Below are 57,671 nucleotides of genomic sequence, written 5' to 3' on the forward strand. Positions count from 1 at the left end.
CCAGCTGGAACCAGCTGCGAGAGAATGGATACCGTGAAACCTTCCCCAACCGCTGAGCGGGGCATCCCCGCGCCGGTGTGGCTGTGGCCCGTGGCCGGCGTCGTCGGCGCGGTCAGCCTGGTGCTGGCGGCCGCCTGGACGGGCATCCTGGCCGTGGACCAACTTTCCGACCCCGGGACTCTGACGCGTTGGGGACTGCCGGTGGCGGAGATGGTGAACAACCTGGCCATGCCCACCGCCGTCGGCGCGCTGATCTTCGCCTGCGCCATCATGCCGCCCTCCCGGGGCCAGCGGGCTCACCGTGGAGAGGGAGGCGAACATCCGGCCTTCACCCGGCTGATGCAGGTGGCCACCGCCGCCTCTGTGGTCTGGACGCTGTCCGCCCTCGCCGTGCTGGTGCTGTCCTACTCGGACCTCGCCGGCGTGCCCCTGGACCCCAGTGCCTCGTTCACCTCCGGCCTCGTCGGCTATCTGCAGGACATCTCCGTGGGCCAGGCCTGGACCGTGGTGACAGTCCTGGCCGCCGTCATCACCTCATTGACCCTGGCCGTCCGCTCCATGGTAGGCCTGGCCTGGACGGCCCTGCTCGGCCTGGTCGGCATCGTGCCCCTGGCCCTCATCGGACACTCGGCCTCCGGGGATGACCACAACGGGGCGGTCAACTCGATCGGCCTACACCTACTTGGCGTAGTCGTCTGGATCGGCGGGCTGATCGTCCTGGCCCTGGTCTCCCCGAAGCTGCACGGCCCGGATGGTGCCAGTGGAAAGTCCTCCGCCCACCGGCAGGGCCCTGAACCGCTGATCTACACCGTGGTCAGCCGATACTCGCTCCTGGCCGGGTTGGGGCTGGCCACCGTGGTTCTGTCCGGAGTGGTCAACGCCGCCATCCGCATGAACACGCTGGAGCAGCTCACCAGCCCCTACGGCGTGCTGGTGCTGGCCAAGCTCGTGGGCTCCGTGCTACTCGGCCTGATCGGACTGATGCACCGGCTGTGGGTCATCCCGAGGTTGGCCACCGGCACCACCGCACCACCGCCGGCCGCCCAGCGCCTGCTGTGGCAGCTGATCGCGGTGGAGGCAGCGATCATGGCGGCGATCATGGGGCTCGCCACCGTCCTCTCCCGAACCTCTCCGCCCGTCCCCGAGGAGATCGCCCCGGACGCCTCCCCGGCCCGCATCCTCACCGGTTACGACCTCCCCCCGGAACTGACTGTGGCGAACTGGTTCACGCAGTGGCGCTTCGACTGGTTGTGGGTCGCCATCATCGCTTTTCTGGTGATCTGGTATGTGCGTGCCGCCGTCCGGCTCCACCGCCGCGGTGACCGCTGGCCCGTGCTGCGCACGATCTCCTTCGTGCTCGGCCTGACCATCCTGTTCTGGGTGACGTCCGGCTCCCCGGCGATCTACGGCCAGGTCCTGTTCAGCGCCCACATGGTGGCCCACATGACGCTGACCATGATCTCGCCGATGTTCCTGGTGCTCGGCGCCCCCGTCACCCTGGCGCTGCGTTCCCTGCCCAGCCGCACGGACGGCACCCGCGGCCCCCGCGAGTGGATCCTGTGGATCGTGCACTCGCCCTTCGGCCGGTTCATCACCAACCCGGTGGTGGCCGCCGTGAACTTCGCCGGTTCGATCCTGGTGTTCTACTACACACCGTTCTTCGGTTTCTCCCTCCAGGAGCACCTCGGGCACGAGTTCATGAACGTCCACTTCCTGTTGACCGGCTACATCTTCGCCTCGGTGATGATCGGGATCGACCCACTGCCGCGCAAGGCGCTCTACCCGCTCCGGCTGGTGATCCTGCTGGCCACCATGGCCTTCCACGCGTTCATCGGCGTGGCCATGACGTCATCCGAGTCTCTCCTCCAAGCCTCCTGGTTCGGGTCCACGGGACGCGACTGGGGGCCCTCCGCCCTCGCCGACCAGCAGATCGGCGGTGCCGTGATGTGGGGGATCGGTGAGGTGCCCACGGTGCTCATGGCGGTGGCTGTGGCCGTGATGTGGTCCCGCACGGACGCCAAGGAGACCAAGCGGCTGGACCGCAAGGCTGACCTCAACGATGAGGCCGAGCTCAAGGCCTGGAACCGCATGTATGAAGAACTTGCCGAGAACGAGGAGCCCCGCCGATGACCAAGAATTCCCCCCGCCGCACGCAGCCGCGGCGGACCCGTGCCGGTTCCCGCCGGTTGCCCGGCCCGGGTGCTCGAATGGCCGCCATGGGCCTTGCCGGGATGCTCGTCCTCGCCGCTTGCTCGGGTGGCGTCGGCGATCAGGAGGGGACCGACGCCGGCGTCCCCGCCAACCCGCACGGGATCACCGCGGAGAATCCGTCCGGTAGCGCCAAACCGACCCCTGGCGCCGAAGGCCAGAGTGGAGAAACCGAAGGAAGCGGGGAAGGCGGGGCAGGCGCTGGCGGTGGGTCGCCGGCGTCGGGCACCTCCTCCGATGAGCCCGCAGAGACCGAGGTGGCCGACGCGCGCGCGGACCAGGCCGCGGTGGGCGCCGCTGCCGAGCGGGCCGCCAGCTTCGGATTCACCAACCAGGTCTCCGCCACGGACGCCGAGATCGCCGCGACGCGCGAGGAGGCCCGCCTACGCCAGACGAACACCTCCGGCACTGCGGTGGAGCCGGCCAGTTGCAAGTCCCCGCTGACGGCCGTGGACTGGTCGCCCATCCTCATGCCGGGGGCGGACGCCTCCCGGCTGGACTTCGGCTCCGAGGCCTTCGCCGGGACCGGCACCGTGGAGGTCGCCTCCCTCGAGGAGGCCAGTGTGGTGGAGGAGCACCTGACCAACGTCGAGAGGCTTGTGGCGGACTGCCCCGAGTTGACGATGACCGTGACGGACTCGAACCTCCAGCAGTCCACGTTCGACTTCACGGCCCGGACCTCCGCAGCGGAGGGAGACGAGGTGGACTCCGGCCTGGTGTGGACCCGGACCCCGGCTGGCGGGGATACGGAGACCACAGCGCAGGTGCTGATCGGGCAGACGGCCGAGCACGTGGTCATGGTCTCCTTCATCGGCGACTCGGAGGTGGCCGGCGAGGAGTTCACCACCATCGCCGAGCAGATCCTGGCTGCCGCCGAAGGAGCGCTCTGAACCTCGCTGTGGCCCGGCCCTGGCCCACCTCCCTCCCACCCGCCTATGCCGACCCTGGTCCATTCCCGGACTGCCTGTGACCCCACTGTGGACCACAGGGGTTCACGCGCGGCCGGAGATGCTGTCAGGATGGCCGCACGGAACCCCTGACCGGCAGAACCCCACTCGAAGGAGCCGCAGTGAGCACCACCCAGCCCCAGCCCGATGACAGCTTCCGGGACACGGAGACCAACGAACTCGACCGGGAGGGAACCAGGCAGCCCCAGGGTGGTGTCACTGGCGCTGCCAACCAGCCGGGGAAGTCGGCCGAGGAGGACGGGGACACGTACTCCGAGGAGCAGTCCGAGTCCGCGAACCCGGACCCGGCAGAGGAGAACGTCACCGGTCTGGACCGCGGTGGCAGTGTGCCGCCGGGGGAGACTCCGCCCGCCGACGGCCAGATGAGCCGGGACCAGGGACACGAGGAGTAGTCGGGCGGGGCTACGTTCCGGACTGCTCCCGGGCGGAGCGCCTGCGCAAGCGCCGCGGCCCCGTGGACACCAGGGCCAGGCAGACGACGCAGACGACCGCCACCGCGGCCAGGGACACAGGGTAGGGAGACACCGGCAGCAACGCGGCCAGCAGGGTAGGCAGCAGGAAGCCCGAATAGGCCAGGGCGTAGAAGATGCCGGTCAGACCGGCAAGGTCTTGCGGCGTGGCGATGGCCTGGACGTGGGCCAGCCCGGCGACCACGGTGATGCCGTAGGCCACTCCGAGCACCACGGCCACGGCCAGGGCGAAGACCGGGTCGCGTAGCAGCCCGGCCACCACGGCCAGCACCATTCCCAGGACCATGAGTGCCAACCCGTGGGACAGGGCACGGCCTCGAGTGCGTTGATCGATGCGGACCACGAGGGGTTGGACTGCGGCCCCGGAACCGAGCGTGAGGACGGTCAGGACGGTGGCATACAGCGTCGCCCAGTCACCGAGACCGGGCGCCACCACGGCGGGCATGATGGCATAGGCCACCCCCGCCGCCGCGAAGACCCAGGGCGCCGCCGGCAGGACGAGCCGGGTGAACCGGCGATGACTGACCGAGGGGACGCGAAGGTCCTGCCACCATGGCCGGGTGGCCTGCTGCTGGCGGTCGACCGTCTCCGGTGCCGACAGCAGCGGGAGAATGGATCCGGCCATGAGGGCCAGGTGGACGGCGTAGGGCAGTTGTGCCGGGGCCGGGGCCCACTGCGCCAATGAACCCGTGATGCCCGCCCCGAGGGCGAAGCCCAGGGTCAGGGTGAGCGAGGGGCGGCGCGACCCCGCTCCGTCCGGGGCCTGGGCGTCATGGGGCAGGGCGGACAGTTCCTTGATCCAAGAGGCCCCGACGGACATGGCCACGCCCACCCCGATGCCAGCGAGAGTCCGACCGATGCAGAGCAAAATCATCGAATGGAGCCCCACGCCCAGGAGGATGCTGCCAGTGGTGCCGGCGGCCACTCCGGCCAGCATCACGGGTCGCCGACCATACCGGTCGGACAAGGCGGCGGCCACGAGCAGTCCCGGGACCAGTCCGAAGACATACATGCCCAGCAGGAGGTTCGCCTGCCACGGCGAGTATTTGCCTAGCTCCTCGTAGAGGTGCAGCAGGGGGGTGAAGTGATTGCCACCCCAGGCCAGCAGGAACACCGCCGGAGCCACCCGAAGCCACGGAGCCCAACGGTGGGGTTCCGCCACGGGGGAGGCAGTCCGGCTCACTGGTGGGTCTCCGGGAAGTGGGCGGACCGGATGTGATGGCGCACGGCTGTCTCAAAGGCGGTGGGATCACCGCCCTCGATGGGCCCAAGCAGCTCCTCGTGCTCGCCGTGGTAGCGGCGGGCAGCATCAAGGTCCCCGCTGGCGGCCAGGTAGGTCAGCCGAGCGAAACGCGGGCCCAGGGCGGCGGCCAGTTGGGCGACCACGCGGTTGCCACCGGACTCGATGATCCGCAGGTGGAAACCGAAGTCGGCCTCGGCGAAGAGCAGGACGTCACCGGCATCGAGGGCGGTCCGCTGGTCTTCCAGGCTGGTTCGCAAGGCGGCCACCAGTTCGGAGCGCTCGGGGGTGGACGTGGCGACCAGCTCGACGCTGCGGACCTCCCACATGGCGCGGAGGTCCAGCAGATCGCGACGCTCGCCACCCGAGACGGCGGTGACGATGCCACCCTTCTTCGGAGCGAGCCGCACCAGTCCCCACGACTGCAGGTGCAGCATAGCCTCCCGGGCCGGCGTCCGGCTGGCGCCGCCGGCCTCGGCCAAGTGTGCTTCGGTGAGCAGTTCCCCGGGCTCGTACCGGCCCTCCACGATGCGTCGGGCAGCTAAGGCGGCCATCCGGAGGGCCACGGAGCGGGGGGAGGGGTCATGCCAGGGGAGCAGGATGCGTGGGGTCACCACGACAGCCTACAGCTTGCATGCATTGATGCATTCATCGAGGGGTGGGCCAGCGGGCCGGGGGAATGGTGACGGCACTCGGCGTCGTTGTCCTTGTATGACGCCACCGAGTGGCATCGCCCGACGCCCGCAGACGAGAATGGACCTCATGAGCACTCCTGCCGACCAGCCGGTCACCACAGCAGCACCCGATGACGCCGCTTCCGGTGCCGCCGGACTGCGGGCCGCCTCCCGTGTCCGTGCCTCCGAGCTCGTCGGCCGCAACTGGCTGAATACCGGCGGCACGGCCCTGGACCTGGAGTCATTGCGGGGCAAGATCGTGATCCTGGACTTCTGGTCCTTCTGCTGCATCAACTGCCTGCACGTGCTTGACGAGCTGCGGCCCCTGGAGGCGGAGTTCCATGACGTGCTCGTGACCGTGGGGGTGCACTCGCCGAAGTTCGACCACGAGGCCGATCCGGAGGCGTTGGCCGCCGCCGTGGAGCGCTATGACATCCAGCACCCGGTGCTGGACGACCCCACGCTGACCACGTGGCAGGCCTATTCGGCCCGCGCGTGGCCGACCCTCGTGGTGGTGGACCCCGAGGGTTACATCGTCGCGCACCTCTCCGGTGAAGGCCACGTGGCCGGGCTGACCTCGCTCGTCAACGAGCTGGTGGCCGAGCACGAGGCCAAGGGCACCCTGCACCGCGGCAACGGCCCCTATGTCCCGCCCGAGCCTGTCATCCGCGACCTCAAGTTCCCCGGCAAGGCCATCGCCCTGGGGGCCCGTGGCTCGCAGCCGGGCACATTCCTGGTGGCGGATACCGGCCACCACCGTCTCGTCGAGCTGGCCGAGGACCTGACCACCGTGCTGCGCACCATCGGCGAGGGCACCAAGGGCATCACGGACGGAGGCCCGGAGACGGCCCTCTTCAACGAACCACAGGGCCTGACCCTGCTGCCGGAGGATGTCGCCGCCGCAGTGGGCTACGACGTGGTGGTGGCGGACACTGTCAACCACCGCCTGCGCGGCGTGAACCTCGCAGGCGGGACCGTGACCACCCTGGCCGGCAACGGCGTGCAGCGCTTGATTGATCCGGAACGGGCCCGCGTCTCCGCGGACAAGGGGTCCGGAGGGGACGAGGCGGTGGTGTCCCTCGAGCCGTTCGGCACCGACCCGCTGCAGACCTCCCTGTCCAGCCCGTGGGACGTGCTCTGGTCCACCGCCGAGGACACCCTGATCGTGGCCATGGCTGGAACGCACCAGATCTTCTGCTTCGACCCCCGCACCGGGGAACTCGCCGTCTACGCCGGAACCGGCCTCGAGGGCCTCGAGGACGGTGCCCCGGACATGGCCTGGTTCGCCCAGACCTCCGGGCTGGCCGAGTCGGCCGACGGCACCCTGTGGCTGGCGGACTCCGAGTCCTCCGCCCTGCGGTCCATCACCCCGGCCACCAGCTCGGAGGCGCTGGAGCGCCAGGTGAGCTCCGCCGTCGGGACCGGGCTGTTCGATTTCGGCTTCCGCGACGGGGCCGCCGAGCAGGCCCGCTTCCAGCACCCGCTGGGTGTGGCCGCACTGCCGGACGGCTCCGTACTGGTGGCTGACACCTACAACGGGGCCATCCGCCGGTACGCCCCGGCCGGGGTGGCCGCTGACGGCCGCGCTACCGAGGCCGAGGTGTCCACCGTGGCCCGTGGGCTGAAGGAGCCCTCGGACATCCTGGTCGAACCCGACGCCGCCGGGATCCCCGCCTCGATCGTGGTGGTGGAGACCAACGCCCATCAGCTGGTGCGGCTGTCCGTGCCGGACGAGTACCTGCAGGTGGACGAGGGCGCGCTGCAGACACAGCGTCCCCGGACCGCCATCGCCGCCGGGGACGTGGACCTGGCCGTTGCGTTCAAGGCGCCGACCGGGCAGAAGCTGGACGACCGCTGGGGCGACCCCACGCAGCTGAAGATCTCATCCTCCCCGGAGAACCTGCTCCTGGGCGGCGAGGGCACCTCCACCGGCCTGCACCGCACCCTGCGGATCAATCCGGACGTGGCCGAGGGCGTCCTGCACATCACCGCGCGCGCCGCCTCCTGTGACGGCGAGAAGGGCCAGCCGATCCCGGACCACGCCGCCTGCCACCTCTACCAGCAGGACTGGGGCATCCCGGTGACGGTGCACGCCGGAACCGGTGCGATCGCGACCGAGGCCGCCCCCACGGCATCCGGTCTGGTGCCGGAGACCCGACTGGACCTGGACCTGCGCGGGATACACTGACAAGCGCCAGCACCGCACCCGACACCCGAAGGCGGCAGATGTCCCATGACCACCCTGGTTGTAGCCTCCTCACAGCACGGATCCACCCGAGAGATCGCCGAACGGATCGCCAAGGTCCTGCGCGTGAACAAGGGTGTGACCACCGTGGTGGAGCACCCGAAGGACGCCCCGAAGTGGCTCGCCACGGTCGAGGCAGTGGTGGTCGCCCTGCCGATCTACCGTGATGCGCTGGACAAGACCGCCAAGGCGTTCCTGGACACCCACCGGGCCGAGCTGGCGGACAAATCCCTGTTCATCCTCGCCTCCGGCGCCGCACCCTCGATCAACCCGCGACTGCAGGCCATCATCGAGTCCTACGGGCCCCGGGACACCGCCTACCTGCGGGGCGCCCTGACGGAGGAGAAGCTCGGCTTTCTGGACAAGCTGAGCATCAAGCTGGTCAAGGGCCAGTACGGAGACTTCCGCAATTGGGAGGCCATCGAGGCCTGGGGCAAGTCGCTGTCCGACCGCGGCGCCCACTGATTCTCCTCCTCCGCGACTGGAGGGGAGAGCCCGCCCCGCGCCCCGGTGGACCGGGTCAGCCGGCCGAATACCCCATCCGCTGACTGGCGGCCAGGCCGGTCCCGTGCAGGGCCTCCAGTACCGAGGGATCGCCGTCGGGGGAGAACCGGAAGGTCGGGCCGGACACGCTGATGCTCGCGACCACCGAGCCCCGGTGGTCGCGGACCGGGACGGCCACCGAGGACAGCCCGATCTCGTACTCCTCCCGGGTGGCGGCGTACCCGGCGTGCGCGGCTTCCAGCAACTCCTCCTCGAGCCGGGCCCGTGACGTGATGGTCCGGGAGGTGAACTGCGGCAGGCGGCTGCCCCTCAACAGCTGCCGGCGGTCTTCCGTGGACAGGGCCGCCAGCAGCACCTTGCCCGAGGCCGTGGCGTGCAATGGCGTCAGGCTGCCGATCCAGTCCTGCGTGGCCAGGGTGGACGGGCCGAGGGCCTGATCCACGTTGACGGCGTAGCCCGAGCGGAGCACGGCCAGGTTCACGGTCTCCTTTACCGTGGTGGCGAGGTCCTGCAGCAGGGGGCCGACCTCCTGGACGAGGTTCAACCGACCGGGGATGGCGGCGGCCAGTCGCAGGATGCCGAATCCCAGCTGGTACTTGCCGCGCTCCCGGTCCTGCTGCACCAGTTCCCGGGATACCAGGGCCCCGAGCAGGCGGGACGCCGTGGACTTGTGGATCCCCATCTCCGCGGCGATCTCGCTGCCCCCGGCCCGCCCCTCCCTGGCGAGGATCTGCAGGACAGTGGCGGCCCGGTCCACGGACTGCACCCCGGAGGTGCCACCGCCCTCATCCTCAAACGGCGGCATCCAGCCCCCGTTGGCGAAGAATCTCGCGCTGGTTCGGGTTGACGGAAGGCCGGAAGGGGACTTCCACCACCTCGGCGGCCACAGGGCTGCCCGGGGCATCGGAGTATTCGTCCGGCAGATGGACCCACAGCTGGGTGCCCAGCGCGGTGAGCTCCACCGGCACGTAACCCATGGCGATGTTCTGCCCGAGTTCCGGCGAGTACCAGGGAGAGGTGACGTATCCGACGGGCTCGCCCGGGCCGGCGTCGTGTGAGGAGCTGATGAGCCAGAAGTCCGGCGCGTAGTCCTCGATCGGCTTGCCGCCCAACCTCAGACCGACCAGCTGCTGGGTGTAGGGCGGAGTACCGGCCTCGAGCTGGCGCCGGGCTTCCTCCAGGGCAGCCTTGCCGATGTAGTCGGAGGCTTTCTCGCGGGGCACCTGATAGCTGAGGTTGGCCTGGAAGGGCAGGGTCTCCTGGTCCATGTCCTGGCCCCAGGACAGGATCCCGGCCGCGATCCGGCGGTGGTGCGCCGGGGCGACGACGGCCAGCTGATGGGGCTTGCCGGCCTCCAGGACCGTGTTCCACAGGGTCTCGGCGTGCAGTGTGGCGTCCTTCAAGTAGATCTCATAGCCCTTCTCCCCACTGAAGCCGGTCTGGGAGACGATGACAGGGCAGCCGCCCACCTCACCGGCCAGCAGCCCATAGGAGGGCAGCTCCGCCACGGCGGAACCGAACAGGTCCGTCATCAGGTCCACCGACTTGGGACCCTGGATCTGCACCGGAGAGACATCGATCTCACGGATGTCCACCTCGAACCGGCGGCCGATGTTGACGCCCTGAAGCCAGAACAGCAGGTCGGAGTCCGAGAGGCTGAACCAGAACTCGTCCTCGGCCACACGCAGCAGGACCGGATCGTTGAGGATCCCGCCGTCCTCGTTGCAGAGGATGACGTAGCGGGCGTGCATGGTGGGGATCTTGGTGGCGTCCCGGGTGATGACGAAGTTGACGAAGTCCTCGGCGTCGGGCCCCTGGACCCGGATCTGCCGTTCCACCGCCACGTTCCACAGGGTCACGTGGTTGACGAGAGAGTCGTACTCGGCCATCATCCCGCCGTCCTCCGGCCGGACGTAGCCGCGCGGATGGTACATCCGGTTGTAGATGGAGGCCCGCCAGCAGCCGGCCTCCATGGACAGGTGCCAATAGGGCGATTTGCGGACTCGGGTGTCGATCAGCATCTGGACCGGGGTCGGACCGGATTGCCGGAGGTTGATCGGGACGGTGCGGTCCTGTTGGTCGATCGAGGGGACGTTGGGGTGCGTGTTCTGCATGGGGGTCATCCTCTGGGCGCTGTGTGGGCGGCGGGGAGGCTGCCACGGCGTCGGCCGGACAGCCTCGCCAGACGTTGCGCATCATGAACACCGTTCCGTCATGCGCATCTGGTGCGACCACCGTAGCGGCGTCGAAAGTCCCGGGGAAGAGGTGCGGTGCCGTCGATCTGCCGTGGTCTTCGGGCGTCTTCCCGGTGTTCTCCTGTCGGTGTGCCCGACGGCGTCAGGGAACGTTCGGCGTGTAGCGCACCGCGTCCGGGGTGACGGTGAGCTCGGCCTCCAGCGTGAACGGTTCGCGGTGCTCGACCGTGCGCTGCTCGCCGGTCACCAGGTCGATCTCGCTCAGGGACAGGATGGCCTCCGCCTCCAGAGGGGCCACCGCCGTGGGATCATCGCCCTCGGCAGGCAGGTCCAGCACGCTGGCCTGGGGGTCGCCGGCTATGGACCACGTGATCGACTCCGGCGGAATCCGGTTCACCGTGTCATAACCCATGGGGCAGCCGGCGGGGTTGAGGACCTTCTGTTCCGTGCATCCGGCGAGGAAGCGGTCCAGCTGTTGGTTGACCTCCGTGGAGACGGCGTCCGTGTACTGCAACGCCAGGTCCAGCGTGAGGGAATCTGCCGACGGGTCGGTGGTGCCTGCCTCATGGCCTGCGGTCTGGTCCGGGGTGCCTGTGGCCGTGTGATCCACGACCAGCCGGGCCAGCTCGGCCTGCAGGTAGGTGCTCTCAAATCCGGCCTCCACCACCATCGGAGGCAACACCGCGAAGGACCGTCCGGGCGTCTCCTCCTGATCGGTCACCAGGGGTGCCTCAACGCCGTTCACGGACGCCCTCAGCGGCCCGGACGCGGCTTCGGCGGGCAACGGCGTCGGCACCACCTGGACCGACTGCACGGGAACCTCCGCCATCCGCCACCGGTCGAAGAAGAGCCAATCGCGGCCGGCCTTCTCCACCGTGAAGGTGGTGCTGTGCTCCTCGTCGTCCACGCTGTAGCCGACCACGACTTCAACCGATCGACCCTCCGGCGTGTCCTCACCGCGGGACACGGTGAGCTCTCCGAGGGCTTCCATGCCGGAGATCAGCGGCTCGCCCTGCAACAGGTCGGTGGCCGTGCCGGGCGCCAGTTCTGGAGTATCACCGGAGGCCAGGGCCACGGCGGTCCCGCCCTCACCGGAGGCCAACGCCGCCAGGTAGTCCTCGACCTGGGCCTCGGGGGAGTAGACAGCGGTGTTCACCGTGGCGATCGCGATGCCGCCGGCCACCAACGTCAACGCGGCCGCGCCACCCCACCAGGCCCAGGACGGCCCCAGCGTCCGCCCTCGGCGGTTCCCCGCCGCACCGGCGTCGCGTCCTCTGGATCCGTCCTGCGCCGACTGACCGTCAGTCCCGGTGGCGGTGTCGTCTCTGGCCTCTGGCATGACTGCCATCCTAGGACGGGGCGCCTGCACCGGCCGCAGCGCTACGTTGTGGGCTCCAGCGGACGTCGGCCCGTGGGGCGGGGTACTGCCGCAGATCAGCCTCGTGGCGTTCCTGGGGTTCTGGTTCGTCCTGCTGTGGCGGGTAGGGCTCAGGCGAAGATCAGTGCGACAGCGATCATGGCCGGGATCGCCACGATGGTGGTGATGAGGATCGTGTCCTTCGAGGCCACCATGCCGGTCTCATAGCGGGAGGCCGAGACGAACACGTTCTGCGCCGTGGGCAGGGAGCCCAGGACGACCGCGATCAGCAGCTCGTTGCCCTCCATCCCGAACAGCGGCCCGGCCACGATCCAAGCCAGCAGCGGGTGGATCAGCAGCTTGATGGTGGAGGCCAGCGCCACATCCGGCCGGCGGCCGGTCGCCTTCTCAAGGGGCTTGGAGCCCACAAGGGACATGCCGAACGCCAGCAGCATGGCCGGGATGGACGCGCCGGCGATCAGACTGATGGATTCGGCGATCGGTTCCGGCAGTGACCACCCGGTCGCCGAGAAGACCAGTCCGAGCACCGAGCCGATGATCATCGGGTTCACCGCGATGTGACCGACCTGCCGCCAGAAGGCGACCCACCGGTTGGGCGGGCGCTTCGGACCGGGCGAGCGGCCGGCGTCGTGCGCCGACGGGCCTTGCACGGCCGCGCGGCGGCGGGCCTCGGTCACTGTGGTGGAGTCCAGCGAGGCCACGTAGATGGGCGTGTAGATGGCGAGCTGGAAGATCAGCACCGGGGCGGCGAGGGCGGCGTCGCCCAGGACATAGGCGGCGATGGGGATGCCGAGGTTGGCCGAGTTGACCATCGAGGCACTCAGGGCTCCGATGACGGTCTCCGAGCCGTCGCGCTTCGGCAGGATGAACCGTGCCAGCAGGAGGTAGAGGCCGGCAGCGGCGAGGGCGGAGATGCCGGCCACCAGCAACTGCGGGCCCAGCACGGACTGCACGTCCGCGGCGGAGAGTGTGTCGAAGAGCAGGGCGGGGCTGGCCACGAAGAAGGCGAGGCGGGAGAGGACCGGCTGACCGTGGTCGCCGAGGACCTTGGAGCGGCCGGTGATGTAGCCGACAAGGATGATCACCCAGACGACCGTGAATCCGGAGAAGACCTCCAGCACCGGCATCCCCTTCCCCTACGGCTCCGCCCGTGAGGCTGGATCCAGCGGGATCGGGCGCCCCCGGGCAGAAAGAGAGCGGGCGACGGGAATCGAACCCGCGTATCTTGCTTGGGAAGCAAGCGCTCTACCATTGAGCTACGCCCGCAGGACATGGCCTGATCGACCTGTCACGCGCAGTCCAGCTTACACGGATTCCCCGGCTGTCCAGCGCCGGACACGGGGTGTGTGCGGGTCCCGCTTCTGCACCGCGGTGTGCCCTGCGCTACTTTGGGTAGGTGCTTCTCTCAGACCGCGACATCAGGGCCGAACTCAGTGCCGGACGCATCCAGCTGGACCCGCTGGTCCTGGACATGGTCCAGCCCTCCAGCGTGGACGTCCGCCTCGACCGGTTCTTCCGGCTCTTCGACAACCACAAGTACGCGCACATCGACCCGGCCGAACCGCAGGAGGAACTGACCCGGCTGGTCGAGGTCGACCCCGAGGAACCGTTCATCCTGCACCCGGGGGAGTTCGTGCTGGGTTCCACCTATGAGCAGGTCACCCTGCCGGACGACGTCGCCGCCCGGCTGGAGGGCAAGAGCTCGCTGGGGCGTCTGGGCCTGCTGACGCATTCGACCGCCGGATTCATCGACCCCGGCTTCTCCGGGCATGTGACGCTCGAGCTGTCCAACATGGCGACCCTGCCGATCAAGCTGTGGCCCGGCTCGAAGATCGGCCAGCTCTGTTTCTTCCGGCTGTCCTCGCCGGCTGAGCACTCCTATGGCTCCGGCCCCTACCTGAACCGCTACCAGGGGCAGCGCGGCCCCACGGCGTCTCGCTCTCACCAGAACTTCCACCGGACCATCATCGAACGGTGAGGGTGACGCTGGCCGGTCAGCGAGCTGGTCGGGTCGAGTTCTCGTTAGTTGGGGAATGTGACGGCTAAACGGCCCTTTGGAAAGTTGCAACTTCCCCAACTGACTGCCGAAGCGCGGTTCACGTCCGGGGCTCATGCTCGCAACACGGCGGCGAAGCGGTTCCGAACTTCCCGGATCAGACGCGTGAAGCCGTGCTTCTGATCGAGCCAGGTGAGACGGATGACAGTCCACCCCCGCTCCTGGAAGGCGCGGTCCCGGTCGGCGTCGACGGCCTGCTGTTCACGCGTCCGATGATGCTCACCGTCGTACTGGATGGCCAGCTTCAGGTCTCGATAGCCGAGGTCGGCGGCGGGTGAATACGGGTCCGCCGGGTCGGCTCGGACTTGCAGGTCGGGTTCGGGCAGACCCGCATCGACCAGTGCCAACCGAGTCCTGGTCTCCTGCGGGGAGTCCGCACCCACCCGTGCCCTCTCCAGGCACAGTCGGGCACGCCGGACTCCTTTGACGCGGCCTGCGCGCTGGATCGCCGCCGCCAAACCGTCCAGAGTGTCCAGCGATTCGACGCGACGGCCCTTCCGCCATGGCCGCTTGATGATGGCGTCCGCCAGCACGACCAGGTCGATGTCAGTCAGGCGAGGGTCGCCGGACAGGTCCACCCAGGTCCGTGCCGGGGTGGTGACGGGGATGCCCAGGTGGGTCGTCACGTCACTGGGGCTCAGTGAATGGCGATGGCTGACGATGTCCTTGCGCCGGGCCTGGTGCGCCCCCGCTCTCCACGTGAGATGGACGCGCTGCTCAGCCTGCAGGATCCGCGGGACAGGGAGCCTGGTGGCATGGGCGGCGGTGGCGTAGGAGGCCACGGTACCGGGATACCGACGGCACAGTGCGGCGAGGGCGAGCGGAGGCAGGCGGTGCCCTGGTTCCGCATGCCGCGCCGGCCACGTCATGGTCAGCTCCACATGCGCATACAGGCCCTTGCCGAGAGTGACGATGTCCGGGGATTGGAGTCGATGAGGCTCAACACCGCAGTTCAGGGCCTCGGCACGGGTGAACGGTGCGAGGAGCAGGCTCTCCGGCAACGGCTTCGGTGGTCGGGGCATGGATCCAGCGTGATGGACATCGAAGACACGTGGGAACGAGGCGTGCCTACCTGTGGATATCTCCGCCATCGTTGTCGTGTCACGGGCGCGCAAGCAGCCCTCGCTGAAGGGCATGGTTGTCAGTTGGGGGAAATGGGAGGTAAACGAGGGACGGAAAGGCGGCAATCTCCCCAACTGAGGCGTCCGAGCCGCGCTATGGCCGCGATGTATGGACGCTGGCCGAGCCAAGCGTGGGTCGCGGAGCCGGGGCACCCCTGCCATTGGGCCGGCGGGTCGGATCTCGCTTGTTCACGGAGCGGCCTCCGTGGAGCAGTAGCATGCCCCGCATGAGCACCCCCTCTTCGCCGGTCCCGTCCGAGCCCGGCCCCCCGCCCGGAACGGGTCCCGCCGGATCCACCGCCAGCACTGCCGCCAGCGCCGCCCCCAGTGCAGTCGAAGCACCCACGGCCATGGCGGACGCCGGCCCGATCGACCGCCCGCTGAACCGGAAACACGTCACCGCGTGGGCGCTGTGGGACTGGGGCTCAGCCTCCTTCAACGCGGTGATGGTGACATTCGTGTTCGCCACCTACCTGGCCTCGGACTCGTTCGGGCCGGATGACCGGGGCACGCAGTGGCTCACCGCGGCCAACGCGATCGGCGGCGTCGTGGTGGCGCTCACCGCGCCCGTGATGGGCCAGCGTTCGGACCGGGCCGGACGGCGCAAGCTGTGGCTGGGAATCAACACCGGCGTGGTCATCCTGCTCACGGCCCTGTGCTTCTTCGTCCGCCCGGACGAGGCGTACCTGTTGCTCGGCGTGGTCCTGATCGCCGCCGCCAATGTGGCCTTCGAGTTCGCCGGGGTGAACTACAACGCCATGCTGCTGCAGGTGGCCACCCCGAAGACCATCGGCAAGGTCTCCGGCATCGGCTGGGGTGCCGGCTACGTGGGCGGGATCTTCCTATTGCTCATCCTCTACGTGGGCTTCATCGCGGGGGACACGCACTGGCTCGGGGTGACCAATGACGACGCGATGAACATCCGCGTGGTGGCCCTCTTCTCGGCCCTGTGGTTCATCGCCTTCGCCCTGCCGCTGTTCTTCAGCACCCCTGAACACCGGGGCTCCGGCGAGGAGGAGAAAGTCAGCCTGTTCGAGTCCTACCGCCGTCTCTGGCGGACCATCGTGGGGCTGTGGCGTCATCAGCGCAACACCTTCTGGTTCCTGGCGTCCTCGGCTGTGTTCCGTGACGGCGTCGCCGCAGTCTTCGCCTATGGTGCCATCCTCGGCACCACGGTCTACGGCGTTGACCCGGCCGACATCCTCATCTTCGGCATCGCAGCCAACGTGGTGGCCGCCGCCGGTTCCTTCACCGGTGGCTGGATCGACGACCGGATCGGGCCCAAGCGCGTCATCATGGGATCGTTGGTCGGCCTCGTCATCACCGCCGGGGTCATCTTCTTCCTCAACGGGACCACGGCCTTCTGGATCTTCGGGTTGCTCCTGTGCTTCTTCGTGGGACCTGTGCAGTCCTCGTCCCGTTCCTTCCTCGGCAGGTTGACCTCAGAGCAACGGGCGGGGGAGATCTACGGCCTCTATGCCACCACCGGGCGGGCGGTGTCCTTCCTGACGCCGGCCCTGATCTCCGTGGGAATCGCCCTGACCGGTGACTCGCGCTACATGGTCCCCGCCATCCTGCTGGTGCTGATCGCCGGCATGGCCCTGCTGGTCAGGGTGCGGGACCCGAAGACCGAGGACATCTTTTAACCCCTGGGCAAACACTGGGCAAACCGTCGGTATTCCCTTGACGCCATGAGAATAATCGGGCAGTTCGGTCCCCATGTGCCCGGTAGGATATAACCGACCCCCCACCCAGAAGATGGAGGCCGCCCCGTGCTGACTGTGCTCATTGCGCTCTTTGCAATGGCACTTGTGGCCCCCTTGATCTTCCGGGTTGCGGATCGCAACGGGTTCTACATCCTCGCCGCCGTCCCGGCCGCAGGTTTCGTCTGGCTCCTGTTCCAGTTGCCCGCAGTCCTCGAGGCACAGGAGACCGTCAACGCGGGAGCCTCCCCGCCCGCCGCCGCTCCTAGCGAACTCGTCCAGACCTACGAGTGGATCCCCGACCTCGGCATCAACCTGTCCTTCCGGATGGATGCCCTCGCCGCGTTCATGGGGTTGATCGTCCTCGGCGTGGGCGCCCTCGTGCTCGCGTACTGTGCCCGGTACTTCACGATCAACGAACCGCGCAATGCGGCCTTCGGCGCCCAGCTGATTGCTTTCGCCGGCGCCATGTTCGGCCTGGTCACCACGGACGACCTGATGGTGCTCTACACCTTCTGGGAACTGACGTCCGTCCTCTCATTCCTGCTGATCGGCTACTCCGCCCATCGCATCTTCGCCCGCCGGTCCGCCATCCAGGCCTTGATCGTCACCACCTTCGGCGGCCTGGCGATGCTGGTCGGACTGGTGATGCTCGGTCAGGCCGCCGGCACCTACCGCCTCTCCGAGATCGTGGCCCGCGGTCCGGAGCTGATGGCCGGTCCCTACGGCGGCGCGTTCATGGAGTGGGCCATCGTGCTCGTCCTCGTGGGTGCCCTCTCCAAGTCCGCGCAGGCACCCTTCCACTTCTGGCTCCCGGCAGCCATGGCCGCCCCGACCCCGGTCTCGGCCTACCTCCACGCCGCAGCCATGGTGAAGGCCGGCGTCTACCTCGTTGCGCGGCTCGCCCCGGCGTTCGCGGAGTCCGGCTGGTGGCAGGCGCTGGTGCTCGGTGTCGGCCTCTGGACCATGCTCGTCGGCGGTTGGCGCGCCCTGCGCCAGACGGACATCAAGCTGGTGCTGGCCTACGGCACCGTGTCCCAGCTCGGCTTCCTCATGGTCGCCAACGGGCTCGGTAATCAGGACGCCGCCATGGCCGGCCTGGCCATGCTGGTGGCCCACGCCCTCTTCAAGGCGCCCTTGTTCATGGTCGTCGGCATCATCGACCACGAGGCCGGCACCCGTGATCTGGCCAAGCTCTCCGGGGTTGGCCGAAACCACCCCTGGCTGACCGCCACGGCAGTCATCTGTGCCGCCTCCATGGCCGGCATCCCACCGCTCTTCGGGTTCGTGGCCAAAGAGTCCGTCCTCGAGTCACTGCAGCATTGGGCCGAGGCAGGCTCCGGCGGCGGACTCTGGGCCAGTGTCTGGGCCTGGACGCCGCTCGTGGCCGTCGCCCTCGGCTCCGTGTTGACGGTGGCCTACTCGGCGCGCTTTGTGTGGGGCGCGTTCGCCACCAAGAAGCTCCGCACGGAGGGCGAGCTGAAGACCGTCGCGGACACCCGCTTCCACGGCCCCGTCACAGCCGGCGCCCTCAGCCCCTCCGCCCTGCTGGCCGTCGCCTGCGTGGTTGGCGCCTTCATCCCCACCGTCATGGACGCCCTGCCCGTCGCTTTCGGGGGATCGATGACGGCCCTCGATCCGGGTGCTGAGCCCGCCCACCTGGCCTTGTGGCACGGCTTCACGCCGATCCTGGCCATCTCGGTGGGCATCGTCCTGCTCGGTCTCGCCCTGTACGCCATCAGGGACGGGGTGGCCCGCTTCCAGGAGGCCGTGCCGTCCTGGGTGGACGCACAGCGCGTCTACCGCTCCGCACTGCGGGGGCTGGATGATGTGGCCGTGTGGGTGACCGGCCGCACCCAGCGCGGTTCCCTGAGCTTCTACCTGTTCATCATCCTGGCGGTCGCCTTCATCGCGCCGTTGTTGGCGCTGCTGTTCCCCCACGAGTACGACGGCGGCGCGGGCATGGCCGCGTCCATCTTCAGTTCCGCGAACTGGACGTGGGGCGATTCCGTCGCCCAGATTCTCGTCGGGGCGGCCATCATCACCGGCGCCATTACCGCCATCCGGGCCCGCAAGCGCTTCATGGCCGTGCTGCTCATCTCCGTTTGCGGCTACGGGCTGGCGGCCATCTTCGCTCTGCAGGGTGCACCGGACCTGGCCCTGACGCAGCTACTGGTGGAGTCCATCGTCCTCGTGGCCATGGTGCTCGGCCTGCGTGTGCTGCCGGCCGGCTGGTACACCCGGGACCGCACCAACATCCGCTGGGCACACGCACTGCTCGGCATCATGTTCGGCCTGGTGATGATCTGGGTGGCGATCACCGTCATGGCCTCCCGGACCGCCGACCCGATCTCCCTGGAGATGCCGCAGCTGGCCTATGAGGACGGCGGCGGCGCCAACATCGTCAACGTACTGCTCGTGGACATCCGCGCCTGGGACACCTTCGGGGAACTCACCGTGCTCGCCGCGGCCGCCACCGGGGTGGCGTCGCTGATCTTCATCCAGCACCGGGACCGCCGCAGCGGCGACCTGGACAAGGTGGCCTCGGGATCGGTGGGACGCTACAGCCCCAAGGGACCCGACGAGTCCCGCCAGCTGGCCGCCCTCCGCAAGTTCGCCATCGTGGACGAGGACCAGTGGCTCGTGGCCGGCCGCACCGTGGCCCCAGAGCGCCGGTCCATCATCTTCGAGGTGGTCACCCGGCTCGTCTTCCACGTGATCATCCTGCTGTCCATCTACCTCTTGCTAGCCGGCCACAACACTCCGGGCGGTGGGTTCGCGGGCGGGCTGATCGCCGGGCTCGCCCTGACCATCCGGTACCTGGCCGGTGGTCGCTATGAGTTGGAGCAGGCCATGCCCATCCCGGCTGGCGTCCTGCTGGGCTCGGGTCTCGCCGTGGCGGCCGTCACCGGGATGGTCCCGCTGTTCGCCGGCGGCCAGGTGTTCCAGTCAGCGATCATCGAGTTCACCCTGCCGGTGCTCGGACACGTCAAGTTCGTCACGGCCACGATCTTCGACATCGGGGTGTACCTCGTAGTGGTCGGACTGGTCATCGACGTCTTGCGTTCCCTCGGATCTGAGGTGGATCGCCGCCACGAGGTGGAGACCACGGCGCTCGTGGAGGCCGAGAAGCGCCGCCGTGAGGCCCGCGCCAGCCTCGTGGCAGCCACCTCCACCACCGGCACGGGAGCATCCACCATTACGTCCGCGACCACCGGATCCACCGATGTCACGGGAACCACGGACCCCGGGACGGTGACGCCATGAGCGTGAACATTGTGCTGCTGCTGGTCATGGGTGTCATGTATGCCGTCAGCATCTACCTGCTGCTGGAGCGGACCCTGACCCGCGTGCTGCTGGGCATGGTCCTGGTCACCAACGCGACGAACCTGCTCATCGTGATCATGGCCGGTGCCCCGGGCCCGGCCCCACTCGTCGAGGACGGGATGGACCCGAGCGCGTACACGGACCCGCTGCCGCAGGCGATGACCCTGACGTCGATCGTCATCTCCTTCGCCATCACGGCCTTCATGCTCGGCATGATCTACCGGTCCTGGAAGCTGGGTCGGCGGGACGAGGTCCTGGTGGACGCCGAGGACGTCAAGGTCGCCGAACAGTCCTCCTTCGACGCGGAGGAGGACGCCGAGCTGCTGGAGGAGCCATCCGAGTTCCTCGAGGAGAACGAGGACCCGAACGCGGACTACGAGCATGCCACGGCCATCAACCCCTCCACCGGTGCCCTGTCGGTCCGCCACCGGGCCGATGGCACGGTGAAGGTGAAGATGGATGCCAACCGTCACCTGCCGGGCGGCGGACGCCGTTCGCGGCACGAAGCCGAGGAGGGCGAGTACCCCGTCGGATCGCTCGGACATGATGACCACCTGCCGGATGAGGACGAACGTTCCGGCAGTCCCCGGTCCCGGCCCCGGGGCCGCGACCCGAAGGACGGTGAGTGATGGACCTGGATATCGTCTCCTTCGCCCCGCTCGCGGTCCTGCTGCCGATCCTCGGCGCTGCCCTGGCCTTCGTGCTGGTCCGCCGGCCCAAGGCGCAGATCGCCACCACCGTCACCACCATCACCCTCACCCTGCTCCTCGAGTGCCTGCTGCTGGCTGCCACCTGGGACACGGGCGCCGTGGCGGTGTTCCTCGGAGGGTGGGAGGCCCCCTGGGGCATCACGATGGTGGTGGACCGTTTCTCCGCCCTGATGCTGGTGGTCTCCTCGGCGATCGTCCTCGCGGTGTTGATCTACGCCTCCGCCCAGGGGATCACGGACCAGGACCAGGGCGGGCCGGTCTCGATCTTCCACCCCACGTTCCTCATCCTGGTGGCAGGCGTGTCCAACGCATTCCTCGCCGGTGATCTCTTCAACCTCTACGTCGGGTTCGAGATCCTGTTGACGGCGTCGTATGTGCTGTTGACCCTGGGTGGCACGGGACCGAGAGTCCGGGCGGGTGTGACCTACGTGGTGGTCTCCGTGATCTCCTCCGTGCTCTTCCTGATCGCCATCGCCATGATCTACGGCGCCACCGGCACGATCAACATGGCGGACCTGGCAGTGAAGCTGGCGGAGCTGGACCCGGACGTGCAGATGGTGCTGCACGTGATGCTGCTCGTCGGCTTCGGTATCAAGGCTGCGGTGTTCCCGCTGTCCTTCTGGCTGCCGGACTCCTACCCGACCGCCCCCGCCCCGGTGACCGCGGTGTTCGCGGGCCTGCTGACCAAGGTCGGCGTCTATGCCATCATCCGGACCGAGACACTGCTGTTCCCGGGAGACCGGGTGAACTCACTGCTGCTCTGGGTGGCCCTGCTGACGATGATCGTCGGCATCCTCGGCGCCCTCGCCCAGAACGACATCAAGCGCGTCCTGTCCTTCACGCTCGTCTCCCACATCGGCTATATGATCTTCGGCGTGGCCATGGCCAGCGTGCTCGGTCTGGGAGCCACGGTGTTCTACGTGGTCCACCACATCACCGTGCAGACCGGGCTGTTCCTCGTGACCGGCCTGATCGAGCAGCGGGCCGGGTCTGCCAACATCGACCGTCTGGGCGGGATGGCGCGGATCTCACCGCTGATCGCGATTCTGTTCTTCATCCCGGCCATGAACCTGGGTGGCATCCCGCCGTTCTCCGGCTTCCTCTCCAAGATCGGCCTGATCCAGGCCGGCGTCGGCGCGGACCACGGCATGGCATGGGCGCTCGTGGCCGCCTCCGTGGTGACCTCGCTGTTGACGCTGCTGGTGATGGTCCGAGTGTGGAACCGCTCGTTCTGGCGCCGGGTCGAGGACGTGGAGCACCCGCCGGCCAAGCTCGTCCTCGCGCTGGAGGAGACCGAGGCGCGGCGCGCCGGCCGGAACGCCAGAGCTGTCACAATCGAGACCCAGACCCGGACCCCGGCCCAATCCGACACCAAGACCCTGACCAAGACCCAGGTCAAGACCCCGACCAAGATCCCCAAGGGACCCGCCCGTGGCATGGTCTACCCGACCGTCGGACTCGTGGCCTTCGGCCTGGCCTTCACCGTGTTCGCCGGCCCGCTCTACGCCTTCGCTGACCGGGCCGCCACGGACATGCTTCTGCGCACGCCCTATATCGAGGCCGTCCTAGGCCCGGAGGCCGCCGCCCAGGCGGAGCAGGATCTGGGCGGCCTGGAGGAACGGGGCATCCATGTACCGGACCAGGACAACGGCGGGCCAGGCGTGCCGGATTCCATCCCCGGGGATTCCGAAGGGCACGATGTCGGCGATAGTACCGAAGGGGGTCAGCCATGAGCGCCGGTCCGGACGATCAGGACGGGGGCCGCTCCTTCTGGAGCCAATGGCCGATCCTCCTGGGCCTGACCCTCACGTGGGGTGCTCTCTGGCAGGACTTCTCGCCGGGCGTGCTGCTGGCCGGCGTCGTGTTCTCGATGCTGACGTTGACCTTCTACCGGTTGCCTCGGGTGAACTTCTCGGACCGGTTCAACCTCTGGTACGCCCTGATCTTCACGTTCCGGTTCCTGTGGCACGTGGTGACCGCCTCCATCTCGGTGGCCTGGGATGCGATCACTCAGGGGCCGAAGATCGTCAACTCCGTGGTGGCGGTCCCGCTGCGCAGCCACGATGACCTGATCGTCACGCTCACCGGTCATGCGCTGGCCCTGGTGCCCGGTTCCCTCGTCATCGACGTGGACCGGCCCAGCTCTACGCTATACCTGCACTGCCTGAACGTGGACAACGCGGAGGCGGTCGAGTCCTTTCGGGTCGAAGCCCTGAAGACTGAGGCCGCGATCATCCGGGCGATCGGTACGAAGGCGGACCTGGCCCTCGTGAAGGAGGGCGAGGCGCCGCACGCCGAGGCCCCTGCTGGCAGGAGGCCACGATGACGATGCTGGAATGGGCGGGGATCGTCTGCCTGATACTGCTGGGTGCGGGGGCCTTGGCAGCGATCTACCGGATCGTCCGCGGACCCTCGATCCTGGACCGGGCCATCGCCACGGACGTGCTGCTGATCGTCGTCTCGTCTGCTTTGTGCGTCGAGATGGCCGTGAACCACCACACGGACAACATCGTGTTCGTGGTGGTGGCCTCGGTGATCGGATTCGTGGGTTCGGTGACACTGTCCCGATTCGTGGCCGAGGCCAGGAAGGAGCCGAGCGAACGTGCTTGACCTCGACTGGATCCAGATCTCAGACGGAATCGCAGCCGTGCTGTTGGTCCTCGGGGCCTTGATGTCCACCGTGGCAGGGATCGGCCTGTTCCGGTTTCCGGACCAGCTCTCCCGCATGCACGCGGGCACGAAACCCCAAGTGCTGGGGCTGTTGCTGATGCTGATAGCCCTGGCCTTCGCCTGGCGGGCGTGGGTGTGGGTGCCCGTGCTGGTGCTGGCGTGGGTGCTGCAGATGCTCACCGCGCCGGTCTCCGCACACCTCGTGGGCCGGGCGGGTTACCGCACCAAGCACCTCAGACCGGAATACCACTTCGTGGACGAGCTCGCGGACGTGGTCGCCCGTCAGGACGACGCGGGCAGGCCGGCCGCAACGGCGCCCGACCAGCGGACCGTTCCGAAGGACGACCCTATGGACCAGCAGGGCCGCGACTGACGCGGCTGAATCGATCCGGCTGGGCCGCCTGAGCCGGGCCGTCGAGCACGGCCCGGCCCTCGCCGCCGGTGAGCTGGACCACTCCGGTGCCCGGCCGGCGTCGGGCCTCAGACCTCGGCGGCCCCGGCCCTGGATTTCGTGCGTGACTGGATGGCCTTCACGGCAGAGTTCGCGCCGCGCTTGGACGAGACCCGGATGATGGCGGAGATGCCCGCAGAGATGGTCGCGAAGGTGATGGCGCTCCACATGTTGGCCTCGGTGTCGTCCAGGTCCTTCGGGGCGTCATGGCCGGTGACCTTCCTCCAGGCGAACTCCACGACCTTGGTGCCGATGATGCCGCCGCCGATCGTGATGCCGGTAGCGATGAGCTTTTCCACGAGGGTGTTCACGGGTTCCTCCAGGACGTTGACGGTGGTCGTTGCGCGTTCGTTGCCAGCCTAACGGTTCACCGGGCGGGATGTGCCGTGTGTGGACTATGATGGGCGGACACTGTGAACGACAGGGGAGCACCTCCGGGTGCTGAGAGTGCGCCCAGCGCAGACCCTCGAACCTGCTCCGGCTAGCACCGGCGAAGGAAGTCGAGTTCTCTGACGGAACGTCAGAAGCCGTCCAGCAGCATCCGCGTGCGGGTGCTCGTGGCGTACCGTTCCGTCCCCCTCCTTGCATCCTTGAGGAGGAACACCACATGGTCTCCATGAAGACCGGCAACACCCCGCAACACCCTGACGCAACCCCCGGGCACGACGCCGGCCACGCGCCGTCCGCAGACATCGGCGCCACGACCGGCACCACGACCGGCAACGGCCGAGCATCCGGCAGCGCCGCCCCGAATCGGCGCTCCTGGCGGGTGGTGGACATCGTTGTGGCCGCCGTCATCGCGGTGGCCTCCGGCGTCATCTTCTGGGCCTGGAACCTGGCCTATGCCGGGTTGAGCCCCGCCTTCGCGGCCTTCCCGCCGTCCTCCGCCCTGGTGGCCGGGATGTGGCTGTTCCCGGCCGTGCTCGGTGGGCTCATCATCCGCAGGCCCGGGGCCGCGCTGTTCACCGAACTGGTGGCTGCGGCGGTATCTGCCCTGCTCGGCTCCCAGTTCGGCCTGACCGTCCTGGCCTCCGGCGTGGTCCAGGGCCTCGGACCGGAACTGATCCTGCTGGCGTTCCTCTACCGCCGCTTCACGCTACCCGTGGCGCTGCTCGCCGGCCTCGTCACGGGGATCTTCGGGGGCATCAATGACGCGTTCATCTTCAACTGGTTCCCCGAGTACACGCTGGACTGGAAGCTGATCTACGTGGGATTGGTAGGAGTCTCCGGGTTGGTGATCGCCGGACTGCTGTCCTGGCTGGCCACGCGCGGTCTTGCGGCCACGGGGGCCCTGTCCGCCCTGGCCTCCCGCCGTGCCCACCAGGAGCCGGTGGCCTGAACGGTGCCGGGAGCGCACATCACCGCCGCGGACTGGGGTTGGCGCCACGCCGGCCGGCCGGTTCCCGCCGTCGCGGGTCTGGACCTGGAGGTGCCGGCCGGGCAGAAGGTCCTGCTGGCTGGCCCTTCCGGCGCCGGCAAGTCCACCCTGCTCTACGCCCTTGCCGGAGTGCTGGACCCCGCTGACGAGTCCGAGGAGACCGGTTCCCTGTGGGTGGACGGCACCGTGTCGCGTGAGCTGCGCGGCCACGCCGGGCTGGTGCAGCAGGATCCCGAGACCCAGGTGATCCTGTCCCGCGTCGGTGATGATGCGGCGTTCGGCGCTGAGAACCTGCTGGTGCCGCGGGAGCAGATCTGGGACCGCGTCCTGGACGCCCTGGACGCCGTGGGGCTGGGAGAGGACCAGGGGATCTCCCTGGCCCGGGACACCTCGCGATTGTCCGGCGGACAGAAGCAGCGCCTGGCCCTCGCCGGGATTCTGGCGATGCGCCCGCCGTTGATCCTGCTGGACGAGCCCACCGCCAACCTGGATCCGTCCGGGGTGCTGGAGGTCCGCGACGCCGTGCTCGCCGTGGCCGGGCGGACCGGCGCGACCCTGCTCGTGGTCGAGCATCGCCTCGCCGTCTGGGCCGACCACGTGGACCGCATGCTCGTCCTGGAACCCGGCGGCGGGATCAGCCACGACGGCTCTCCGGGCGAGCTCCTCGCCCCGGGCCCCGTCCGGGACGAGCTGGCCGCCGCGGGCGTCTGGGTGCCTGGCCGTGTTCCAGCACCGACCACCCCCACCCCTCGCGACTGGAGGTCGAATTCGCACCGGAATGGGCCCGGCATCGGCCAAAATCGGGGCGATATTGACCTCCAGATGCAGGGGGGAGTGGAGGGCAGACACGGGACGACGCCGGCGCCCTCCGGTGCACTGTTGACCGCTCGTGGCCTGGCCGTCTCCAGGGAGCCCGTGAAACCGGGATGGCGCCGGCGCCTCGGTCCCACCCCGACGCCGGTCCAGCGGGACCTGGACCTGGAGCTGGGGGCCGGCGAGGCCGTCGTCGTGACCGGGGCCAACGGCAGTGGAAAATCCACGCTGCTGCTGACCCTGGCCGGTCTGATCCCCTCCCACGCGGGCACGCTCACCGCGGGGACCGCGCTCAAGGGGGAGCGGGCCGGCAACCTGCCGGACGATCCGCACCGGTGGAAGGCCGCCGACCTGGTCAGCCGGATCGGCACCGTCTTCCAGGAGCCCGAGCATCAGTTCGTCGCCACCACCGTGCGGGACGAGTTGCTGTTCGGTCCACGCCACGCCCGCGATCCCGAGACCGGGCAACGCCTGTTCACGGAGGAGCAGGCTGCCGCGCGGGCTGATGGGCTGCTGGCGGCGCTGAATCTGGAATCGCTGGCCGAGGTCAACCCGTTCACGCTCTCCGGCGGGGAGAAGCGGCGGCTGTCCGTCGCCACGGTACTGGCCGCCGGCCCCGACGTGGTGTTCCTCGACGAGCCGACGTTCGGCCAGGACGCCAACACGTGGGCCGTGCTCACGGGCTTGCTGCGCGGGCTGGTGGCCGAGGGCCGCTCGGTGCTGGCCGTGACCCATGATGCCGACTTCGCCGCCGCGCTCGACGCCCGGGTGGTCGAGCTGGAGGTGGCCGCGTGACGGTGCCTGTTGCCACTCTCAGGGCTCCCTCCCGGCCTGTGGCCGGCTCGGCCTTCGAGCGTGCCAACCCCCTGGCCAAGCTCGCGGCTCTGCTGCCGGTGACGGCGGTGCTGGTGGCGACGATGGATTGGGTGTCCTCCGGGATCGTCCTGGTGGCCGCCGTGGTCCTGTTGCCGTTGTCCGGGATCCGGGTCGGCGAGTTCTTCCGGCGGGCCTGGGTCCTGGTGGCGGCCGCGCTGGTGTCCGCGTGGGGCACGGCCCTGGTGGGGGAGGACTCCGGGCCCATGCTGTTCGAGGCGGGACCGGTGAGTATCTCGGAGGGCTCGGTCCTGGCCGGGTTGGCCACGGGGCTGCGCATCCTCGCAGTGGCGCTGCCCGGCGTGATGGTCTTCATCACCACCGACCCCACCGACCTGGCCGACGCCCTGTCACAACGATTGCGACTGCCCGCACGCTTCGTCCTCGGCTCCCTCGCGGCCTTCCGGCTGCTGGGCGTGCTGACGGAGGAATGGCGGACCCTCGGCCAAGCCCGGCGGGCCCGAGGCGTCGGTGCCGGGGGCAACCCGCTCCGCCGGCTGGGATCCTGGCTCGGTCAGGTGTTCGGACTCATGGTGCAGGCCATCCGCCGGGCGACCAAGCTCGCCGTCACGATGGAGGCCCGAGGATTCGGAACCGGCGACCGCACCTGGGCGAGGGAGTCGCCGTTCGGTGCGCTAGACGTCTGGGTAGTCCTGGGCGGCGTCGGACTGGCTGCCATGGCGGTCGGCCTGTCCGTGGCCACCGGGGCGTTCAACCTCGTCTGGGCTTGACACGGCGGATGGTGTTGGGCTGCTCCTGAGATTTCGGACGCTCCTGACGCACCGTCAGAAGTGCACTGAACTACGCTCGACGGCTTCAAACAACTCATCCAGGCTGCCCACGGGAGTGACCATCGTCGAGGATGGCGACGATTCGGGGCGGGTGGACGTCGACTCACTCGGGGTGGTGGCTGGGGACGTGGTCTCAGATGCCCCTTGTTCCGCCTCGCTGCCACAGCCCGTCAGGACGAACCCAGCCGTCAAAATCAGCACTGCGCTTCCGGTCGGAACTGAACGCAAATTCCCCGCCATATGAACCCCCTCTGATCGTCGTCCGGTTCTTTCACCCTACTGGCGCACGCATGTGGCCGGAACGGCCACCACAAGGCGGTTCACCCTCCGTGTCCTGTAGTTCCGGGCTTCTCGAACAGGCCGTCGTTCGGCTGAACGATCACCTATTCCAAAAGGGAATCCATATCAGGTTGGGCCTTGAGACCTTTCGCGGCAGGAGTGCCGGCTTTGGGCAGACGAGCGCGCCCAACATGCCGCGCAGCGGCAAAATCCGGCACTGCCGCCAACAATCAACTGAACTTCCGGTGGGAGAATGGCGGAGCACCGGACCGATCTAGGAGGGGAATGTCGCGCAACAGTGTGAGGGTTCTGCACGAGATCACCTGCCGCGGCTGCGGGATCACCTTCCGCGATCACAACCGCAACCGGGCGTACTGCAGCGACTTCTGTCGGCTGCTGTACATGGAGTCCCGGATGTTCCGGTGCTCGTACTGCGACACCGACGAAACTCTGGATTTGGCAGCTTCGTTCCAGTTGCAGGCCTCTGGGAACTATGAAAACTCCACCCGACGGGCGTTCGTCGTCCGGCACCAGCCGTGCCGACGCGAGCTGCTGGACCGGCATGAGAGGGACCTGGGCTGCCGTTGCAAGAGTTGCCAGGCCGAGGCCGGCCTGCCGCCGACGCGGCCGTTCAAGGTGCCGCCGAAGGGTCCCCGCCGGTCCATCGGCTACCGCCGACACGCTCCGGAGGTGTATGCCCGCGACGGGCTGCTCTGTCAGATCTGCGGGTTACCTACCGAGCCGGACGCTCACCCCTCTGGCGACACGTATCCGAGCCTGGACCACGATGTGCCCCTCCACGAGGGCGGTATGGACGACATCGAGAACCTGCGCACCACGCACCGGTGGTGCAACATCAAACGCAACGGCAGCCCCTTGTGGGGCTCGATGGACGATGAGGCGATCCGGCGGCTGGCCCGGGAACGGTTCGTCCATCTGCTCCCCGTCGACTGAGCCAGCCACGGCCATCCAATCCCGCTCATGGCGGTTAGGGCTGCCCATAGTCACCGGCAGCCAGAGCGCGGACCTGGACAGGGTCGGGGATCCCGAGTGGATCCCGGCCAGGATGGAGCCAACCCGGTCCGGGATCCCCATGCGGGCGGCCTTCCCCTCAGATAGCGGCCGTGGTGGCGCGAGCTAACCACGCGGCCCTCAGCGTGCAACTAAATCTACAACCGGAGAAAATGCCCAATCGGGTATACCCGCCGACGGATTCAGTCGCGGTCTGTGATGGACTTGAGGCCATGACCTGGTTGGAACGTTTCGGGCACGAAGGAAGATATTCCTCGGTTAGTCGCCGCACTGATCCCTTTCAACCCTTGTTTCAGCTGCCGCCCCTCCGGTGCCTCGTGGGCCCCGACGCGGCGGGCAACGATGCGGCAGTGAGGGGACACCTCGAGTTCTTGAAGCATGCGGGGGTCGACCTGTCCGGCATTGACTTCGTGGAATTCGACCCGCACGGGGACGGTACTGAGGACGATGTGTGGTTTCCCTACGAGACGGGGCTCTTCGGGTGGAGGTCTGGCAACCTGTGGCACACCTCGGGAAGCAGGCCGTGGCGCGAAGAATCGCTCCGCGACTTCAGGGCCCGGTCCGGACTGCCCCGCGAGCAGGCGCAAGCCGAGCACTTGTGGATCGAGGCAGCTCGGAGTGTCCCGGATGTCCATATGTTCATGACGTCACAACCTGAGTTCCTACGAAAGCCCTTCAACGACGGAGTATTCACCGTTGACTCTTCGGACGGCATGGCGGCCCTAGGGCTGCACCAGCGGCTGAGCGGACGTACGATACTCCCTGGTCCAATCGCGATGGTAGGGGTCTGGCAGATCGCCCGGCCCGAACTGCTCTCGACTGAGACGTTTCTCCCTGAGCTCGATCGTGTGCAGCACCAAACCCGGAGACATGGCCCCCCAAAGGTGTTCGACCTGCTGGCCAGCGCTTCAGGGCGCTTCAGCCGATGCCTGGCGATTCGAGACCGCCTAATTGCCAGCTATTCCATTCGGGGATGGGCGGAGCGAACCGAGGACCCCGCCGAGCTCGTCGCGGACTTCGCCCTCCAGCTCAGCGGGCTCATCGATGCGCTGCTCCGTGCGGTCAATGACGCCCTCGGCAGGCCCATCGAGAGCGATACGCAGGTGAAGACCAGCAAAAACGACCTAAAAAAGTTGAGCAAGGGGGCGCCTGCAGCCTTGCGCGAGGCTCTCCTCCAGGAGGACTTCAAGCACTTCAACTGGGCTGTCTCCAAGCTGAGGAATACCATCCACGCCCAAAGCCTGGGAAAAGGCACCGAGGGCGGTGTCGGGCGTACTGGACCGACCGTGGCCCTGCCCGTGGACATCTCCGACGGCATCAGAGAGAACGCCGAGGCGCTGGGGAGCCACGACCGTTGGATGAAGGACCCACCGCTGCAGGGCGCCAACGGCTCCAGGATGCGCGGGGCAAGGATCCATGCACCGCTCGTCGTCGAGGATCTTCTGGTCCTCGCCATGGGTTTCATTCGAAGGATCGTCTCGGCGACCCCTTGGCCCGCGGACGGGCCAGATCTTCGGGAAGGCTGGCGCTTCCGCCCGAAGGCCCATCATCACATGCTGTTGTCCAAGCTGTACGGCCTGGAGCACCTTTTGGACCCCCAGCCTGCGTGATGAGCCGCAAGAGCCCCACAAGGTCTCTAGCCGGGTCTCGTTCTCAGAAGTCGACGGCACTGATGCCAAAAGTGCTCCGCACTGCTCGCACAGGTGACGTAGAGACTGCGCCGTAAGCGGATCCTCAGGCGGTCAATACTGAGTGGGTGGCGGCGCTTCGGGAGTTCAAGGTTTATCGGGTGCACCCGGAACTCCATGGTCGATTTCAAACTGGCATTCGCTGCACACTGATGGCTTGTCATTCTCGGGTAGGTGTTCTCGCCAGTCATGGCCGCAGGCCGGGCAGTCTCCGTGCCACGGATTACTCTTCGTGAATGGCCACATACTCTCTATTCTCGATTCTCGGCAGGGCGGCTCCCAGTTCCGAAAGACGATCCCCAAACTGATCTCTTCGGAAATGCTTCCTTGAGGGTCGCGTCCTGTCAGGACAGGCCACGCCCAGGGTGCTCGGTGCTACTGTCAGGGCCCGTGAGCCAGTTTCAGTCGTATGACGCGATGTACCGGGCCCGGGTGGGGTTGGCCCCCGGCCCGGTCTTCGTCCTGTTGGGCGTGCTGTCGGCGGTCTACTTTGCCATCACGGGCACGGTGTGGGCGGTCACCGGTGAGTTCACTCGTCTCGGTGGACACGTCGTGGAATGGTTGGGGGCGGACGCCCACGCCTGGCGGTACTACCAAGAGGTCACCACCCTGGACGGTAGTCCGGTCGACCGCACAGATGGGTGGATCGTGATCGCCATGCTCGCCGGGTCGCTGATCGCGGCCCTGTACTCGGGCGACTTCCGGCTCCGACTGCCCCCGCTGAAGCGGCGGTTCGCCCAGGCGTTGGTCGGTGGCATCATCGCTGGATTCGGCGCCCGACTGGCGTACGGGTGCAATCTGGCGGCCATGTTCACCGGCATTCCGCAGTTCTCCCTGCACGCCTGGATCTTCACGGCCACGACCGCACTAGGCACCCTGCTGGGCGTCCACATCATTAAGCAGCGGTGGTGGCGCGGGCCCACGCGCCCGGTCCCGGTGACTCCGGGCATGCCGGGTTCTGCAGCCGGCTCCCCGAAGAAGAAGACCACGCACCGGTCGATCGCGTCCGTGGTCGTGCTGGGCCTGGTGGCCGCGGCACTGGCGTACGTCACCACCGGCCGGGGGATGTTGTCGGTGGCGATCGTGTTCGGCACCGTCTTCGGGATCCTGATCCAGCGAGGGCAGATCTGCTTCACGGCCGCGTTCCGCGATCTGTGGGTGACGCGCAAGACCAAGCTGAACGATGCGCTGATCCTGGGTTTGGCCGCGGCCGTGATCATGACGTGGCTGGTGCTGCAGATCGGCGGCATGGACCCGCTGACCAAGCCGGCCGGTATCGGCACCGTCATCGGCGGGATGCTGTTCGGGCTCGGGATCATGATGGCCGGTGCCTGCGAGACCGGCATGATGTACCGGGCGATGGAAGGCCAGACCGCCGCCGTGGTGGCTTTCGTGGGCAATGTCATCGGCGCGACGGTGTTGGCCTACGGCTGGGACCACTGGGGCATTTACGCCACCCTGGTGGCCCCGTCGCCGGCCTTCAACTTTTACCAAGCGTGGGGACCGTGGCCGGCCCTGGTCCTCTCGCTTGTGCTGCTCGGGCTCTGGGCCGCAGCCGTGAGGCCGCTGCGGCAGAGTCGGCACGAGCGGGTGCGCGTGAGCACGGAAACGGAACTGGTTAAATGACCACCCCTGAGTACTACGCCCTCGACCTACGGGGTGAATCGTGCCCCTACCCGGTGATCCACACCCTCGAGGCGCTGCACGGAATAAAGCCCGGAGAGATCCTGCAGGTCCAAACCGACTGCCCGCAGGCCTACCGGAACATCCCCGACGATGCCACCGCCGCCGGCCATGAGCTGATGGCAGACCCCTCCCGTGAAGGCGCGGTCATGACGTTCACGTTCCGCCGCGGCGAGAAGGTCCTGGGCAAGCACCTCACTCAGGACAAACCACGTCGAAGCTGGTTCCGGCGGACAAAGACCACCAGATGAACCTGGCTGTCGCTCGAAGAACCACCCCTTGCCAGTCAGACTGCCCCGGCAGAGGATCCCGCATCGGAGATGAGTAGCACTACCGGCAGATAGCCTTGCGACCCAACGCACGTTTCAGCGCCAGCCTGTTGACGTCCTTCCACGTCAATGCCGGTCGTGATTCAACCACCACGGCGTATATTCACTTACAAGAGAAATTTGGGCATCCGCCCAGTGGTGCCTGCTGTGACCCAGTGTCCACGCCACCAGCGGAGAATCCGAGAAGAACAGTCGCGATCTACGAGAGGGCTGATATGGCATCGAGCGGATTGGCGTCATTGCAGGCTGTCGCTTACGACAAGCTGGACAGGTACACGTCCACGACCCGGGGTTATGCGTTCAACACATACGACAACCAAGACAACATTGATGCTCCGTTGGCGCCATCCGACGTGCTGATGGCCAACCTCCTGAGCCTGAGGCTCGGCGCAAGGGATGTCATCCCCCTGTTCATTGATGACGGTGGACCGGCCCAGGACCTCCGGGAAGCTCTGGACCACGCGCTGGTCGCATTGCGCGACGCTGAGTCGTTTGAGTCCTACGCGGATTTGTCTGCCCTGGAGGAGGCGATGGAAAGCCTTGCCGCGGCCAACGGGGCGGCTTTGCCGGTCAAGGGGTGGACTGCCGTGACCGTGTCCAAAGTCCTTCACCGGCGACGCCCCCACATGGTCCCCCTGATCGATTCGCGGGTCCGGAAGTTCTACGGTGCGAAGCGCTCAGAAGTGCCCTGGAAGGCACTGTGGGAGGACATCCGTGAAAACGCCGACTGGCTAGCCGCTTTGGCCTCCACGAAGACCACCCCGGATGGTCGGCCCCTCTCCGTCTTGCGTCTAGCGGACATCCTGATTTGGACACCATAGACACCTGGCGAGCTCAAGGTGTTCAAGGAATCCGGCCAGTTGTCTCTGCGATTCACACCAGAACGGCGTGGATCCGGAGCACTCATGCTACGACGACTGCGATGACGACGGGACGGGGGGCGACTGCGTGAAGTAACTGACGGGGCCCTCGAGCAGAGTAACCCCGGCTGGATCCGTTCCGGCCGGGGTCTTCGCCGCTTCAGCTGATGGCGTCCTCGTCGAGCACCCACGCCTGAGTGAGGGGAATTCTCCGCTTCGTCTCCGGTGGCAAGTCCTCGTAGGCGTAGAACAGCTCGGCCATCAGGGTGGCCCCGTCCCACACCCGGAACTTCGAGTCCGTGCTGATCTCCCGCTTGGCGGACTTGTTCACCCCACCCCAGGCAACTAGGAGTGCTTGATCTGCATTGTGCCGCTCACGGGCCGAGTGCAGGCCCCGCACCACCTTGACGTCGACGGGGCCCGCCTCGGATTTCACCTCCACGACCACGATGGGTGCGTCCATGCCCAGCGGGCCCTTCCCTGCCAGGATGTCCACCCCACCGTCAGGCCCGGGCGGGGAGACCTGGCAGACGAACTCGTGAGATTCGAGGATCTCCGAAACCAGCCACGTCAGGTCGTGCTCCTTGAACTCGGCCATCACATGGGCTTGCACCCGGTCTTCGATAACTTCCAGAGTGGGGACGGGATCCGGGTCGGTGACCTCTTCGTCCTGCTCCGCCGGCGCTGTCGGGACCGCGGTGAGGGACAGCGTCTCCTTGGGGGCGCCGCCTCCCGTGTGCAGGTCCGGCTGGCCTGCGGCGATGGTCTCCAACCGGCGGACAGCATTGTTGCGGGTGGGGGCGAACACCGTCTGGATGGCACCGAGGGACCGCAGCAGGTCCTCGCCGAAGCTAGATCGGGGCATCGGGTCCTTGGCCCAGTCCACGGGAATGAACTTGCGGCGCTCTGGCTCCGGGCTGGAGGCGTCGAAGGTGTAAGGACCAACGGCGCGGCCGAACCAGATATACCCGCGGCGGTCCTTGGACGGCATGATGACCAAGTCACCGACCTGGATGCGGTCACGGAACGCCCAGAGCTGGCTCGCGTAGTTCGCCAGGCGCCGGTCCGGGGCCCCGGGGTAGAGCGGAGCCAGCATCTGCTGGATCGCGTCCTTAGACCGGTAGGGGCCAATGTCTCCAACTTCGGCCCAGCCGATGGTCGTGCGGTCGTTCTCGATGTTGTATTGCTCGTGTTCACCGCGCGACCCTGCGCGGACGACCCAGACTCTTGACGGCATGCGTGTCCCTCCGTGTGCTCTACGGCCGACCTCGCGGCCAGCCTGTCTCGACTGTGCCACATGCGCAACCCTCAGCCCCGCTCCCGCTCAAGCCAGTGCCAGACATGGATCGCCCAGCGAAACATAGCTGGCACCGAACTGCGATCGACCTTAGATGACTATGGCTTTACGGACGCTTCGCTCGGTCTCGTCGCTCAGTCCGGCGCCGACGGGACCGCCTCGGGACTCCTCATAGGCAAGGGCGTCCTTGAGGGTCTGTTCTAAGGGCCTGCAGGTGAGTCCATGTTGACGGGCGCGGCGCGTGTTCGCGGTGACCGTGTACCGAAGTCCGGGGTCGGGGATCCACCACGGCAGGCTGTTTGGGCCCATCCAGGGGCTGACTTCGGCGCTGGCAAGGACGTCGCCCGGGACGGGGCTGGCGGCAATCTGACTGTCGGCGCTGCGGCGGGAGGTCTCGATGGCTTCGCGTAGCGTCAGCGTGGGACCGGTTGCGTTGAACGTGCCCATGATGCGCTGTTCGGCGCAGTGCACTATCCAGGCAGCCAGGTCCTTGACGTCGATCATTGCGGTGGGGAATTCCGGATCGTCGGGGACCAGCACGTCCTCGCCTGTGGGGTGGGAGAACCGCCAGGGGTAGTATCCGCTGCGCCCCGTGTCGTCTCCGTCGCCGGCGATCAGACCCGCCCGGATGATGGTGCAGGACTCGGTCCCCGAGCGCACGGCCTCCTCGCAGGCGACCTTGGCCGGCCCGTAGTCCTCCATGGCGGAGAGCGTGTCGGCCGCAAGCGGCTCATGGGTCGGAGAGTCCTCATCCTGCTCGCGGATGTCACCGCGCTGGTAGGCGTTGAGCGAGGACAGATAGATCCAGTGCTGCGCAGCCAGTTCGACCACGGCCGTCCGTACGTGGCCGGGCTGGGTCGCTAGATCCACCACGACGTCCCACTGATGCCCTGCCACCTCACTCAATCCGTCAGCGTGGTCCCGGTCGGCTTGGACAAAGCGGGCAACTTCGGGGACTGGTTGAGTGCCTCGCGCCAGGCAGGTGACGGCATGGCCTGCGTCAGTGAAGGTGTGGACCAGCTGGCGGCCGAGCTGGCCATTGCCGCCCAGAATGAGTATCTGCATGACCGTCACTATGCCAAGCCGATCCGAGGCCTCGCGAGCAGTTACTGCTTATAGCGCAACTACTTCCCAATCTGACAAGAGCGCTCACGGCAGTCACAGCTAGAGAGTTTGTTCAGACAAAATTGAGCTGTACCAGGGGCGGTCGAAGTTCCGCCGAGCCAATTCCCGGAATCCTTGCCTATCGGCGCTGCCGGCGGTCTTGGGCCTTCCCATCAAAGGATCCCGCTATGGACGCTCCTGATTGCTGAGGATGCATGGCAGAGCTATTCTCAGGCCAGAGGCCAACCTGTCGGTAAAGCGGGACACCGGTCGGGAAACCGAGAAAGACAGGAAGTAGACCCGGTTCCTTTGCCTCACACCCAGCCCCCGCCGAACCGTCAGGCGTTGGCTGATGAAAACGCGCTGAAAGTGGCTCTCGCAATGGGGAAGTCAGTCACCCCTCCCGGGCTTGTGCGGCCGTGTCTTCGCGCGTGCAAGGGAAACTTGCACGAAGATTCCGCAGGCTGCCGAACTGAGAAATAGGACGGCAAGAAGACCGTCGATTGCTCCCGTCACCCCGGCAATCATCGCGAGCAGGGCGTAGATAACCCAGAAGATCATGGCGCCTTGGGCGAATCGGGACATGATCGAAGAGTAACGCGTTGATTCCCCAGGTAGAGAGGTCCAGGGGTGAGGCAAACGGATCGCCGAACGGGCACGACCGAGTTCGGTCAGCGTTGAGGTCGTTCTATCCAGACCTGCGTTCCAGCGCCTCGATCAGATTATGGATGTCTGAAAAGCCAGATCCCTCCAGCGACTGTAGTTCCGTGAATTGCCTGGCCGTTCAGAAGGCCAACCGAATAGCCTTGCTGAAGGGACAGCTGTCTATCGGCGAATTGCATCCCACCAAGATTGTGATGAGGTGAACATGGACGAGACCGAGCGCGAAGAACAATGGGAACAATGGAAGCGTGCCGATCGACTCCACATCATGGAGGGCCTCATTCAAGCGGTCAATGATCCGCATCGGTTCCTCGACATCGTGTTGTCGGCGGCCGACAGGTCGGCGGCCGAGGCGGCACTGGTGGAACAGTTCGGTTTGTCTCGGGAGCAGGCAAGAGCGGCCATGAACATGCAGTTCCTGATGATGTCCGAGGAAGCACGACAGTCCATCCGCACCGAGGCTGACGATCTCCGAGGCTGAACCGACCGGCCAACCGGGTGCCTCCGTTTCTGATCGTTTGAGACAAACGTCCGGGTAGCGAACGACATCCGGTGACTACAGCGACCATTCGTTCTTCCATGGGCTGGCTTGGCACAGAGGGATCCCTCATCGGGATGGAGTCGCTCAGTCGTCGTAGAGGAACCCAGTATTTGGATCCTTTGATGGGAACAAAGGATGCCGCCACCACCCAGGTCCAGTCCGCCGAGGACGTCACCGACGACTGGCCCAAGGCCGCCCGCCAGCCGCTGAAGTGGACAACTGACCGGCAATGGGCCTGTTCCCGACGCCAGAGGGCCCTACCGACTGCGGTGGGGCCCTCTGGCGTTGGGCTGTCCACCGGCTGCCCGAGTCCGACCTTGCGCCGCGAAGTTGATCCGGCGGCCTTGACGGCGATGAAGACTACCGGAACCACGGCGAACAGCGGCAGATGCCCGCATCCCCACGTCTCAGCGCCATGCCGCTGCTGCTTAGATCAGAGTGTTCGGAGTCCGTCGGCGGGGCATCGCAGTCCGAAAGTATGGACAAAAGGCCACTGCCAACGCCGAGGGCCCCTTCGATACTTTGAAGGGGCCCAGTGAGACGGTGCACACGGATCGACAGGTGGACTAAGCCCGGGGGAAACGGGCTCATCTGTATTAGGTCTGACAAGAGGCGGTGGCGTGAGCCACCGTCTCTTTGCGCCTGGTGGGAGCGTACCCCGTGAAAGACCTATACATCAATGAAAAAAGCAAGACTATTCAACTCTTCAACTGCTAATGTGTTTACGCTCCTGTCTGGCCTCACCGGGCCCCGTCGAAGGGAAGGCCGAGCGAGCAGGCGCACGCAGAAGTTGGCAGGGTGACGCCCGCTGGAAGTACGCCACCGGCGTCTGCCTGGTCACCCGCCAGGCGGTGCGGAAGGCGCTCGGCGAGAGCACCGATCTCAGGCAGAGGGTGTGAGGTTCAGAAGTCGACGGCACTGATGTCAGAAGTGGCCTTCACGGATCGCCATGGTGACGTCAGAGGTGTTCCGTAGGGGGATCCCTAGTGGAACAAACTTCATGCTCGTGTGCGTGAGTTTGATCCTAGGGAACTAAGGGATAAATCGAGGCTTCCGCAGCGTTATAGCACCCTTCCTGCAGGACGGTGTTATCGACTCCGAGTAGCTAGGGGCCCACCTCAGGAACTGCGGGCGCCGATCTGCCTGTCGCGGGGCCGCGATTCCAGCGCACGACTCGCGAAAACCTCCCATGTCAGGCGTTGTTGTTGGGCTTGACACTTGCCGGATGCCGCGTGGCCACCGACGCTCTCTACCCTTTCGGAGGATTATCGGGACGGCGAGAGAGCACTGAGGCGCGGACATGTCGGACTTTGCAGAACGGCTCACGCTTGATCGGCGTCAGCTCCTGGGGCTCGGTGGAGCCACGGCCACCGCGATCGCCCTGGGGATTAACGCACCCGAGTCGGCGGCTGCTGCACCACCGCCGCGGTCAGGAGACCTGTTCGGCCTCGGCATTGCCAGTGGGGCGCCTCGGCCTGACGGCGTGGTGTTGTGGGCGCGTCTGGCCCCGGAGCCTCTGGCCGAAGACGGTCATGGCGGCATGCCCCTGCGACCGGTCTCCGTGCGCTGGCAGGTGGCCCGAGATCACCAGTTCCGTCAGGTTGTCCGCTCGGGTCAGGCCCTGGCGCAACCGGAGTTGGCGCATTCCGTCCACCCCAGGGTCGAGGGCCTGGAACCTGGAACTGAGTATTTCTACCGATTCCTGGTCGGCCCGCAGTCCAGCCCGGTCGGGCGTTTCCGCACGCTCCCGGCCGCCGGAGACTCACCGGCCTCCTTCAGCTTCGGCCTGGTCTCGTGCCAGGCCTGGTACCACGGTCATTTCACGGCGCATAAGCACCTTGCCGCTGAGGAGGAACTGGATCTGGTGGTGTTCGTCGGTGACTACATCTACGAATACGGCATCATGGAGGCGAACCTGTGGCGCCAGGGTGCCTCGGTGTCCCCGGCTCATGCGGTGGAGATCGAGACGTTGGAGCAGTACCGACTGCGGTATTCGCTGATCAAGAGCGACCCCCACCTGCAGGCAGTTCATGCTCGAGTACCCGCCGTCGTGGTCTGGGATGACCATGAGGTGCAGAACAACTATGTGGGCTCTTCGTCTGCGTACAACGTGCCGGATGAGTTGTTCGCGCATCGGATCGCGGTGGCCTACCGGGCGTTCTACGAGAACATGCCGTTGGATATCGAGGCATTGCCTGAAGGCCCGGCGGCGCAGATCACCACGGGCTTCGATGTCGGCCGGCTGGCACGATTCTCGATGCTGGACACCCGCCAATACCGGGATCCGGAACCGGCCACAGCCGCGGAGCAGTTTGCCGAGGGTCGCACGATGCTCGGCGCAGCCCAGGAAGAGTGGATCGAGCGACGTCTGGTCTCGAGTCCAGCGGTGTGGAACCTGATGGCTAGCGGCGTGGTCGTCACGGCGATCAGTGATGACCGTACGGACATGTGGGATGGGTACCCGGCGGCGCGTCAACGTCTTCTGGAGTCAATGGCCCGCTCCAGCAATCCGGTCGTGTTGACCGGGGACATCCACAAGCACGTGGCAGCGGAGCTCAAGCAGGACTTCGCCGATCCCTCATCCCCAACCGTGGGGGTGGAATTGGTCTGCACCTCCATTGCCTCTGACGGGGACGGCGCCCAAACCGACGGCTTCACCCGGGACTGGACCCGGCACGACTATGTCCATCACTACGACGGGCGGCGGGGGTATGTGCACGTCCGGCTCACGCCGCAAGAGATGGTCTCGAATTTCTGGATCGTCCCGTGGATCGAGGCCGACGACACCGCCCCCAAGAAGCTCAGCGCACGATTCACCACACCGGCCGGGCAGCCACGGCTGGTCCAGGACTGAAGGAACAGACCATGACGAAGCCTCTGCCCCCTGTCACTGGCCTGTCAGCCCGTAGCTCACTGGCGACGATCGATCTGTCCTGGGAATCCCTGGGTTGGGAACCGCTGATCGATCACTATCGTGTCTATGCCGCACCAGGTCACCCGGCCGCCTGGCAACCGCGAGAGTCCGACCTGGTAGCCAAGACCGTGTATCCGCGCTTCGTCCACGACGGCCTCGATCCGGCCGGGGAGGAATGGACCTACTCGGTCATCGCCGTCTCGGATGCCGGACGCCGGAGCAGGCCCGGGGAGCGGACCTCCGCTGCCTCTGAACCCTCGGTCACCGCCACGGGGCGAGAGATGGCGCGCATCGGCACGTTCGACGGTAAGAGCTTGGAATTTCGATTCGCGCCCAGTGGATACGCCAAGATTCCCGCAGCCTATCCGTCTGCCCAGATCCAGTACACCGACGGGGTGGACTCCCCGGATTCGGCGTGGCCTTTCCTGCTTCCCGGTCCCGGCGATGCCTGGGCCGGGCGCAAGGTCTACACCGCCCACTGGGTTGTGGAGCTTTCTCAGGCGCCGTCCGACGACATGGACATGGCCGTCTGGCTCATCGACACCACGCGACTCGGTGGGCGGCTGGAGGTCGCAGTCAACGGAGTCCCGGCACAGGTCATCGAGCTGATCCCCGGTGCAACTCGAGGATCCCGCGAGGGCGACGCAACGCTTCCCGGGTCAACGCTGGTGCGGTCTTTCCATGAATTCCAGGTCCCCGCAGCACCCTTTGTGGCAGGCATCAACACCATCACGTTCCGCCTGGCAGAGGGCGGATGGGTGGCGTGGGACGCCATCGGGCTTTACGCACGCGTCTGACTTGCTTCGGCGCCCGCCGACCTCGAGGAGCTCGACACTGCTGAAGTCATGGACATCGTCGTGGCTCAGGAGTTCGTCGAGGTCAACCTCGAGTGGGCCAGCCGCGTGGCCTACCGTCCCTAATGCCGATCCCCTGCGGGAGACCGCTCGATCGGCGCGTTCGAAGAAACCAGCGGGACCTCGGAGGTCGGATCCAAGCCGAGCATGAGAAGCTTTCAACCATGCGAATGCCAGATCGAGCCCGAATGTGGACCTCTCTGGTCGGTCCCCTCGGGCGAGACGCATCGACAGTCGTGCTTGTCGCCGCCGTTTCATCGGCCGTCGCGATCGCAACCTCCACGAGTCGTCGAGTGAGTGCAGCACGCGGCGCTGCGATCGGGGCTGTCGCGTTTGACCTCGTTGGCGGTCTCGTGGCTTTTCAGTTCCGACCTACCCGCGAGAAGTATTCGAAGTCTTCTTACCGGACTCGCATGATGTTCGCCTTGGTCCACCTCCAGCCGTTTCTGCTTCCCCTGTTCGGCGAAGGTTCGTGGGCTCGCGCCGCGCTGCGATACGCCACCGCATTCCTCGCGACCACTGCTCTCGAACGTTTCGTGCCCCGCTCCGCCTCTCGCCGCTTCGTGGCCAACGGCGTGGCAGCTGCGCTGAGCAGCGCCGACTTCACGACCGATAAATCCCAGCAGCGCTGGTTCGGCCCCGTTTATCTGATGAAAGTGATCGGCGGGCACTCCGGCATCCCCCGCGGCTGAGCCCGGCCACTGCCCGATCCGCAGTCGGCCGCCCCGGTCATCACGAAGTGATGGGCTTGCGCAAGCGAAACACTACCCGCCGTTCGGGACTTCCCATTAAAGGAACCCCTTCCGGGAACACCCCGTTCTGATCAGTGCTGTTGAAGTGGTACGGCAGGTCCCGTCCCGTTGAGGCGGTCCGGTGGACTGCCCGGTGAAGGGGCCTTATACGAGACACCCGCGGGCTTGCCTGAGCTGATGATCGGCAATGCGTGCTGCCATACCGGCGAGCCAGACCGGTCTGATCACGGGGGACCTTGGTGGCGCTCGGCGTGAAGCCAAGCTTGATCGCTCTGCTCGTTCGGTCGGTGATGCCCATGAGATCGTCGACGACCTGTCAGAACGAGAAATCAAGATGAACGTGGAGGGATCAGCCCACAACCCGACCGATCGGGCCGGAGTCGTGGTTCCACGGCCCGTGTTCGCCGGGTTCCCGGTCCTCGGCCAGGAAGCCGTTCAGCAGCTCGGTGAGCTCGGGATCCTGGGAGATCTTCGCGCCGTCCAGGTGGGTCACGGGGGCGACCAGGCGTACGGAGGACACCAGCCAGACCCCGTCGGCATCCACCAGATCCGAGGGTTCCAAGGGCCCGTAGCCCAGCTGCCAGCCGGCGGCCTGCGCGGCGGCGAAGATGGTGCCCTGGGAGGTGCCGGGCAGGATGCCCGAACTCCGCAGGGGCGTGACGAGCTCGATCCCGGTGCTGCCATCCGGCTGCGGGACCCGACGGGCCATCAGCACGGTGGAGGTCGGCCCCTCCAGCAGCTGGCCGTCTGAGGACGTGAAGATCACGTCGTCCGCTCCCTGGGACGCGGCGTACCGCAGGGCGGCCATGTTCACGGCATAGCTCAGCGACTTGGTACCCATTAGCAGCCACGGGGCGCGTTCGGCCAGCCCGGAGTCGACGCCGCGGTCCAGCAGGAGCACCTTCAGTCCGCGCTCGCGGGCGGCGGTCAGCCCCTCGGAGACGGGGGAGACGAGCACCCAATAGGTGCCGGTCAGGGAGCCGACGCCGGCCCCGCCCCTGACGTAGTGTCCTCCGCCGGGTGCCCCCTCCGGGCCCCGGGTGGCCACCAGTTTCACCACGGCGTTGACGCTCGGGTTGCCGGCGGCGAATGCCTCCAGCCCCGCCGCGGCGGCCCGCCGCCAGTCCGCTGCCGGCGGGAGCGGGATCTCCAGTGCCTCGGCCGAGGTGGCCAGCCGCGCCAGGTGAGAGTCCTCCTTGCGGACCCGGAAGGATGCTTCAGAGCCCGAGCCCGAGCCCTTCGTCGGCACAGCGGTCATGGTCTCGAACACCCCGTCACCCCGGGTCAGTCCCTGGTCGGTCACCAGGATGGCCGGCCGGCGTGGATCGTCCACCCGCAATCTCACGCCGGAATCGCCGGCGGATCCTGATGCGGAACCGCCGGCGTCGCCGAAACCGGTTGCGGAGCCGGTGCCGCCTGCGGAACCGGACGGGCCGGCGTCGGGCTCGAGGTAGACAACCACGGAATCCCCGGGACCCGGGACGAACGGTGCAGCTGGCTGGGACGGCTCTGTCATAGACCACAGCCTACGCAGAAGGGCGGGGCACATCCGCGATGCGCCCCGCCCTTCTGCAATGGTGGTGCGGTGTCAGACCCGGGTCAGTGCGGGGTCATCGCCGCGGCCCCCGCCGTCCCCGCCGATGCCGGACCCATCACCGGCGGCCGCATCAGCACCGGCCAGCTCTGGATCCGAGTAGCCGTGGCTGCGCTCCAGCGAGGCCCCCTCGACATCCACGTTCGGCAGGATCCGGTCCAGCCACTTCGGCAGCCACCAGGCGGCGTCACCGAACAGGTGCATCAGGGCCGGGATCAGCAACAGCCGGACCACGAAGGCATCCACGAGCACGCCGAACGCCAGGCCGAAGCCGATCGGGCGGATCATGGCGGACTCGGAGAACACGAAGCCGCCGAACACGCTGATCATGATGATGGCCGCGGCGATGACCACGGAGCGGCCGGCTTTCAACCCCTGCTGGACCGCCACCCGGGCCGAGGAACCGTGGGCGTAGGCCTCACGCATACCGGTGGAGATGAACAGCTGGTAGTCCATCGCCAGCCCGAACAGCACGCCCACCATGATGGTCGGCAGGAAGGCGAGGATCGGGGCCGGGTGGTGGACCTGGAAGACGGTGGCTAGCCAGCCCCACTGGTAGATGGCCACCACTCCACCCATGGCTGCGAAGGCGGAGAGGATGAACCCGCCGGTGGCGATCAACGGCACCAGCAGTGAGCGGAACACCACGATCATGATGATCAGGGACAGGCCGACGACGACGCCCAGGTACAGCGGCAGGGCCTCGGCGAGCTTCTCGGCCACGTCCACGAAGCCGCTGGTATTGCCGGCCACGGCCAGGTTGGTGGACTCTGACTCTGGCTCCGTGGCACGCAGCGTGTGCACCAGTTCTTCGGTGGAGACCGCGTTCGGGCCTTCCTCGGGGATGACCTGGAACATCGCCATGCCGTTGTCCTCGGACACGGCGGCCGGGACCACGGAGGTCACGTTGTCGATGCCCTGGAGCTGCTGGGCGACGGCCAGCTGCTCGTCCACGATCTCGGTGTCGGTGAGACCTTCCGGCAGGTCCGTGGTCACCACGAGCGGACCGTTGCGGCCTTCGCCGAACGCCGAGCCCAGGGTCTCGTAGGCCTGGTAGCTGGCCGACTCCGGCGGCTCCGAGGCCCCGTCCGGCAGGCCGAGGCGCATGGAGAAGAACGGGATGGCGATGACGACCAACAGCACGATGGAGCCCACGGTGGTGAGAACCGCGCGCACGTTGGACATCGGCCGGGGTGCCCGGGTGGCGGGGGAGGCATGCTCCGCCGCGGCGGTGTGCTTGCCGGAGCTGGTGGCGGCGGCCATCGCAGCATCTGCGGTGGCCTGCTCCTTGGTGGACAGCACCCGGAACCTCGCGAGGCCCAGCAGGGCGGGCATCATGGTGATGGCGATCAGCACGGCCAGGGCGACGCAGACGGCGCCTACGGTGCCCATGAGGCCCAGGAACGGGATGCCCGTGACGTTCAGCGCGGCCAGGGCGATGACCACAGTCAACCCGGCGAACACCACGGCGTTGCCGGAGGTGCCCGTGGCCAGGCCGATGGACTCGTGCAGCGGGAGGCCGTCCTTGAGTTGGCGCCGGTGGCGGTTGATGATGAACAGGGCGTAGTCGATGCCCACGGCCAGGCCGAGCATCAGGCCCAGCACCGGCGTCACGGACAGCATGTCGATCATCCCGGAGAACGCCAGGGTGCCGGCGGCACCGATGGCCACGCCGATCAGCGCGGTGAGGATCGGCAGGCCCGCGGCCACGAGGGTGCCGAGCATGATGAACAGCACGATCCCGGCGATGACCAGGCCGACGACCTCGGCCGGGCCGGCGATCTGGGGGATGGCCTGGGAGAGGTCATTGGCGGGCAGCACCTCGACGCCGGCGATGTCCGCCTCGGTCAGGGCGGAGACCACCTCGTCCTTGATGGCCTGCTCGACCTCCATGGCCGGGAGGGTGAAGGACACGGTCCCGACGGCGGCCGTGCCATCCTCGGAGACGGTCCGGTAGTCCTGGGTGAGGCTCAGCATCTGCTCCCCCTGGGCCAGCTCGGTCTCGCCGTCCGACAGCTCCTGGGCGGACTCATCCAGGGTGGCCTGGTTCGTCTCGATCTCGCCCCGGCCCTCCTCGAGCTGGGCGCGGGCCGCGTCCAACTGCTCCTGCTGGGCATCCAGGGCGGCCTGCTGCTGCTGGAGCTGGGCCATCATCGCGGCCGGGGAGCCGGCCGCCTCCGCCTGGGCGCGCGCCTCGTCGAACTGGGCCTGGCCGGCGTCGAGCTGCTCCTGTCCGGAGTCCAGTTCGGCCTGCGCCGCGTCCAGCTGGGCCGCGGCGGCATCCAGCTGGGCCTGCCCGTCTTCCAGCTGTTGGCGGCCGTCCTCGAGGTCGGTGCGGCCGTCCTCCAGGTCCTGCTGCCCGTCCGCCTTCTGCTGTTCCGTGGTGAAGGGGTCGAGGGTGGAGTCGACCCCCTCGATGTCCCCGACCTCGGACATCAGGTCGGTGATCTGCTGTTTCTGCTCGGCCGTGAACTCGGAGCCGTCCGCCGTGCGGAACACCACGGAACCGGCGCCGTTGGCCGCCTCCGGGAACTCCTCGGTCAGCCGGTCGGTGACCTGGCTGGTGGGGGTGCCCGGGATGGTGATGGAGGAGGTCAGGGTCCCGCCGAAGGCGAGGAAACCGCCCACGGCCAGGGCCAACACCACCAGCCAGCTGCTGATCACGGTCCACGGGCGCTTGGAGGACCCGAAGCCGAGTCGGTAGAGCAGTTCAGCCATGAGGCGTTACTCCTTGAGGAGAGGAATGGTCGGCCAGGAGAGTCGGCGGACGGGTCATGCGGCGGCCTGCCGAGACCCGACACGTCCGGCAATGACTATAGTAGACGGAACGTCTCGTCTCGAAATGCATAATGTGAGATGGACCACGAACGGCAGGCCATAGGCTGGCGGACAGTCCAGCTGGTGGGCGGAACACAGGAGCAGGAGGGCGTCATTGAGCGTCGGGGCGGAGAAGCCGGTGGAGCACCGGGGCCGGCCGCGCAGCGAGAAGTCGCGCGTGGCCGTACTGAAGGCGGCGGCGGACCTGATGGTTGGCTGCGGGTTCCAGGAGCTCACGATCGAGGGGATCGCCGCCGCGGCGGGGGTCGGCAAGCAGACCATCTACCGCTGGTGGGGCTCCAAGGCCGGAGTGGTGGTGGAGGCCCTGGCCGAGGGCTACCTCGAGATGCCCCTCGGGGTGCCCGAGGACACCGGTGACCTGCGCGGCGACCTGGGGGCCTGGCTGGTGGCGCTCAAGTCCGAGATCGAGGCACCGGAGGTCTCCCGTCTCATCCAGACGATCATGTCCGCCCTGACCTCCGCCGGGGAGACCTCCGCCGCCATGCACTCTGCCCTGGTGCAGCCGATCATGGCAGGGCTGGGCGCCCGGTTCCAAGAACACGACCGGGCCCATCCTGGGGGGTTGGCCGCGCCGCCGCAGTTCCTCGCCGAGACGGTGGGGGCGAGCTTGCTGCTGCGCCTGTTGTTCTCCCGGCCCCTGACCACCGAGTGGATCGACCAGCTGTTGGATCTCGTGGTCCCGTCCGGGAGACTTGACTCACCGTAAGCTGGGATGATGCTCTGGCCCACCGCCGAGTTCGGCATCTTCCCCGACTGGTTGACCGTGCTCTTTTGGATCATCGACGTCGGCATCCGCATCCTGCTGCTCGGCATCGTCCCGGGAGGTCGTCGCCCCGCGGTGGCGATGGCGTGGTTGCTCATCATCTTCTTCCTGCCGCTGCCCGGCCTCATCCTGTTCCTGCTGTTGGGCTCCTTCCGGCTCGGGGGCCAGCGCCGGTCTCGCCAGAAGGCGGTCAACGAGGCGCTCGGCCAGGCCACCGCCCACCTGCAGCTGCCCAATGACGCCGGCATGGCCCCGCGGTACGTGGTGGCGGCGGCGCGCTTGACGCGGAACCTGACGAGCTTCCCGATGCTGGACGGCAACGAGTTCGAGTACCTCACCGACTACCGGGCGTCCATGCAGAGGATGGCCGCGGACATCGACCGGGCTCAGGATTACGTCCATCTGATCTTCTACATCCTCGCGGATGACCCGAAGGACCGGCAGGGATACGCCTCCGTGGTGCTCGCGGCCCTGGAGCGCGCCCATGCGCGGGGCGTAACAGTGCGGATCCTCTTCGACCACATCGGCTCCATGCGGGTCAAGGGTTACCGGCAGCTGCGGCGCCGGCTGGATGCGGCCGGGCTCGAATACCACCTGGCGATGCCCGTGCTGCCCTGGCGTGGCAAGTACCAGCGCCCGGACCTGCGCAATCACCGCAAGATCCTCGTCGTGGACGGGCTGGTGGGTTACACCGGCTCACTGAACCTCGTGGAGCCCGGCTACAAGCGGGCTTCGTCCCATGCCATGGGCCGGGAGTGGGTGGACCTGATGAGCCGCATCACCGGCCCCGTGGTCGCCTCGCTCGACGTGGTGTTCGTGACCGACTGGTTCGCCGAGACCGGAGACGAACTCGAAGGCCGGTTCCGCGAACCCGACCTGGCTGAGCTTGAGGTGGACGACGGCAGCATCGCCCAGGTCATCCCCTCCGGGCCCGGCTTCTCCCACGAGAACAACCTGCGTGTGTTCAACCACCTGTTCTACTCCGCCCGGGAACGCCTCGTGGTGGTCTCGCCGTACCTGGTGCCGGACGACTCGATGCTCTACGCCCTGACCACCGCGGCCCAGCGCGGGGTGGAGGTGGAGTTGTTCGTGTGCCGCAAGGCGGACCAGCTCATGGTCCACCACGCCCAGCAGTCCTACTACGACGCCCTGTTGACGGCCGGCGTCCGGATCTTCCGCTATCCGGACCCCAATGTGCTGCACGCCAAGCTGTTCACCGTGGACAATGACGTGGCCGTCTTCGGGTCCTCCAACATGGATATGCGGTCCTTCTCCCTGAACATGGAGGTCTCGGTGCTGACCGTGGGCTCCGAGACGGTGGAGGCGCTGCAGCCGGTGATCGAGGACTACCGGTCCGTCTCCGAGGAGCTGACCCTGGCGGACTGGCGGGGCCGGCCGCGTGCCCGGCGCTGGGTGGACAACGTGTTCCGCCTGACCTCCGCCCTGCAGTGACCACTTTCCGGGCAGAAATGAGTACTTATTTCTGCCCGCAAAGCGGATGGAGCGGACTCGTGGTGTTGCGAAGGAGCGGGTGTCAGGCGTCGGGGAAAGCCGATCCGAGGACCCGGAGGACGCCGTGGGCCTTGGTGCGAACCTCGTCCCACTCCTCTTCCGGAACCGAGTCTGAGGTGATCGCCCCTCCCACGCCGAGGGACAGGTGCGTGCGCCCGGATTTCCCCGAGGCCGACCCCGCCGGCACCGCTGTTCCGGCCGGCACCGCTGTTCCCGCCGGCACCGCGACCAGCGTGCGGATCAGCACGTTCAAGTCGGCCGCCCCGTCGGCGGAGAGGTAGCCGGCCACCCCGGAGTACACCCCGCGTGGCCCCGCCTCCAGGTCCTCGAGGATGTCCATGGTGGAGATCTTCGGAGCGCCGGTCATCGACCCGGGCGGGAAGGCCGCGGCGAGGGCATCGGCCCGCGGCACGCCGGGCTGCAGTTGGGCGGTCACCGTGGAGACCATCTGGTGCACCGTCGGATATGACTCGATCCCGCACACCCGCGTGGTCGCCAGTGTCCCCGGCCGCGCGAACCGCGAGAGGTCGTTGCGGGCCAGGTCCGTGATCATGATGTTCTCGGCTCGGTCCTTGGGGGAGGAGGCCAGCTCCTCGGCCAGCGCGCGGTCCTCGTCCGGCGTGGTCCCGCGCGGGCGCGTCCCCTTGATCGGCTCCGTCACCAACCAGTCTCCCGCCGCCCTCGAGGAGACCGCGAGGAATCGCTCGGGACTGGTGGAGAGGATCTGCACCGGCTGGTTGCCGGCCTGGGACCTGCGGTCCGCCTCGGCCTCCCGCCCGACGCCGGCCCCAGCCACCTGGGCTCGCAGGTACAGGGTGAACGGGGCCCGGTTGGCCTCGGCGAGCCGCCGGTAGGTGGCCCAGCCGTCAAAGGAGTCCACCATGGACTCCAGGGCCGTGGTGAGGCAGACCTCGTAGGTGTTCCCCTCGTGGATCTGATGCTGGGCCGCCCGGATCTTGGCCAGGTACTCCTCACGGGTGTCCCGCACGGTGAAGACCGGGGCGGCCGGTGATGCCGCAGGCTGCCCGTCCATCAGCTCCTCTGCCAGCCCGTCCATCATTCCGCCCACCACCCGGTCCGCCCACTCCGGTCCGCCCGGATCATCGGCGGACCAGAAGAGGGCAGTGGTGCCGGCCACGTGATCCACGCTGGCTCCCCGCTCGGGGCGGAACAGCAGTGCCTCGGGTACGGTCGGCACCGCCTCAATGGCAGAATCGGCCAGCGATGCCGCGCCGTCCGGGGACCCCGCCTCGCGCTTGATGCCGTAGCCGATCCAGCCCATCCAGCCGGCTTGGAACGGACCGTCCGCCGGGCCGGAGCCGCCAGGATCGCCGAGACCGCCCGAATGTCCGGCACCACCCGCACGGCCGGGGGTGCCGGACGCTCCCAGGCCTGCCGGGCCGGCGTCGTGCCCTGCCTCGGGGTGGTCGGCACCGGAGCCGCCGGGCCAGACCGTGGCCAGCCACGGGAAGAACGCCCCGGGGCGCCGCAGGGTGAGGAGGCCGGAGGAGATGGTGGTGACGCCGTCTGTGTGGGTTGCGACGGTCGAGGAGCCTGTGGCCAGGCCGATGAGTGAGTACCGGCTGCGCTCTGGCGAGGGGGTGACGTCCCGGTCCGAGCTCTCCAGCAGCAGGGCGGTCGCCGCCTCCGGTCCGCCCATGGCGGCGAACAGCATCTTCGGCTCGGCGGCGGTGGTCAGGGTACGGCGCTCCCACCGGGTCGGGCCGGGTGCCGGCACGAGGGCGAGCGCGGCCTCCCAGCCGGGCAGGGAGCGCAGACCCTCCACCAGGTCGGCCGCGGCCCGCGGCGTGGATCCGTGGCCATCGAGGGTCAGCCAGGCTGCCTCCGCCACCCCGTCCCCGGCCAGGTAGGCGTCCTCCTGCGCGGCCCACCGTTCCCAGTGTGCGGCGAAGGTCTCGCCGTCACGCCGCAGGGCCCGCCGTTTGCGCTCGCCGTCCTCCATGGCCACCCAGGCCACGGCATCCAGGTGCGGACGGGCGTTCCGGTTCCCGGCACCCACGCCCTCGAGGATCACGACGTCGGCCGGCGGGGTGGCATCCGCGCGTCCCGGTGCATCCATGGTCCAGTCCCACCAGGTCCACCGGGCGGTGCGGCCCCGGGCGAGCGGGGCGACCACGTCGTGGGCGTAGGTTGCCAGGGAGGCGGCGAGGCCGTCCCAACCGGGATAGATGGAGTCCAGGTGGAAGACGGCCACCTCCAGATGGGGCCGCAGCAGCGCTGCCGTCTCCACGGCGAGGGAGGTCTTGCCGGCGCCGGAGCGGCCGTCGATCGCCAGCAGGAGGGGAGCTCGCAGTCGACCTCCCGCGGTGTCTGTGTGGAGTTCGGAACGAGCGGTGGACGTCATGACTGGACGTGGTCGGCCGGAGGGCCGGCCAGGGCATCGAAGGCGTCTAGGGCCTCGGTGGCCGCCGCCAGGACCTCGATGGCGGTCTGCATCTGTTCCGGAGTGAAATCGGACAGGCGGTCGGCTATGGTGCGGGCCATCGGCATGAAGATCTTCCGACCGTCCACGGCGGCGGTGTCCGTGTGGGAGATGCTGACCCGGCGCCGGTCCGTGGTGGACGGGGTGCGCTCGGCATGGCCGTTGGCGACCAGGCGGTCCACGAGGGCCGTGGTGGAGGCCGACGTGAGACTCAACATCCGCCCGAGGTCGGTGGGGCTGGTGTTCAGGCCAGCTGCCTGACGTTGCATGAGGATGGTGAGGGCGCGCAGGTCGGTGCGGTGCAGGCCGCTGCGGTGGCCGGCGGCGTCGGTGGTCCGGTCCGCCACTTCGGCATACCGCCGCAGGGCGTGGATCAACTGGAAGAGCTCCGAAGGCTCCTGTCCGGAGTGCGACATGGGGGCCTCCTTCCGCCGGTGTCTGACGCCCCAGTCTACTGAGCGGCGGCGACCAGGATCTAACACGACATTTGTCTCGGCTTCAGGTATCTCGATTATCGAGTGAATGCGCTAGCGTAGTGCTCATGCCAGAGAATCCCCGACATCGGGCCGAGCCTGAAGCCGCCGACGTCCAGGCCGACCCACGGCAGGGTCCACGGCCAGGCCCACGGTCAGATCACCAGCCTGCGCACCGCGCTGAGAATCGGCCGGAGGACCGTTCGGCCAGGGATAAGAACCGTCCTTGGGGCAAGGTGTGGATCCGGGTGGTGGCCGCCGCCGTCCTGGTTCTGGCCTGGTTGGCCGGCACCGGCCTGGGTGGACCGACCTTCGGCAAGCTCGGGGAGGTCTCCTCCAATGACCAGTCCACGTTCCTGCCGGCCTCAGCCGAATCCACGCAGGCCGGGGAATGGGTCTCCCAGTTCACGGACAGTGAGCAGATCCCCGCACTCGTGGTCCTCGGGCTGCCGGACGGTCAGGCGCTCGCCGAGGGTGCCGAGTCTGCCGGTGAGATGGAGGCGCTGGCGGGATTCGGTGAACAACTCGGCGCCGTGGAGGGCGTGGACCAGGTCATCGGCCCCGTGCCCTCGGAGGATCGGGAGGCTGTGCAGTACATCGCCCTCGTCAACACGGAGTCAGCTGAGTCGGACGCGGTCGTCGAGGACCTCCGGGCCGTGGCCGCCGACTCCCAGGCGGACCTGGCTGGCGCGGGCAACGGGGGTCTGGACGGAGCTGAGGTCCATGTGGCCGGGCCTGCCGGACTTGCTGCCGACCTGGCCGGTGCGTTCGCCGGCATCGACGGGATCCTGCTGGCCGTCGCGCTCAGCGTGGTGTTCGTGATCCTGGTGCTGGTCTACCGTTCCGTGCTGCTGCCGCTGCTGGTGTTGTTCAACTCCGTGGCGGCCCTGTGCGTGGCCATCCTCGCGATCTACTGGATGGCCGCCGAGGGGTGGATCGCCCTGAACGGCCAGTCGCAGGGGATCCTCTCGATCCTCGTGATCGGTGCCGCCACGGACTACTCCCTGCTGATGGTGGCCCGCTACCGAGAGGAACTGCGCGTCCGGACGAAGGTGGCCACGGCCGTGAGGAACGCGTGGAAGGGGTCCTTCGAGCCCATCACCGCTTCGGCGGCCACGGTGGCGATCGCCCTGTTGTGCCTGCTCTTCTCCGACCTCAACTCGAACCGCTCCCTCGGGCCGATTGCGGCCTCGGGCATCGTCCTGGCCTGGGCGGCATCCCTCACCTTCCTGCCGGCGGTGCTCTACCTCGTGGGACGTGCGGCCTTCTGGCCCTCGATTCCCCGGCCGGGTGCCGTGTCCCGCCAGGACGCCCGGTTCCGCCAGCCCGTCGATGCCACCGGCGTGCCGATCCGCGGACTCGAGTCCAACCACGGCGTGTGGACCAGGATCGGCGCCCTGGTGGCACGCCGCCCCCGCGCCGTGTGGATGGTCACCGCCGCGGTGCTGATGGTCGGAGCGGCGGGCATCACCCAGCTCCAGGCCAGCGGCGTCCCGCAGACCGAAGTCCTGTTGGGCGAGAGTGACGGCAAGGCCGGGCAGGTGGTGCTCGAGGACCACTTCGACGCCGGCACCGGCGCCCCGGCCACGATCATCGCCCCCGCGGACCGTGCGGACGAGGTCCTTGAGGACGTCCAGAACGCTGACGGCGTCGCCTCCGCCTACCTCACCGCCGAGGGCGGCGGTCCGGCGGGGCCCGCCGGTGAAACCGCGGGCACTCCAGGGGGTGCTGGCCAGGAAGGCGCCCCGGGGGGTTCTGGCGAGGAAGGCGCCCCGGAGGGTGCCGGGCAGGGCGGCCCGCCGGCTGAGCCGCTCGAGGTTGACGGCCGCGTCTACCTGCAGGCGACCCTCGCGGACCCCGCGGACTCCATGGAGGCCGAGCAGACCGTCGTCGAGCTCCGGGAGAGCCTGCACGCCATGGATCCGGGAATCCTGGTGGGCGGGACGACTGCCACCAACCTGGACACCAACACCACGGCGCAGGCCGATGTGCGGACCATCATCCCGCTCGTGCTGATCGTGGTGCTGGTCATCCTCATGGTGCTGCTGCGCTCCGTCATTGCACCGGTCCTGCTGGTGCTCGCCACCGTGATCAGCTTCGGCACCGCCATCGGCGTCTCGGCGCTCGTGTTCAACCACGTGCTGGGATTCTCGGGGGCCGATCCTACCGTGCCGCTCTACGGCTTCGTGTTCCTCGTGGCGCTCGGAGTGGACTACACGATCTTCCTCATGACCCGGGCCCGGGAGGAGGCGTTCTCCCTCGGCACGCGGGCCGGCGTGCTCAAGGCCCTCACCGTGACCGGTGGCGTCATCACCTCGGCCGGCGTCGTGCTGGCGGCCACCTTCGCAGCGCTCGTGGTCATCCCGTTGATGTTCATGGTGCAACTGGCGTTCATCGTGGCCTTCGGCGTCCTGCTGGACACCTTCCTGGTCCGCTCACTCGTGGTCCCGGCGCTCACGTACGACATCGGACCGAAGGTCTGGTGGCCCTCGAAGCTCGCCCGCGGCGGGCGAGATCGCACACTGGTTTCCTGAGGAGTCGCCGCTGAGGGCGGATCATACAGAAGCATCAGGACGGTCAACACAGCAATCGTGCCGGGCCACAGTGCTAATCACTGTGGCCCGGCACGATTGCTGTGTTGGGAGCCGGTTCAGCTGAGAATCGGCGCCCTTCAGGGTGGCGGGATCAGTCCTGGTGCTTCAGCTCTCCGCCGGTGCTGCTGAGGAACGAGCGGAGGAACCACTGGAACAGTTCTAGCTCGCGGGCCTGGCCGACCAGCAGGTCCTCGGCAATGGGATCGATCTTGCCGACCTCGTCGATGGCGTTGCGGTGGTCGGCGATCACGCCGTCATAGACCTTGTCCAGCGCGGAAATGTGGGCGAGGGTGTCCGCGCGGCCTAGACCGTAGTCGTCCCAGGTGCGTTCACTGGTGATGGCACCGGGGGTGCCCTGGGGGGACAGGCCCATGGTGGCCACGCGCTCGGCGACCTCGTCCACGAACCCGCGCACCACGTCCACCTGGGGATCGAGCATCTCGTGGACGGCGATGAAGTTGGGGCCCACCACGTTCCAATGGGCATGCTTCAGGGTGAGCTGGAGATCGTTGAGGGCATGCAGACGCATCTGAAGGATCTCGGCGACGCGGTGGCCGTCTTCGATCTCGATGCCGGGAACGGTGTACATGGATGAAATCTCGTTGGTCTTCTTCGCCGTCTTGGCCTGAGTGTCCTTCGCTGCCATCGTGACTCCTTTCCGTGCGGCGCAGACTGTCGGAACTGCATGGCGCCGCTGTGTCGATGCCCTTACTCAAACACTCCGGTAACTTGCCCGCAAGGAAACGAAGCCTAGCCTTAGTTATTCTGACCTACTCAAAACAACGAATGGCACCCCCTTGGGGCCCGCGGGCACGCCGAGCTGTGCAACGAAAAAACACGTTGCCCGGCGGGAATGAATGCCGGACGCCCGTGGTTGTCTCCATCGAAGGCAAAGTTGAGTCAAGTTGGCTCAAGGCAGATTGACAGGGACCTCCAGGTCATGAAACCTTGAGTCTTGAACGCTCAGGTGACTGGACGGCGGGGAAACCCGCAGGCCCCGGCCATCAGTCCGGCACCATGCGGCGTCCGGCTCTCGCAGCCCTCGAATCGTCCGTCAAGGAAAGGAACCGCCCATGTCCCGTGCAGTGGGAATCGACCTCGGCACCACCAACTCTGTCGTCTCCGTCCTGGAGGGTGGCGACCCCGTCGTCATCGCCAACGCCGAAGGCTCCCGGACCACCCCGTCCGTCGTCGCCTTCTCGAAGTCCGGCGAAGTCCTCGTCGGTGAGATCGCCAAGCGCCAGGCCGTGAACAACCCTGAGCGCACCCTCGCCTCCGTCAAGCGCCACATGGGCACTGACTGGAGCACCGAGATGGATGGCAAGAAGTACACCGCGCAGGAGATCTCCGCGCGCACCCTGATGAAGCTCAAGCACGACGCCGAGGACTACCTGGGCGAGAAGGTCACCGACGCGGTCATCACCGTGCCGGCCTACTTCAATGACGCTGAGCGTCAGGCCACCAAGGAAGCCGGCGAGATCGCCGGTCTCAAGGTCTCCCGCATCATCAACGAGCCGACGGCGGCCGCCCTGGCCTACGGTTTGGAGAAGGGCAAGGAGGACGAGCTCATCCTGGTCTTCGACCTCGGCGGCGGCACCTTCGATGTCTCCCTGCTCGAGGTGGGCAAGGACGAGGACGACTTCTCCACGATCCAGGTCCGCTCCACGTCCGGTGACAACCGTCTCGGCGGCGACGACTGGGATCAGCGGATCGTCGACTGGCTGCTGAACCAGGCCAAGTCCAAGGGCGCCGACCTGTCGAAGGACAAGATCGCCCTGCAGCGTCTGAAGGAGGCCGCGGAGCAGGCCAAGAAGGAGCTGTCCTCCGCCACCTCCACCAACATCTCGCTGCAGTACCTGTCCGTGACCGCGGACGGCCCGGTGCACCTGGACGAGCACCTGTCCCGCGCCAAGTTCCAGGACCTGACCAAGGACCTGCTCGAGCGCACCCGCAAGCCGTTCGAGGATGTCATCAAGGAAGCCGGCGTGTCCGTCAAGGACATCGACCACGTGGTCCTCGTCGGTGGGTCCACCCGCATGCCGGCCGTGGCTGAGCTCGTCACCGAGATGACCGGCGGCCAGGAGCCGAACAAGGGAGTCAACCCGGACGAGGTCGTGGCCGTGGGCGCTGCCCTGCAGGCCGGTGTGCTCGCCGGTGAGCGCAAGGACGTGCTGCTGATCGACGTCACCCCGCTGTCCCTGGGCATCGAGACCAAGGGCGGTGTGATGACCAAGCTCATCGAGCGCAACACCGCGATCCCGACCAAGCGGTCCGAGACCTTCACGACCGCCGAGGACAACCAGCCCTCCGTGTCCATCCAGGTCTTCCAGGGTGAGCGCGAGTTCACCCGGGACAACAAGCCGCTGGGCACCTTCGAGCTGACCGGGATCGCCCCGGCCCCGCGCGGCATGCCGCAGGTCGAGGTCACCTTCGACATCGACGCCAACGGCATCGTCCACGTCTCCGCGAAGGACAAGGGCACCGGCACCGAGCAGTCCATGACCATCACCGGCGGCACCTCGCTGTCCGATGACGACATCGACCGCATGGTGAAGGACGCCGAGGCCCACGCCGCGGAGGACAAGGAGCGCCGCGAGGCCGCCGACCGCCGAAACCAGGCCGAGCAGACCGCGTACTCCGTGGACAAGCTGCTCACGGACAACGGGGACAAGCTGCCCGAGGACATCAAGACCGAGGTCCAGGCCGACGTCGACGCCCTCAAGGCCGCCCTGGAGAAGCAGGACAATGACGATGAGGTGAAGGCCGCCTACGAGAAGCTGCAGGCGTCCCAGACCAAGATCGGTGAGGCTCTGTACGCCTCCCAGGCCTCAGAAGCCGGCGCTGCCGGGGCCGAGGGTGCTGCCGACTCCGGCGCGGCCGGCGAAGACGAGGACATCGTCGACGCGGAGGTCGTGGACGAGGAGGAGCCGAAGGGCGGCGAGTCCAAGTAAGGCTCTTCCCCGTCGTTGATCCCTAGCTCATACTCGGCCCGTCGTCCGACGGCGGGCCACCGGATCCGGGCCGGTCGGACCTTGTCCCTGCACCGTCAGGACAGGGCCGGCCGGCCCCGGGAGTACCGGAGGAAAGGACCCCAGACCATGCCGAACCACGGTAATGAAGAAGACCGCGAGCGCGAGGAGCCGGTGAGCTTCCAGGACAAGCGCCGGATCGACCCGACGACCGGGAAGGTCCGCGAACCAGCGGACCAGCCCGCCGGTGACGCCGGCGCCTCGGACGCCGCTGAAGACCCAACCACCACTGGCAACGACGCCGGCCCCGCTGCGGCGGACGCGGACGGAGACGCGCTCTCCCAGGCCGAGCAGATCCTCAACAGTGTCACGGATGCCTCTGATGCCTCTGATGAGGGTGTCACCGGCGCCCAGGACCCGGAGCTGGCAAGCGCCACCGCCCGCGAGGAGGAGCTGCGCAATGACCTGTTGCGCGTGCAGGCCGAGTTCGTGAACTACAAGCGCCGCGTTGACCGGGACCGGGACGTGTCCAAGGACAACGCCATCCAGTCGGTTTTGACGGCACTGCTGCCCGTGCTGGACGACCTGGACGCCGCGCGCGCAGCGGGTGATCTCGCCGAGGGCCCCCTCGCGGCGATCGCCACCAAGTTCAGCTCGGTGCTCACCGGCTTCGGGCTGGAGCGGCAGGACCAGGACTCCCTGGTCGGTCAGCCG

At 67.6% G+C, this 57,671-nt stretch carries 46 protein-coding genes, 1 tRNA gene and 1 riboswitch (1 of these 48 only partly in view); of the genes, 30 read left to right on the plus strand and 17 right to left on the minus strand.

The features are described 5' to 3' along the window. The first annotated feature begins 24 nt into the window (after positions 1 to 24). The 3 genes from ABD134_RS11175 (at position 25) to ABD134_RS11185 (ending at position 3,568) form a co-directional block, all read left to right on the plus strand. Positions 25 to 2,130, plus strand: a complete 2,106-nt coding sequence (locus ABD134_RS11175) for a bifunctional copper resistance protein CopD/cytochrome c oxidase assembly protein (RefSeq protein WP_378108212.1) — start codon at positions 25 to 27, stop codon at positions 2,128 to 2,130. Then, a complete protein-coding gene (locus tag ABD134_RS11180; RefSeq protein WP_344229474.1) occupies positions 2,127 to 3,098 on the plus strand; it encodes a hypothetical protein in 972 nt (323 codons plus the stop codon). Before ABD134_RS11175 ends, ABD134_RS11180 begins: the two co-directional genes overlap by 4 nt. Before the next feature lie 179 nt (positions 3,099 to 3,277). Continuing rightward, complete coding sequence (locus ABD134_RS11185; RefSeq protein WP_344229476.1) at positions 3,278 to 3,568, plus strand: DUF6480 family protein; 291 nt, start codon at positions 3,278 to 3,280, stop codon at positions 3,566 to 3,568. A 10-nt stretch (positions 3,569 to 3,578) separates the two neighbouring features. Here the strand turns inward: ABD134_RS11185 and ABD134_RS11190 are convergent, their stop codons facing one another. Continuing rightward, complete coding sequence (locus ABD134_RS11190) at positions 3,579 to 4,829, minus strand: MFS transporter (RefSeq protein WP_344229478.1); 1,251 nt, start codon at positions 4,827 to 4,829, stop codon at positions 3,579 to 3,581. After that, positions 4,826 to 5,500: a GntR family transcriptional regulator gene (locus ABD134_RS11195; RefSeq protein WP_344229480.1), complete on the minus strand. Its 675-nt coding sequence runs from the start codon at positions 5,498 to 5,500 to the stop codon at positions 4,826 to 4,828. The genes ABD134_RS11190 and ABD134_RS11195 overlap by 4 nt, the downstream gene beginning before the upstream one ends. Before the next feature lie 148 nt (positions 5,501 to 5,648). Here ABD134_RS11195 and ABD134_RS11200 point away from each other — a divergent pair, with 148 nt between their 5' ends. Beyond that, complete coding sequence (locus ABD134_RS11200) at positions 5,649 to 7,748, plus strand: NHL domain-containing thioredoxin family protein (RefSeq protein ID WP_344229482.1); 2,100 nt, start codon at positions 5,649 to 5,651, stop codon at positions 7,746 to 7,748. 45 nt (positions 7,749 to 7,793) lie between these two features. Then, positions 7,794 to 8,270: a flavodoxin domain-containing protein gene (locus ABD134_RS11205; RefSeq protein WP_344229484.1), complete on the plus strand. Its 477-nt coding sequence runs from the start codon at positions 7,794 to 7,796 to the stop codon at positions 8,268 to 8,270. Positions 8,271 to 8,325: 55 nt separating this feature from the next. Here the strand turns inward: ABD134_RS11205 and ABD134_RS11210 are convergent, their stop codons facing one another. From ABD134_RS11210 to ABD134_RS11230, 5 genes are all read right to left on the minus strand, one after another. After that, positions 8,326 to 9,114, minus strand: a complete 789-nt coding sequence (locus ABD134_RS11210) for an IclR family transcriptional regulator (protein WP_344229486.1) — start codon at positions 9,112 to 9,114, stop codon at positions 8,326 to 8,328. Continuing rightward, positions 9,101 to 10,423 (minus strand): glycine cleavage T C-terminal barrel domain-containing protein, encoded by a 1,323-nt coding sequence (locus ABD134_RS11215; protein ID WP_344229488.1) that lies wholly within the window; start codon positions 10,421 to 10,423, stop codon positions 9,101 to 9,103. The genes ABD134_RS11210 and ABD134_RS11215 overlap by 14 nt, the downstream gene beginning before the upstream one ends. 223 nt (positions 10,424 to 10,646) lie before the next feature. Further along, a complete protein-coding gene (locus tag ABD134_RS11220) occupies positions 10,647 to 11,843 on the minus strand; it encodes a hypothetical protein (protein WP_344229491.1) in 1,197 nt (398 codons plus the stop codon). 149 nt (positions 11,844 to 11,992) lie between these two features. Further along, a complete protein-coding gene (locus ABD134_RS11225; RefSeq protein WP_344230861.1) occupies positions 11,993 to 13,003 on the minus strand; it encodes an AEC family transporter in 1,011 nt (336 codons plus the stop codon). A 74-nt stretch (positions 13,004 to 13,077) separates the two neighbouring features. Next, a tRNA-Gly gene (locus ABD134_RS11230) sits at positions 13,078 to 13,148 on the minus strand. A gap of 130 nt (positions 13,149 to 13,278) precedes the next feature. On the opposite strand from ABD134_RS11230, the gene dcd reads away from it, so the two are divergent. Then, positions 13,279 to 13,860, plus strand: coding sequence for a dCTP deaminase (gene dcd, locus ABD134_RS11235; RefSeq protein WP_344229493.1), 582 nt, complete (start codon positions 13,279 to 13,281; stop codon positions 13,858 to 13,860). Positions 13,861 to 13,991: 131 nt separating this feature from the next. On the opposite strand, the gene ABD134_RS11240 is transcribed toward dcd, so the two are convergent. After that, entirely contained in the window at positions 13,992 to 14,960 is a 969-nt protein-coding gene (locus ABD134_RS11240) for a DUF559 domain-containing protein (protein ID WP_344229495.1), read from the minus strand. 449 nt (positions 14,961 to 15,409) lie between these two features. On the opposite strand from ABD134_RS11240, the gene ABD134_RS11245 reads away from it, so the two are divergent. From ABD134_RS11245 to mnhG, 7 genes are all read left to right on the plus strand, one after another. Continuing rightward, a complete protein-coding gene (locus tag ABD134_RS11245; RefSeq protein WP_378108311.1) occupies positions 15,410 to 16,705 on the plus strand; it encodes an MFS transporter in 1,296 nt (431 codons plus the stop codon). Between the two features lie 126 nt (positions 16,706 to 16,831). Next, positions 16,832 to 20,029, plus strand: coding sequence for a Na+/H+ antiporter subunit A (locus ABD134_RS11250; RefSeq protein WP_344229499.1), 3,198 nt, complete (start codon positions 16,832 to 16,834; stop codon positions 20,027 to 20,029). Then, positions 20,026 to 20,718 carry a Na(+)/H(+) antiporter subunit C gene (locus ABD134_RS11255; RefSeq protein WP_344229501.1) on the plus strand — a complete coding sequence of 231 codons (693 nt, stop codon included), beginning with the start codon at positions 20,026 to 20,028 and terminating at the stop codon, positions 20,716 to 20,718. Before ABD134_RS11250 ends, ABD134_RS11255 begins: the two co-directional genes overlap by 4 nt. Further along, positions 20,718 to 22,532, plus strand: coding sequence for a Na+/H+ antiporter subunit D (locus tag ABD134_RS11260; RefSeq protein WP_344229504.1), 1,815 nt, complete (start codon positions 20,718 to 20,720; stop codon positions 22,530 to 22,532). The genes ABD134_RS11255 and ABD134_RS11260 overlap by 1 nt, the downstream gene beginning before the upstream one ends. After that, positions 22,529 to 23,125, plus strand: coding sequence for a Na+/H+ antiporter subunit E (locus ABD134_RS11265; RefSeq protein ID WP_344229506.1), 597 nt, complete (start codon positions 22,529 to 22,531; stop codon positions 23,123 to 23,125). Before ABD134_RS11260 ends, ABD134_RS11265 begins: the two co-directional genes overlap by 4 nt. After that, a complete protein-coding gene (locus ABD134_RS11270) occupies positions 23,122 to 23,409 on the plus strand; it encodes an MrpF/PhaF family protein (RefSeq protein WP_344229507.1) in 288 nt (95 codons plus the stop codon). Before ABD134_RS11265 ends, ABD134_RS11270 begins: the two co-directional genes overlap by 4 nt. 61 nt (positions 23,410 to 23,470) lie before the next feature. Continuing rightward, a complete protein-coding gene (gene mnhG / locus ABD134_RS11275) occupies positions 23,471 to 23,842 on the plus strand; it encodes a monovalent cation/H(+) antiporter subunit G (RefSeq protein WP_378108310.1) in 372 nt (123 codons plus the stop codon). A gap of 107 nt (positions 23,843 to 23,949) precedes the next feature. On the opposite strand, the gene ABD134_RS11280 is transcribed toward mnhG, so the two are convergent. Beyond that, positions 23,950 to 24,231, minus strand: coding sequence for a DUF4235 domain-containing protein (locus ABD134_RS11280; protein WP_344229511.1), 282 nt, complete (start codon positions 24,229 to 24,231; stop codon positions 23,950 to 23,952). 101 nt (positions 24,232 to 24,332) lie between these two features. Next, positions 24,333 to 24,436, plus strand: a riboswitch (TPP riboswitch). 91 nt (positions 24,437 to 24,527) lie between these two features. Between ABD134_RS11280 and ABD134_RS11285 the strand changes: the two genes are divergently transcribed. The 8 genes from ABD134_RS11285 to ABD134_RS11320 all read left to right on the plus strand — a co-directional run bounded on the left by ABD134_RS11285 (position 24,528) and on the right by ABD134_RS11320 (position 33,607). Further along, complete coding sequence (locus ABD134_RS11285; RefSeq protein WP_344229513.1) at positions 24,528 to 25,259, plus strand: ECF transporter S component; 732 nt, start codon at positions 24,528 to 24,530, stop codon at positions 25,257 to 25,259. A 3-nt stretch (positions 25,260 to 25,262) separates the two neighbouring features. Continuing rightward, entirely contained in the window at positions 25,263 to 26,906 is a 1,644-nt protein-coding gene (locus tag ABD134_RS11290; RefSeq protein ID WP_344229515.1) for an ABC transporter ATP-binding protein, read from the plus strand. 2 nt (positions 26,907 to 26,908) lie between these two features. Continuing rightward, positions 26,909 to 27,715 (plus strand): energy-coupling factor transporter transmembrane component T family protein, encoded by an 807-nt coding sequence (locus ABD134_RS11295; protein WP_344230863.1) that lies wholly within the window; start codon positions 26,909 to 26,911, stop codon positions 27,713 to 27,715. Between the two features lie 795 nt (positions 27,716 to 28,510). Continuing rightward, positions 28,511 to 29,008 carry an HNH endonuclease gene (locus ABD134_RS11300; RefSeq protein ID WP_344229517.1) on the plus strand — a complete coding sequence of 166 codons (498 nt, stop codon included), beginning with the start codon at positions 28,511 to 28,513 and terminating at the stop codon, positions 29,006 to 29,008. Between the two features lie 290 nt (positions 29,009 to 29,298). Continuing rightward, positions 29,299 to 30,696, plus strand: coding sequence for a hypothetical protein (locus ABD134_RS11305; RefSeq protein WP_344229519.1), 1,398 nt, complete (start codon positions 29,299 to 29,301; stop codon positions 30,694 to 30,696). 468 nt (positions 30,697 to 31,164) lie between these two features. Beyond that, positions 31,165 to 32,400, plus strand: coding sequence for a selenium metabolism membrane protein YedE/FdhT (gene yedE / locus ABD134_RS11310; RefSeq protein WP_344229521.1), 1,236 nt, complete (start codon positions 31,165 to 31,167; stop codon positions 32,398 to 32,400). After that, positions 32,397 to 32,708, plus strand: coding sequence for a sulfurtransferase-like selenium metabolism protein YedF (yedF, locus tag ABD134_RS11315; protein WP_344229523.1), 312 nt, complete (start codon positions 32,397 to 32,399; stop codon positions 32,706 to 32,708). Before yedE ends, yedF begins: the two co-directional genes overlap by 4 nt. Positions 32,709 to 32,941: 233 nt before the next feature. Then, the gene (locus tag ABD134_RS11320) at positions 32,942 to 33,607 is read left to right on the plus strand and encodes a DUF6308 family protein (RefSeq protein WP_344229525.1); all 666 of its coding nucleotides are present in this window, start codon (positions 32,942 to 32,944) and stop codon (positions 33,605 to 33,607) included. A gap of 199 nt (positions 33,608 to 33,806) precedes the next feature. Here ABD134_RS11320 and ABD134_RS11325 read toward each other — a convergent pair whose 3' ends face one another. From ABD134_RS11325 to ABD134_RS11335, 3 genes are all read right to left on the minus strand, one after another. Beyond that, positions 33,807 to 34,883, minus strand: coding sequence for a restriction endonuclease (locus ABD134_RS11325; RefSeq protein WP_344229527.1), 1,077 nt, complete (start codon positions 34,881 to 34,883; stop codon positions 33,807 to 33,809). Between the two features lie 150 nt (positions 34,884 to 35,033). Then, the gene (locus ABD134_RS11330; RefSeq protein ID WP_344229529.1) at positions 35,034 to 36,008 is read right to left on the minus strand and encodes an NAD-dependent epimerase/dehydratase family protein; all 975 of its coding nucleotides are present in this window, start codon (positions 36,006 to 36,008) and stop codon (positions 35,034 to 35,036) included. A gap of 429 nt (positions 36,009 to 36,437) precedes the next feature. Then, entirely contained in the window at positions 36,438 to 36,632 is a 195-nt protein-coding gene (locus ABD134_RS11335; RefSeq protein ID WP_344229531.1) for a hypothetical protein, read from the minus strand. A gap of 283 nt (positions 36,633 to 36,915) precedes the next feature. Here ABD134_RS11335 and ABD134_RS11340 point away from each other — a divergent pair, with 283 nt between their 5' ends. The 4 genes from ABD134_RS11340 (at position 36,916) to ABD134_RS11355 (ending at position 41,711) form a co-directional block, all read left to right on the plus strand. Next, positions 36,916 to 37,191, plus strand: coding sequence for a DNA gyrase subunit A (locus ABD134_RS11340; protein ID WP_344229533.1), 276 nt, complete (start codon positions 36,916 to 36,918; stop codon positions 37,189 to 37,191). A 1,360-nt stretch (positions 37,192 to 38,551) separates the two neighbouring features. After that, complete coding sequence (locus ABD134_RS11345; protein ID WP_344229535.1) at positions 38,552 to 40,105, plus strand: alkaline phosphatase D family protein; 1,554 nt, start codon at positions 38,552 to 38,554, stop codon at positions 40,103 to 40,105. An 11-nt stretch (positions 40,106 to 40,116) separates the two neighbouring features. After that, complete coding sequence (locus tag ABD134_RS11350; RefSeq protein WP_344229537.1) at positions 40,117 to 40,962, plus strand: polysaccharide lyase family protein; 846 nt, start codon at positions 40,117 to 40,119, stop codon at positions 40,960 to 40,962. A gap of 470 nt (positions 40,963 to 41,432) precedes the next feature. Further along, the gene (locus ABD134_RS11355) at positions 41,433 to 41,711 is read left to right on the plus strand and encodes a hypothetical protein (RefSeq protein WP_344229539.1); all 279 of its coding nucleotides are present in this window, start codon (positions 41,433 to 41,435) and stop codon (positions 41,709 to 41,711) included. 409 nt (positions 41,712 to 42,120) lie between these two features. On the opposite strand, the gene ABD134_RS11360 is transcribed toward ABD134_RS11355, so the two are convergent. Both ABD134_RS11360 and ABD134_RS11365 read right to left on the minus strand, forming a co-directional pair. After that, a complete protein-coding gene (locus ABD134_RS11360; RefSeq protein ID WP_344229541.1) occupies positions 42,121 to 43,287 on the minus strand; it encodes an aminotransferase class IV in 1,167 nt (388 codons plus the stop codon). 72 nt (positions 43,288 to 43,359) lie between these two features. After that, the gene (locus ABD134_RS11365; protein WP_344229543.1) at positions 43,360 to 46,083 is read right to left on the minus strand and encodes an MMPL family transporter; all 2,724 of its coding nucleotides are present in this window, start codon (positions 46,081 to 46,083) and stop codon (positions 43,360 to 43,362) included. Between the two features lie 214 nt (positions 46,084 to 46,297). Here ABD134_RS11365 and ABD134_RS11370 point away from each other — a divergent pair, with 214 nt between their 5' ends. Both ABD134_RS11370 and cls read left to right on the plus strand, forming a co-directional pair. Beyond that, positions 46,298 to 46,909, plus strand: a complete 612-nt coding sequence (locus ABD134_RS11370; RefSeq protein WP_344229545.1) for a TetR/AcrR family transcriptional regulator — start codon at positions 46,298 to 46,300, stop codon at positions 46,907 to 46,909. Positions 46,910 to 46,918: 9 nt separating this feature from the next. Next, positions 46,919 to 48,418 (plus strand): cardiolipin synthase, encoded by a 1,500-nt coding sequence (gene cls / locus ABD134_RS11375; protein WP_344230865.1) that lies wholly within the window; start codon positions 46,919 to 46,921, stop codon positions 48,416 to 48,418. Positions 48,419 to 48,500: 82 nt separating this feature from the next. On the opposite strand, the gene ABD134_RS11380 is transcribed toward cls, so the two are convergent. After that, a complete protein-coding gene (locus ABD134_RS11380) occupies positions 48,501 to 50,843 on the minus strand; it encodes a chorismate-binding protein (protein WP_344229547.1) in 2,343 nt (780 codons plus the stop codon). Then, positions 50,840 to 51,337, minus strand: a complete 498-nt coding sequence (locus tag ABD134_RS11385) for a MarR family winged helix-turn-helix transcriptional regulator (RefSeq protein ID WP_344229549.1) — start codon at positions 51,335 to 51,337, stop codon at positions 50,840 to 50,842. Before ABD134_RS11385 ends, ABD134_RS11380 begins: the two co-directional genes overlap by 4 nt. Positions 51,338 to 51,642: 305 nt before the next feature. Here ABD134_RS11385 and ABD134_RS11390 point away from each other — a divergent pair, with 305 nt between their 5' ends. Continuing rightward, entirely contained in the window at positions 51,643 to 53,928 is a 2,286-nt protein-coding gene (locus tag ABD134_RS11390) for an MMPL family transporter (RefSeq protein ID WP_344230866.1), read from the plus strand. A 151-nt stretch (positions 53,929 to 54,079) separates the two neighbouring features. On the opposite strand, the gene ABD134_RS11395 is transcribed toward ABD134_RS11390, so the two are convergent. Continuing rightward, positions 54,080 to 54,634 (minus strand): Dps family protein, encoded by a 555-nt coding sequence (locus ABD134_RS11395; RefSeq protein WP_344229551.1) that lies wholly within the window; start codon positions 54,632 to 54,634, stop codon positions 54,080 to 54,082. Positions 54,635 to 55,061: 427 nt separating this feature from the next. Here ABD134_RS11395 and dnaK point away from each other — a divergent pair, with 427 nt between their 5' ends. Beyond that, entirely contained in the window at positions 55,062 to 56,939 is a 1,878-nt protein-coding gene (gene dnaK, locus ABD134_RS11400) for a molecular chaperone DnaK (protein WP_344229553.1), read from the plus strand. A gap of 147 nt (positions 56,940 to 57,086) precedes the next feature. Beyond that, positions 57,087 to 57,671, plus strand: the 5' portion of a protein-coding gene (locus ABD134_RS11405) for a nucleotide exchange factor GrpE (RefSeq protein ID WP_344229555.1). It continues 150 nt past the right edge of the window; only the first 585 of its 735 coding nucleotides appear in the window; it begins with the start codon at positions 57,087 to 57,089; the stop codon falls past the right edge of the window.

The sequence above is a fragment of the Citricoccus alkalitolerans genome (assembly GCF_039528175.1).
Classification (GTDB): domain Bacteria; phylum Actinomycetota; class Actinomycetes; order Actinomycetales; family Micrococcaceae; genus Citricoccus; species Citricoccus alkalitolerans.

Bases quoted from the DNA above. Each gene is read 5' to 3' on its own strand.
- ABD134_RS11175 (WP_378108212.1), top strand. From the start codon at position 25: ATGGATACCGTGAAACCTTCCCCAACCGCTGAGCGGGGCATCCCCGCG.
- ABD134_RS11180 (WP_344229474.1), top strand. From the start codon at position 2,127: ATGACCAAGAATTCCCCCCGCCGCACGCAGCCGCGGCGGACCCGTGCC.
- ABD134_RS11200 (WP_344229482.1), top strand. From the start codon at position 5,649: ATGAGCACTCCTGCCGACCAGCCGGTCACCACAGCAGCACCCGATGAC.
- ABD134_RS11205 (WP_344229484.1), top strand. From the start codon at position 7,794: ATGACCACCCTGGTTGTAGCCTCCTCACAGCACGGATCCACCCGAGAG.
- ABD134_RS11210 (WP_344229486.1), bottom strand. From the start codon at position 9,114: ATGCCGCCGTTTGAGGATGAGGGCGGTGGCACCTCCGGGGTGCAGTCC.
- ABD134_RS11215 (WP_344229488.1), bottom strand. From the start codon at position 10,423: ATGCAGAACACGCACCCCAACGTCCCCTCGATCGACCAACAGGACCGC.
- ABD134_RS11220 (WP_344229491.1), bottom strand. From the start codon at position 11,843: ATGCCAGAGGCCAGAGACGACACCGCCACCGGGACTGACGGTCAGTCG.
- ABD134_RS11240 (WP_344229495.1), bottom strand. From the start codon at position 14,960: ATGCCCCGACCACCGAAGCCGTTGCCGGAGAGCCTGCTCCTCGCACCG.
- ABD134_RS11245 (WP_378108311.1), top strand. From the start codon at position 15,410: ATGGCGGACGCCGGCCCGATCGACCGCCCGCTGAACCGGAAACACGTC.
- ABD134_RS11255 (WP_344229501.1), top strand. From the start codon at position 20,026: ATGAGCGTGAACATTGTGCTGCTGCTGGTCATGGGTGTCATGTATGCC.
- ABD134_RS11260 (WP_344229504.1), top strand. From the start codon at position 20,718: ATGGACCTGGATATCGTCTCCTTCGCCCCGCTCGCGGTCCTGCTGCCG.
- ABD134_RS11265 (WP_344229506.1), top strand. From the start codon at position 22,529: ATGAGCGCCGGTCCGGACGATCAGGACGGGGGCCGCTCCTTCTGGAGC.
- ABD134_RS11270 (WP_344229507.1), top strand. From the start codon at position 23,122: ATGACGATGCTGGAATGGGCGGGGATCGTCTGCCTGATACTGCTGGGT.
- mnhG (WP_378108310.1), top strand. From the start codon at position 23,471: ATGTCCACCGTGGCAGGGATCGGCCTGTTCCGGTTTCCGGACCAGCTC.
- ABD134_RS11285 (WP_344229513.1), top strand. From the start codon at position 24,528: ATGGTCTCCATGAAGACCGGCAACACCCCGCAACACCCTGACGCAACC.
- ABD134_RS11305 (WP_344229519.1), top strand. From the start codon at position 29,299: ATGACCTGGTTGGAACGTTTCGGGCACGAAGGAAGATATTCCTCGGTT.
- yedF (WP_344229523.1), top strand. From the start codon at position 32,397: ATGACCACCCCTGAGTACTACGCCCTCGACCTACGGGGTGAATCGTGC.
- ABD134_RS11325 (WP_344229527.1), bottom strand. From the start codon at position 34,883: ATGCCGTCAAGAGTCTGGGTCGTCCGCGCAGGGTCGCGCGGTGAACAC.
- ABD134_RS11330 (WP_344229529.1), bottom strand. From the start codon at position 36,008: ATGCAGATACTCATTCTGGGCGGCAATGGCCAGCTCGGCCGCCAGCTG.
- ABD134_RS11335 (WP_344229531.1), bottom strand. From the start codon at position 36,632: ATGTCCCGATTCGCCCAAGGCGCCATGATCTTCTGGGTTATCTACGCC.
- ABD134_RS11340 (WP_344229533.1), top strand. From the start codon at position 36,916: ATGGACGAGACCGAGCGCGAAGAACAATGGGAACAATGGAAGCGTGCC.
- ABD134_RS11345 (WP_344229535.1), top strand. From the start codon at position 38,552: ATGTCGGACTTTGCAGAACGGCTCACGCTTGATCGGCGTCAGCTCCTG.
- ABD134_RS11350 (WP_344229537.1), top strand. From the start codon at position 40,117: ATGACGAAGCCTCTGCCCCCTGTCACTGGCCTGTCAGCCCGTAGCTCA.
- ABD134_RS11355 (WP_344229539.1), top strand. From the start codon at position 41,433: ATGATGTTCGCCTTGGTCCACCTCCAGCCGTTTCTGCTTCCCCTGTTC.
- ABD134_RS11360 (WP_344229541.1), bottom strand. From the start codon at position 43,287: ATGACAGAGCCGTCCCAGCCAGCTGCACCGTTCGTCCCGGGTCCCGGG.
- ABD134_RS11365 (WP_344229543.1), bottom strand. From the start codon at position 46,083: ATGGCTGAACTGCTCTACCGACTCGGCTTCGGGTCCTCCAAGCGCCCG.
- cls (WP_344230865.1), top strand. From the start codon at position 46,919: ATGCTCTGGCCCACCGCCGAGTTCGGCATCTTCCCCGACTGGTTGACC.
- ABD134_RS11380 (WP_344229547.1), bottom strand. From the start codon at position 50,843: ATGACGTCCACCGCTCGTTCCGAACTCCACACAGACACCGCGGGAGGT.
- ABD134_RS11385 (WP_344229549.1), bottom strand. From the start codon at position 51,337: ATGTCGCACTCCGGACAGGAGCCTTCGGAGCTCTTCCAGTTGATCCAC.
- ABD134_RS11395 (WP_344229551.1), bottom strand. From the start codon at position 54,634: ATGGCAGCGAAGGACACTCAGGCCAAGACGGCGAAGAAGACCAACGAG.
- dnaK (WP_344229553.1), top strand. From the start codon at position 55,062: ATGTCCCGTGCAGTGGGAATCGACCTCGGCACCACCAACTCTGTCGTC.